Source organism: Mycobacterium triplex (genome assembly GCF_000689255.1).
GTDB classification, from domain to species: Bacteria; Actinomycetota; Actinomycetes; order Mycobacteriales; family Mycobacteriaceae; genus Mycobacterium; species Mycobacterium triplex.
This window is the reverse complement of the sequence record NZ_HG964446.1, coordinates 1,438,499-1,493,380: the sequence shown is the minus strand read 5'-3', so window position 1 is coordinate 1,493,380 and position 54,882 is coordinate 1,438,499. Positions and strand designations below refer to the sequence as shown.

Annotated in this window: 62 protein-coding genes (2 of these 62 only partly in view); 25 read left to right on the top strand and 37 right to left on the bottom strand. The window is 66.9% G+C overall.

From position 1 onward, the window contains the following. From BN973_RS07025 to BN973_RS06985, 9 genes are all read left to right on the top strand, one after another. Positions 1 to 1,314, top strand: the 3' portion of a protein-coding gene (locus tag BN973_RS07025) for an ATP-binding protein (RefSeq protein ID WP_036466825.1). The gene continues 222 nt to the left of window position 1, outside the view; 1,314 of the gene's 1,536 nt are visible here — the last part of the coding sequence; its start codon lies off the left edge, out of view; its stop codon occupies positions 1,312 to 1,314. A gap of 29 nt (positions 1,315 to 1,343) precedes the next feature. Continuing rightward, on the top strand, positions 1,344 to 2,189 hold the full coding sequence (locus tag BN973_RS07020) for an LLM class F420-dependent oxidoreductase (RefSeq protein ID WP_036466822.1): 846 nt from the start codon (positions 1,344 to 1,346) through the stop codon (positions 2,187 to 2,189). 22 nt (positions 2,190 to 2,211) lie between these two features. Then, a complete protein-coding gene (locus tag BN973_RS07015; protein WP_036466819.1) occupies positions 2,212 to 3,078 on the top strand; it encodes an LLM class F420-dependent oxidoreductase in 867 nt (288 codons plus the stop codon). Between the two features lie 26 nt (positions 3,079 to 3,104). After that, positions 3,105 to 4,100 carry a dTDP-glucose 4,6-dehydratase gene (rfbB, locus tag BN973_RS07010; RefSeq protein WP_036466817.1) on the top strand — a complete coding sequence of 332 codons (996 nt, stop codon included), beginning with the start codon at positions 3,105 to 3,107 and terminating at the stop codon, positions 4,098 to 4,100. A gap of 1 nt (position 4,101) precedes the next feature. Then, complete coding sequence (gene rfbC / locus BN973_RS07005) at positions 4,102 to 4,713, top strand: dTDP-4-dehydrorhamnose 3,5-epimerase (protein ID WP_036466814.1); 612 nt, start codon at positions 4,102 to 4,104, stop codon at positions 4,711 to 4,713. Between the two features lie 110 nt (positions 4,714 to 4,823). Then, complete coding sequence (locus BN973_RS07000) at positions 4,824 to 5,927, top strand: acyltransferase family protein (RefSeq protein ID WP_051641144.1); 1,104 nt, start codon at positions 4,824 to 4,826, stop codon at positions 5,925 to 5,927. Between the two features lie 114 nt (positions 5,928 to 6,041). Next, positions 6,042 to 7,121, top strand: a complete 1,080-nt coding sequence (locus BN973_RS06995; protein WP_036466812.1) for an acyltransferase family protein — start codon at positions 6,042 to 6,044, stop codon at positions 7,119 to 7,121. Between the two features lie 106 nt (positions 7,122 to 7,227). After that, positions 7,228 to 8,358: an acyltransferase family protein gene (locus tag BN973_RS06990; protein WP_084163319.1), complete on the top strand. Its 1,131-nt coding sequence runs from the start codon at positions 7,228 to 7,230 to the stop codon at positions 8,356 to 8,358. Positions 8,359 to 8,395: 37 nt separating this feature from the next. Then, complete coding sequence (locus BN973_RS06985; protein ID WP_036466810.1) at positions 8,396 to 9,469, top strand: acyltransferase family protein; 1,074 nt, start codon at positions 8,396 to 8,398, stop codon at positions 9,467 to 9,469. Here the strand turns inward: BN973_RS06985 and BN973_RS06980 are convergent. The 6 genes from BN973_RS06980 to BN973_RS06955 are packed head-to-tail and all read right to left on the bottom strand — an operon-like array spanning position 9,420 to position 13,887. After that, positions 9,420 to 9,827 (bottom strand): hypothetical protein, encoded by a 408-nt coding sequence (locus BN973_RS06980; protein ID WP_036466809.1) that lies wholly within the window; start codon positions 9,825 to 9,827, stop codon positions 9,420 to 9,422. The two genes, BN973_RS06985 and BN973_RS06980, sit on opposite strands and share 50 nt — an antisense overlap. Then, a complete protein-coding gene (locus BN973_RS06975) occupies positions 9,824 to 10,753 on the bottom strand; it encodes a metallophosphoesterase family protein (RefSeq protein WP_036466806.1) in 930 nt (309 codons plus the stop codon). The genes BN973_RS06980 and BN973_RS06975 overlap by 4 nt, the downstream gene beginning before the upstream one ends. Next, on the bottom strand, positions 10,750 to 11,154 hold the full coding sequence (locus BN973_RS06970; RefSeq protein ID WP_036466805.1) for a cupredoxin domain-containing protein: 405 nt from the start codon (positions 11,152 to 11,154) through the stop codon (positions 10,750 to 10,752). Before BN973_RS06970 ends, BN973_RS06975 begins: the two co-directional genes overlap by 4 nt. 30 nt (positions 11,155 to 11,184) lie before the next feature. Further along, entirely contained in the window at positions 11,185 to 11,871 is a 687-nt protein-coding gene (locus BN973_RS06965) for a Rieske (2Fe-2S) protein (protein ID WP_036466804.1), read from the bottom strand. Continuing rightward, a complete protein-coding gene (locus BN973_RS06960; RefSeq protein ID WP_036466802.1) occupies positions 11,868 to 12,419 on the bottom strand; it encodes an RNA polymerase sigma factor in 552 nt (183 codons plus the stop codon). Before BN973_RS06960 ends, BN973_RS06965 begins: the two co-directional genes overlap by 4 nt. Before the next feature lie 43 nt (positions 12,420 to 12,462). Next, complete coding sequence (locus BN973_RS06955) at positions 12,463 to 13,887, bottom strand: NAD(P)/FAD-dependent oxidoreductase (protein ID WP_036466799.1); 1,425 nt, start codon at positions 13,885 to 13,887, stop codon at positions 12,463 to 12,465. Between the two features lie 121 nt (positions 13,888 to 14,008). Between BN973_RS06955 and BN973_RS06950 the strand changes: the two genes are divergently transcribed. Genes BN973_RS06950 through mmsB form a run of 3 tightly spaced genes read left to right on the top strand, consistent with a single transcriptional unit; the run spans position 14,009 to position 17,589 of the window. Next, entirely contained in the window at positions 14,009 to 15,529 is a 1,521-nt protein-coding gene (locus tag BN973_RS06950; protein ID WP_036466797.1) for a CoA-acylating methylmalonate-semialdehyde dehydrogenase, read from the top strand. Between the two features lie 4 nt (positions 15,530 to 15,533). Further along, positions 15,534 to 16,694 carry an acyl-CoA dehydrogenase family protein gene (locus BN973_RS06945; protein ID WP_036466794.1) on the top strand — a complete coding sequence of 387 codons (1,161 nt, stop codon included), beginning with the start codon at positions 15,534 to 15,536 and terminating at the stop codon, positions 16,692 to 16,694. 10 nt (positions 16,695 to 16,704) lie between these two features. Further along, positions 16,705 to 17,589 carry a 3-hydroxyisobutyrate dehydrogenase gene (gene mmsB, locus BN973_RS06940; RefSeq protein ID WP_036466792.1) on the top strand — a complete coding sequence of 295 codons (885 nt, stop codon included), beginning with the start codon at positions 16,705 to 16,707 and terminating at the stop codon, positions 17,587 to 17,589. Between the two features lie 32 nt (positions 17,590 to 17,621). On the opposite strand, the gene BN973_RS06935 is transcribed toward mmsB, so the two are convergent. The 10 genes from BN973_RS06935 to secY all read right to left on the bottom strand — a co-directional run bounded on the left by BN973_RS06935 (position 17,622) and on the right by secY (position 26,811). Continuing rightward, positions 17,622 to 18,122 carry a MarR family transcriptional regulator gene (locus tag BN973_RS06935; protein WP_036466789.1) on the bottom strand — a complete coding sequence of 167 codons (501 nt, stop codon included), beginning with the start codon at positions 18,120 to 18,122 and terminating at the stop codon, positions 17,622 to 17,624. Between the two features lie 58 nt (positions 18,123 to 18,180). Further along, positions 18,181 to 19,218: a pyridoxal phosphate-dependent aminotransferase gene (locus BN973_RS06930; protein ID WP_036466787.1), complete on the bottom strand. Its 1,038-nt coding sequence runs from the start codon at positions 19,216 to 19,218 to the stop codon at positions 18,181 to 18,183. Further along, positions 19,218 to 20,237 carry a 3-oxoacyl-ACP synthase III family protein gene (locus BN973_RS06925; protein ID WP_036466786.1) on the bottom strand — a complete coding sequence of 340 codons (1,020 nt, stop codon included), beginning with the start codon at positions 20,235 to 20,237 and terminating at the stop codon, positions 19,218 to 19,220. Before BN973_RS06925 ends, BN973_RS06930 begins: the two co-directional genes overlap by 1 nt. A gap of 7 nt (positions 20,238 to 20,244) precedes the next feature. After that, the gene (locus BN973_RS06920; RefSeq protein WP_036466784.1) at positions 20,245 to 20,892 is read right to left on the bottom strand and encodes a hypothetical protein; all 648 of its coding nucleotides are present in this window, start codon (positions 20,890 to 20,892) and stop codon (positions 20,245 to 20,247) included. Continuing rightward, positions 20,873 to 22,615: a thiamine pyrophosphate-binding protein gene (locus tag BN973_RS06915; RefSeq protein WP_036466782.1), complete on the bottom strand. Its 1,743-nt coding sequence runs from the start codon at positions 22,613 to 22,615 to the stop codon at positions 20,873 to 20,875. The genes BN973_RS06920 and BN973_RS06915 overlap by 20 nt, the downstream gene beginning before the upstream one ends. A 75-nt stretch (positions 22,616 to 22,690) precedes the next feature. Then, the gene (locus tag BN973_RS06910; RefSeq protein ID WP_036472112.1) at positions 22,691 to 23,452 is read right to left on the bottom strand and encodes an anti-sigma factor family protein; all 762 of its coding nucleotides are present in this window, start codon (positions 23,450 to 23,452) and stop codon (positions 22,691 to 22,693) included. 90 nt (positions 23,453 to 23,542) lie between these two features. Next, positions 23,543 to 24,088: a sigma-70 family RNA polymerase sigma factor gene (locus BN973_RS06905; protein ID WP_036466780.1), complete on the bottom strand. Its 546-nt coding sequence runs from the start codon at positions 24,086 to 24,088 to the stop codon at positions 23,543 to 23,545. Between the two features lie 52 nt (positions 24,089 to 24,140). Next, on the bottom strand, positions 24,141 to 24,941 hold the full coding sequence (map, locus tag BN973_RS06900; RefSeq protein ID WP_036466778.1) for a type I methionyl aminopeptidase: 801 nt from the start codon (positions 24,939 to 24,941) through the stop codon (positions 24,141 to 24,143). A 2-nt stretch (positions 24,942 to 24,943) separates the two neighbouring features. Continuing rightward, complete coding sequence (locus tag BN973_RS06895) at positions 24,944 to 25,489, bottom strand: adenylate kinase (RefSeq protein ID WP_036466775.1); 546 nt, start codon at positions 25,487 to 25,489, stop codon at positions 24,944 to 24,946. Continuing rightward, the gene (gene secY / locus BN973_RS06890) at positions 25,486 to 26,811 is read right to left on the bottom strand and encodes a preprotein translocase subunit SecY (RefSeq protein WP_036466773.1); all 1,326 of its coding nucleotides are present in this window, start codon (positions 26,809 to 26,811) and stop codon (positions 25,486 to 25,488) included. Before secY ends, BN973_RS06895 begins: the two co-directional genes overlap by 4 nt. 259 nt (positions 26,812 to 27,070) lie before the next feature. Here secY and BN973_RS06885 point away from each other — a divergent pair, with 259 nt between their 5' ends. Genes BN973_RS06885 through BN973_RS06875 form a run of 3 tightly spaced genes read left to right on the top strand, consistent with a single transcriptional unit; the run spans position 27,071 to position 29,848 of the window. Beyond that, a complete protein-coding gene (locus BN973_RS06885; protein ID WP_036466771.1) occupies positions 27,071 to 27,982 on the top strand; it encodes a class I SAM-dependent methyltransferase in 912 nt (303 codons plus the stop codon). A gap of 10 nt (positions 27,983 to 27,992) precedes the next feature. Then, positions 27,993 to 28,916: a class I SAM-dependent methyltransferase gene (locus tag BN973_RS06880; RefSeq protein WP_036466769.1), complete on the top strand. Its 924-nt coding sequence runs from the start codon at positions 27,993 to 27,995 to the stop codon at positions 28,914 to 28,916. A 2-nt stretch (positions 28,917 to 28,918) separates the two neighbouring features. Then, positions 28,919 to 29,848, top strand: coding sequence for a class I SAM-dependent methyltransferase (locus BN973_RS06875; RefSeq protein ID WP_036466768.1), 930 nt, complete (start codon positions 28,919 to 28,921; stop codon positions 29,846 to 29,848). Positions 29,849 to 29,852: 4 nt separating this feature from the next. Here the strand turns inward: BN973_RS06875 and BN973_RS06870 are convergent, their stop codons facing one another. Next, positions 29,853 to 30,518, bottom strand: a complete 666-nt coding sequence (locus BN973_RS06870; protein ID WP_036466765.1) for a GNAT family N-acetyltransferase — start codon at positions 30,516 to 30,518, stop codon at positions 29,853 to 29,855. Positions 30,519 to 30,552: 34 nt separating this feature from the next. Next, positions 30,553 to 31,914: a xylulokinase gene (locus tag BN973_RS06865; RefSeq protein WP_036472111.1), complete on the bottom strand. Its 1,362-nt coding sequence runs from the start codon at positions 31,912 to 31,914 to the stop codon at positions 30,553 to 30,555. Between the two features lie 30 nt (positions 31,915 to 31,944). Here BN973_RS06865 and BN973_RS06860 point away from each other — a divergent pair, with 30 nt between their 5' ends. The 3 genes from BN973_RS06860 to BN973_RS06850 are packed head-to-tail and all read left to right on the top strand — an operon-like array spanning position 31,945 to position 34,501. Then, positions 31,945 to 32,934, top strand: coding sequence for an NAD(P)-dependent oxidoreductase (locus BN973_RS06860; RefSeq protein ID WP_036466762.1), 990 nt, complete (start codon positions 31,945 to 31,947; stop codon positions 32,932 to 32,934). After that, entirely contained in the window at positions 32,931 to 33,587 is a 657-nt protein-coding gene (locus BN973_RS06855; RefSeq protein ID WP_036466759.1) for an L-fuculose-phosphate aldolase, read from the top strand. The genes BN973_RS06860 and BN973_RS06855 overlap by 4 nt, the downstream gene beginning before the upstream one ends. After that, complete coding sequence (locus tag BN973_RS06850) at positions 33,584 to 34,501, top strand: MBL fold metallo-hydrolase (protein WP_036466756.1); 918 nt, start codon at positions 33,584 to 33,586, stop codon at positions 34,499 to 34,501. The genes BN973_RS06855 and BN973_RS06850 overlap by 4 nt, the downstream gene beginning before the upstream one ends. A gap of 49 nt (positions 34,502 to 34,550) precedes the next feature. Here the strand turns inward: BN973_RS06850 and BN973_RS06845 are convergent, their stop codons facing one another. Next, entirely contained in the window at positions 34,551 to 35,402 is an 852-nt protein-coding gene (locus BN973_RS06845) for a helix-turn-helix transcriptional regulator (protein WP_036466754.1), read from the bottom strand. Positions 35,403 to 35,477: 75 nt separating this feature from the next. Between BN973_RS06845 and BN973_RS06840 the strand changes: the two genes are divergently transcribed. Further along, entirely contained in the window at positions 35,478 to 36,125 is a 648-nt protein-coding gene (locus BN973_RS06840) for a class I SAM-dependent methyltransferase (RefSeq protein WP_407067577.1), read from the top strand. Here the strand turns inward: BN973_RS06840 and BN973_RS06835 are convergent. Then, positions 36,094 to 37,365 (bottom strand): zinc-dependent alcohol dehydrogenase, encoded by a 1,272-nt coding sequence (locus BN973_RS06835; RefSeq protein WP_051641142.1) that lies wholly within the window; start codon positions 37,363 to 37,365, stop codon positions 36,094 to 36,096. The two genes, BN973_RS06840 and BN973_RS06835, sit on opposite strands and share 32 nt — an antisense overlap. Next, on the bottom strand, positions 37,362 to 38,126 hold the full coding sequence (locus BN973_RS06830) for an SDR family NAD(P)-dependent oxidoreductase (RefSeq protein WP_036466750.1): 765 nt from the start codon (positions 38,124 to 38,126) through the stop codon (positions 37,362 to 37,364). The genes BN973_RS06835 and BN973_RS06830 overlap by 4 nt, the downstream gene beginning before the upstream one ends. A 130-nt stretch (positions 38,127 to 38,256) precedes the next feature. On the opposite strand from BN973_RS06830, the gene BN973_RS06825 reads away from it, so the two are divergent. Genes BN973_RS06825 through BN973_RS06815 form a run of 3 tightly spaced genes read left to right on the top strand, consistent with a single transcriptional unit; the run spans position 38,257 to position 41,064 of the window. After that, positions 38,257 to 39,213, top strand: coding sequence for a class I SAM-dependent methyltransferase (locus BN973_RS06825; RefSeq protein ID WP_036466746.1), 957 nt, complete (start codon positions 38,257 to 38,259; stop codon positions 39,211 to 39,213). Continuing rightward, positions 39,214 to 40,128 (top strand): class I SAM-dependent methyltransferase, encoded by a 915-nt coding sequence (locus BN973_RS06820; RefSeq protein ID WP_036466745.1) that lies wholly within the window; start codon positions 39,214 to 39,216, stop codon positions 40,126 to 40,128. A gap of 21 nt (positions 40,129 to 40,149) precedes the next feature. Further along, entirely contained in the window at positions 40,150 to 41,064 is a 915-nt protein-coding gene (locus tag BN973_RS06815) for a class I SAM-dependent methyltransferase (protein WP_036466743.1), read from the top strand. Here the strand turns inward: BN973_RS06815 and sppA are convergent. Beyond that, positions 41,061 to 42,863 (bottom strand): signal peptide peptidase SppA, encoded by a 1,803-nt coding sequence (sppA, locus tag BN973_RS06810; RefSeq protein ID WP_036466741.1) that lies wholly within the window; start codon positions 42,861 to 42,863, stop codon positions 41,061 to 41,063. The two genes, BN973_RS06815 and sppA, sit on opposite strands and share 4 nt — an antisense overlap. 38 nt (positions 42,864 to 42,901) lie before the next feature. On the opposite strand from sppA, the gene BN973_RS06805 reads away from it, so the two are divergent. Next, positions 42,902 to 43,831, top strand: coding sequence for an LLM class flavin-dependent oxidoreductase (locus BN973_RS06805; protein WP_036466738.1), 930 nt, complete (start codon positions 42,902 to 42,904; stop codon positions 43,829 to 43,831). Here the strand turns inward: BN973_RS06805 and BN973_RS06800 are convergent, their stop codons facing one another. After that, positions 43,832 to 44,740 carry an alpha/beta hydrolase gene (locus tag BN973_RS06800; RefSeq protein WP_036466736.1) on the bottom strand — a complete coding sequence of 303 codons (909 nt, stop codon included), beginning with the start codon at positions 44,738 to 44,740 and terminating at the stop codon, positions 43,832 to 43,834. It abuts the gene before it with no gap. 93 nt (positions 44,741 to 44,833) lie between these two features. Between BN973_RS06800 and BN973_RS29860 the strand changes: the two genes are divergently transcribed. Then, positions 44,834 to 45,421: a TetR/AcrR family transcriptional regulator gene (locus BN973_RS29860; protein WP_051641141.1), complete on the top strand. Its 588-nt coding sequence runs from the start codon at positions 44,834 to 44,836 to the stop codon at positions 45,419 to 45,421. Positions 45,422 to 45,428: 7 nt separating this feature from the next. On the opposite strand, the gene rplO is transcribed toward BN973_RS29860, so the two are convergent. The 11 genes from rplO to BN973_RS06740 form a co-directional block, all read right to left on the bottom strand. Next, on the bottom strand, positions 45,429 to 45,872 hold the full coding sequence (rplO, locus tag BN973_RS06790) for a 50S ribosomal protein L15 (protein ID WP_036466735.1): 444 nt from the start codon (positions 45,870 to 45,872) through the stop codon (positions 45,429 to 45,431). Further along, positions 45,869 to 46,051, bottom strand: a complete 183-nt coding sequence (gene rpmD / locus BN973_RS06785) for a 50S ribosomal protein L30 (protein ID WP_036466734.1) — start codon at positions 46,049 to 46,051, stop codon at positions 45,869 to 45,871. Before rpmD ends, rplO begins: the two co-directional genes overlap by 4 nt. Continuing rightward, positions 46,048 to 46,737 carry a 30S ribosomal protein S5 gene (rpsE, locus tag BN973_RS06780; RefSeq protein WP_025737588.1) on the bottom strand — a complete coding sequence of 230 codons (690 nt, stop codon included), beginning with the start codon at positions 46,735 to 46,737 and terminating at the stop codon, positions 46,048 to 46,050. Before rpsE ends, rpmD begins: the two co-directional genes overlap by 4 nt. Before the next feature lie 22 nt (positions 46,738 to 46,759). Beyond that, a complete protein-coding gene (rplR, locus tag BN973_RS06775; RefSeq protein WP_169718217.1) occupies positions 46,760 to 47,128 on the bottom strand; it encodes a 50S ribosomal protein L18 in 369 nt (122 codons plus the stop codon). A gap of 38 nt (positions 47,129 to 47,166) precedes the next feature. Beyond that, positions 47,167 to 47,706: a 50S ribosomal protein L6 gene (gene rplF / locus BN973_RS06770; protein ID WP_036466729.1), complete on the bottom strand. Its 540-nt coding sequence runs from the start codon at positions 47,704 to 47,706 to the stop codon at positions 47,167 to 47,169. 10 nt (positions 47,707 to 47,716) lie between these two features. Beyond that, positions 47,717 to 48,115 carry a 30S ribosomal protein S8 gene (gene rpsH / locus BN973_RS06765; protein WP_036466727.1) on the bottom strand — a complete coding sequence of 133 codons (399 nt, stop codon included), beginning with the start codon at positions 48,113 to 48,115 and terminating at the stop codon, positions 47,717 to 47,719. An 86-nt stretch (positions 48,116 to 48,201) separates the two neighbouring features. Beyond that, complete coding sequence (locus BN973_RS06760) at positions 48,202 to 48,387, bottom strand: type Z 30S ribosomal protein S14 (RefSeq protein WP_036466725.1); 186 nt, start codon at positions 48,385 to 48,387, stop codon at positions 48,202 to 48,204. 4 nt (positions 48,388 to 48,391) lie between these two features. Continuing rightward, a complete protein-coding gene (gene rplE / locus BN973_RS06755; protein ID WP_036466723.1) occupies positions 48,392 to 48,955 on the bottom strand; it encodes a 50S ribosomal protein L5 in 564 nt (187 codons plus the stop codon). 1 nt (position 48,956) lies between these two features. Next, positions 48,957 to 49,274, bottom strand: coding sequence for a 50S ribosomal protein L24 (rplX, locus tag BN973_RS06750; protein WP_036466721.1), 318 nt, complete (start codon positions 49,272 to 49,274; stop codon positions 48,957 to 48,959). After that, positions 49,275 to 49,643 (bottom strand): 50S ribosomal protein L14, encoded by a 369-nt coding sequence (gene rplN, locus BN973_RS06745; RefSeq protein ID WP_003403649.1) that lies wholly within the window; start codon positions 49,641 to 49,643, stop codon positions 49,275 to 49,277. A 282-nt stretch (positions 49,644 to 49,925) separates the two neighbouring features. Next, positions 49,926 to 51,383 (bottom strand): HNH endonuclease signature motif containing protein, encoded by a 1,458-nt coding sequence (locus BN973_RS06740; RefSeq protein WP_036466720.1) that lies wholly within the window; start codon positions 51,381 to 51,383, stop codon positions 49,926 to 49,928. Positions 51,384 to 51,465: 82 nt separating this feature from the next. Between BN973_RS06740 and BN973_RS06735 the strand changes: the two genes are divergently transcribed. Beyond that, a complete protein-coding gene (locus tag BN973_RS06735) occupies positions 51,466 to 52,719 on the top strand; it encodes a DDE-type integrase/transposase/recombinase (protein ID WP_036466718.1) in 1,254 nt (417 codons plus the stop codon). 83 nt (positions 52,720 to 52,802) lie between these two features. Here BN973_RS06735 and BN973_RS06730 read toward each other — a convergent pair whose 3' ends face one another. From BN973_RS06730 to BN973_RS06720, 3 genes are all read right to left on the bottom strand, one after another. Beyond that, positions 52,803 to 53,756: a DUF4436 domain-containing protein gene (locus tag BN973_RS06730; RefSeq protein WP_036466717.1), complete on the bottom strand. Its 954-nt coding sequence runs from the start codon at positions 53,754 to 53,756 to the stop codon at positions 52,803 to 52,805. A 135-nt stretch (positions 53,757 to 53,891) separates the two neighbouring features. After that, the gene (locus tag BN973_RS06725; RefSeq protein ID WP_036472108.1) at positions 53,892 to 54,791 is read right to left on the bottom strand and encodes a formylglycine-generating enzyme family protein; all 900 of its coding nucleotides are present in this window, start codon (positions 54,789 to 54,791) and stop codon (positions 53,892 to 53,894) included. A gap of 21 nt (positions 54,792 to 54,812) precedes the next feature. Continuing rightward, positions 54,813 to 54,882, bottom strand: partial view of a DUF4436 domain-containing protein gene (locus tag BN973_RS06720; RefSeq protein ID WP_036466716.1) — the final stretch only. It continues 812 nt past the right edge of the window; 70 of the gene's 882 nt are visible here — the last part of the coding sequence; the start codon falls outside the window, past its right edge; its stop codon occupies positions 54,813 to 54,815.

The following is a 54,882-nucleotide window of genomic DNA, read 5'->3' as shown; positions in this document are numbered from 1 at the left end:
AACCGCACCTCGCAACGCGGGGTGTACGCCGGCGCGTGGCGGGCGTTCACCGGCGGCAAGCAGAAGACCTACGACGCCTCGGTGCACGTGACCAAGCCGTCGCGGTTTTTCGTGATGGACGCGCCCGTCTTCGCCCAGTTCATGCGCGACCAGTTCCCGATGGCCGTGCACCTGCTCGACGGCATCGCCGTCGGCACCGACCGGACGCGGCGGATCATCGACAACCGGGAGAAGCTGCTGGCGCTGGGCCGGCTGTCGGCGGGGCTGACCCATCAGCTCAACAATCCGGCCGCCGCGATCTCACGGGCCGCGTCGGATCTGCGCGAGCGGGTGGCCAACATGCGCCACAAGCTGGCGATGCTGGCCGACGGCACCATCACGCCCGAGGCGTTGAGCGCCCTGGTGCACCTGCAGGAGCGGGTCGCCGAGCAGGTCGCCAAATCGGGTTCTCCAGGCGGGCAGCACCTGAGCGCGCTGGAGACCTCCGATCGCGAGGACGCCGTCGGCGACTGGCTGGAAGACCACGGCATCGACGGCGGGTGGGACATCGCGCCGACGTTCGTCGAGGGTGGCGTCGACACCGATTGGCTGGAGCGGATTTCCACGGTCACCGACGAGCTCGCGTCGGCGACGTTGGAGCAGGCGATCCGATGGATCAACTACACGATCGAAAGCGAGCTGCTGATGAACCAGATTCTGGAAGCCAGCAAGCGGATCTCGGCGCTGGTGGCCGACGCCAAGCAGTACTCGCAGCTGGATCGCGCCCCGTTCCAGGTGGCCAACGTGCACGACCTGCTGCACAGCACGCTGGTGATGTTCGCCGACCGGCTGACCAAGGACGGCAGCAAGGACGGCAGCAAGGACGGTAAAGCCATCAACCTGGTGAAGGAGTGGGACCGCTCACTTCCCGAAATCCCTTGCTATCCAGGCGATCTCAACCAGGTGTGGACCAACATCATCGACAACGCGCTCGCCGCGATGCGCGATCAGGGTGGCACGCTGACCGTGCGCACCTGCCGCTACGGCGACAACATGGCCCGCGTCGAAATCTGTGACACCGGGCCGGGAGTCCCCGCCGAGATCCGCGAGCACATCTTCGAACCGTTCTTCACCACCAAGCCATTCGGCGAGGGCACCGGCCTCGGGCTGGACCTCGCATTCAACATCGTCGTCAAAAAACACCGCGGCGATCTGCGGGTGGAATCGGTGCCCGGCGACACCCGGTTCATCGTGCTGCTGCCGCTGGAAAAGCCGCCCGTCCCCGACGCCGCCGCCGTGGACGACGACGACCTGGACGGCGCCGACCCGGAATAGTGCCGCCACCCGCCGGGGTTGGAGACGGCATGACCGATGCAGCTGCACGCAAGCCCGATCTCGGCCGGTTCGGAACGTTCGGACGTGGCGTAACCCCTGCGCAAGCCAAGGAAATCGAATCCCTCGGCTACGGAGCGGTATGGGTCGGCGGCTCGCCACCCGCCGAGCTGGCCTGGGTGGAGCCCATCCTGGAAGCGACGAGCACGTTGCAGGTGGCCACCGGAATCGTGAACATCTGGACCGCGCCGGCCAACGAGGTGGCCGAGTCGTTCCACCGCATCGACAAGGCCTACCCGAACCGCTTCCTGCTCGGCATCGGCGTCGGTCACCGCGAGGTGATCAGCGAATACCGCAAGCCCTACGACGCGCTGGTCGAATACCTGGACAGACTCGACGAGTACGGCGTGCCCGCGCATCGCCGGGTGGTGGCGGCTTTGGGCCCGCGGGTCCTCGGGGTCTCGGCGCAACGCAGCGCCGGCGCGCACCCGTACCTGACCAGCCCGGAGCACACCGCGCAGGCCCGCGAGCTGATCGGCCCGTCGGCGTTCCTGGCGCCCGAGCACAAGGTGGTGCTGACCACCGACTCCGATCAGGCCCGCGCCGTCGGGCGCAAGGCGCTGGACTTCTACTTCAACCTGGCCAACTACCGCAACAATTGGAAGCGGTCCGGCTTTGGCGAGGACGAGGTCGTCCGCCCGGGCAGTGACCGCCTGGTCGACGCGGTAGTGGCCTACGGCACCCCCGACGCGATCGCCGCACGGCTGCACGAGCACCTCGCCGCCGGGGCCGACCACGTGCCCGTGCAGGTCCTCACCAAAGATGAAAACCTGGTCTCGGCTTTGGCCGAACTGGCGGGGCCGCTCGGACTGAAGTAACCAACCGCGGAGGGGGACCTCGATGAACGACGCCAGAGCACTCAAGCCCGACCTTGGCCGCTACGGCGCCTGGCTGCCGACCCGTTCCATCACACCCGAACTGGCCGCCAAGATCGAAGCCCTGGGGTACTCGGCGGCCTGGGTCGGCGGATCACCGGACGCCGAGCTGGCCTGGGTGGAACCGGCGTTGGCACAGACCAACTCGCTGCAGCTGGCCACCGGCATCGTCAACATCTGGACGGCCGCGGCCGCGCCTGTGGCCGAGTCGTTCAAACGCATCGAAAATGCTTACCCGGGAAGGTTTTTGCTCGGTATCGGGGTGGGCCACCCCGAACACACCCAGGAGTACGCCAAGCCCTACGCCGCACTGGTCGGCTACCTGGACGCCCTCGACGAGGCGCTGGTGCCGACCAGCCGGCGGGTGCTCGCGGCGCTCGGGCCCAAGGTGCTGGCGCTGGCCGCCGAACGCAGCGCCGGCGCCCACCCGTACCTGACCACGCCGGAGCACACGGCCAGGGCGCGCGAACAACTCGGCAATTCGGTGTTCTTGGCCCCGGAGCACAAGGTGGTGCTGACCACCGACCGCGAGAAGGCGCGCGAGGCCGGCCGTCAGCTCGTCGGGCACTATCTGGGGCTGAGCAACTACGTGAACAACTGGCTGCGGCTGGGGTTCACCGAGAACGACGTGCGCGCACCCGGCAGCGACCGGCTGATCGACGCGGTGGTGGCCTACGGCACCCCCGAGGCCATCGTGAAAAGGCTGCGCGAGCACCTGGATGCGGGCGCCGATCACGTGGGCATCCAGGTGCTGGGCGGCTACGACGAAGAGACGCTGCTGCCCGCGCTGAGTGAACTGGCCGGACCGCTTGGGCTGACCCCCGCAAGCTGACCGCGACCCTCGGTTAGGGTTTGACCATGCGGCTGCTGGTGACCGGTGGCGCCGGTTTCATCGGCGCGAATTTCGTGCACAGCACCGTGCGCGAGCGTCCCGACGTTTCGGTTACGGTGCTCGACGCGCTGACGTACGCCGGGCGGCGCGAGTCGCTGGCCGGTGTCGACGACGCCATCGAGCTGGTCGAGGGCGACATCTGCGACGCCGAACTGGTTTCGGCGCTGGTCGCCGAATCCGATGCGGTGGTGCATTTCGCCGCAGAGAGCCACGTCGACAACGCGCTGGACAACCCCGAGCCGTTTCTGCACACCAACGTGGTCGGCACCTACACGATCCTGGAGGCGGTACGGCGCCGCGGGGTGCGGCTGCACCACATCTCCACCGACGAGGTCTACGGCGACCTGGAACTCGACGACCCGCAGCGGTTCACCGAGTCGACGCCCTACAACCCGTCGAGCCCGTACTCGGCGACCAAGGCCGCCGCCGACATGCTGGTCCGGGCCTGGGTGCGCTCGTACGGGGTGCGCGCCACGCTGTCCAACTGCTCGAACAACTATGGGCCGTATCAGCACATCGAGAAGTTCATCCCGCGCCAGATCACCAATCTGCTGACCGGGCGGCGGTGCAAGCTGTACGGCGCCGGCGCCAACGTGCGCGACTGGATTCACGTCGACGACCACAACAGCGCGGTGTGGCAGATCCTGGACAAGGGCCGGATCGGGGCGACCTACCTGATCTCGGCCGAGGGCGAGCGAGACAACCTGTCCGTGCTGCGCACGCTGCTGCAGATGATGGGTCACGACCCCGACGACTTCGACCACGTCACCGACCGCGTCGGCCACGACCTGCGCTACGCCATCGACCCGTCCCTGCTGTATGACGAATTGCACTGGGCGCCAAAGCATACCGACTTCGAAGAGGGATTGCGCGAAACCATCGACTGGTACCGGGCCAACGAATCCTGGTGGCGTCCGCTCAAAGACGCATCGGAAGCCCGCTACGAAGAACGGGGTCAGTGACATGGAAGCCCGCGAACTCAAAGTCCCCGGCGCCTGGGAAATCACCCCGAAGATTCACGGCGATTCCCGCGGCATGTTCTTCGAATGGCTCAAAGACACCGATTTCAGGGCCTTCGCCGGCCATGGGTTGAACGTGCGGCAGGCCAATTGCTCGGTGTCGGCCGCGGGCGTGCTGCGCGGTCTGCACTTCGCCCAGCTCCCACCCAGCCAGGCCAAATACGTGACCTGCGTGCGCGGTGCGGTGTTCGACGTGGTGGTCGACATTCGGGTCGGCTCACCGACGTTCGGCCAGTGGGACTCGGTGCTGCTCGACGACAAAGATCACCGGACGATCTACCTCTGCGAAGGCGTCGGGCATGGTTTCCTTGCGCTGGAAGACAATTCGACGGTGATGTACCTGTGCTCGGCGGAATACAGCCCGCAGCGCGAGCACACCATCCGCGCCACCGACCCGGCGCTGGGTATCGACTGGCCGCTGGTCGACGGCGCCGCCCCGAGCCTGTCCGAGCGCGATGCCGTCGCCCCCGGCTTCGACGAAGTGCGCGCGGCCGGCCTGCTGCCCACCTGGGAGGAGGCGCAGCGTTTCGCCGCGCAGCTGCGTGGCGAGGCCTGAAGCCAAGCGATCGAGCCTTTTCCGCAATTTCCTTTTGCCGCTGCGTTGCGTGACGTTACGATGGCCGACAATGCGGGGGCCAGCGGGGGCCGAACGACAGATTCACATTGATGAAACTCGCGCAGGCATTCGATCCCCGCAATAACGCCCTGAATGTCTGGCGCCTGATATTAGCGACGGGCGTGATCTTAGAACACGCGTGGCCCCTCACCGGCCGCCACTTGCGGCCACCATTTGACCAGCTCATTTCGCAGGTCTGGGTCGACGGCTTCTTCGTGATTTCGGGTTTCCTGATCACCTCGAGTTGGGTGCACAATCCGCGGCTTCGCGAATTCGTCGCAGCCCGGGCACTGCGCATCTTTCCCGGATTGTGGGTCTGCCTACTCGTCGTGGCGTTCGTAATCGCTCCGATCGGCGTGGCAATCCAGGGCGGTCCGGTCGCGACGATTTGGTCGTCCACCGCACCGATCGAATACGTGCTCAATAACGCCGTGCTGAATTTCTTCCACGTCGGTATCGCGGGAACGCCGACCGGCGTCCCGTGGCCGGGTGTGTGGGACGGTCCGCTGTGGACCCTTGCCTTTGAACTGATGTGCTACGTCGCCGTTGCCGTCGCCGGGCTCGCCGGGCTTCTCAAACGCCGCTGGCCCGCCCCGGTGGTGTTCGGGTTGGCGGTCGCCCTGTCGGCCGTGGTGTCTTACCCGATTATGAAGGTCGAAACCATTCCGCAAATGGTCACTCGTTTCGCCGTGGTGTTCGCCGCCGGAGCAGTGCTGCATCAGTACCGGGACGTGATCCCGGCTCGCTGGTCGCTGGTCGCATTGAGCGCCGCCATCGTCGTCGCGGCCGGCGTACTGGTGCCCAACTACCGGGTCATCGCGGCTATTCCGCTGGCTTACGCGGTTGTCGTCTCGGGCGCCCTGATCCACAACCCGCGGTTGAGACTCCGCACCGACCTCTCCTACGGCGTGTACATCTACGCGTGGCCGATGCAGCAATTGCTGGTCATCTGCGGCCTCGGCTTCTTGCCTCCGATTCCGTTCACGATCGTCGCCGCGCTGTCCACCCTGCCGCTGGCCGCGCTGAGCTGGTTCCAGGTGGAAAAGCGCGCGTTGGCGCTGAAATCCCGCTTCAAGCACGACGGCAAGCCCGCGAACACCGTGACAGATGTCGCTGCCCCGCATCCTGCTCGGGGAATCGCGGGCGCCGCGTAGTCATGTCGCCGCGGGACTCCCTCGCCGGGGCGGCATTCGACTACCTTGGGGAATTCGCGCCGATACCATGGCCGACAATGGGGCCGGGGTCGTCAACAGATACAGATAGGGCACATGAAGCTAGCGCACGTTTTCGACCCCCGGAATAACGCACTGAATCTCTTCCGGCTCGGGTTGGCCGCCGAGGTCATGCTGTTCCACTCCTGGCCGGTGACCGGCCGCACCCCTCCGCACGTGCTGCTTCAGCTCCTTTTCGCGGTCGGCGTCGACGGGTTCTTTGCGATCTCCGGATTCCTGATCACCGCGAGTTGGCTCAACGACCCGAAACTGCGGGACTTCCTCACCGCCCGCGCACTGCGCATCCTGCCCGGGTTCTACATCTGCCTGATCGTCACCGCGTTCGTGTTCGCCCCACTCAATGTCGCGATCACCGGCGGCTCGGCCGCGAAGTTGCTGACGTCGTTCGCCCCGGTCGAGTACGTCTTGAAGAACAGTGCCGTGGCCTACCTCCAGCACTACGTCGGCGGGACACCGGTCGGGGTCCCGTTCGCCGACGGCGGCTGGAACGCCTCCCTGTGGTCGCTGGTCTGGGAGCTGATGTGCTACCTCGCCGTCGCCGCCATCGGCGTTGCCGGACTTGCCAATCGACGCTGGGTTTCACCAGTTCTGTTGATAGTGGCTGTCATTGGTGCGGCGTTGCTGCCGCCGCTCACCTTTCCCGGCGTGTGGACCGTCCCGCAGCTCGCGGCGCGCTCGGCGATCATGTTCGCTGCGGGTGCGCTGCTGTACCAGTGGCGCGACGTGATTCCGGCCCGGTGGTCACTGGTGGCGGTGAGCGTCGTCATCGTCGTCGTCGCATCCGCCCTACTGCCGGATTATCGGGTGGTCGCGGCCCTTCCGCTGGCGTATGCCGTTGTCGCGTCGGCCATCATGCTGCACAACCCACGCTTGCGATTGCGGACCGACCTGTCCTACGGCGTCTACATCTACGCGTTCCCGACTCAGCAACTGCTGGCCAGCTGTGGGCTTGCGACGCTGAATCCGATAGTGTTCGCCGGACTTTCGACGCTGGCCGTCGTACCACTGGCGGCGCTGAGCTGGTTCCTGATAGAGAAGCCCTCGCAGTCGCTCAAGAAGCGGCTCAAGCGAAAGTGGTCCGGCTCTGAGCTCGCGGAAGCCAATCCTTCCGCCTAGGTACCGTCTTTGCTGCGGCGCACGTCACTTTGTCGCGCGCCGGGTGTGTCCGCCGGTGACATTATGATGGCGTCACATGGGGTTGGTGACCGCGAGGCGAACGCGGATGAAACTGGGGCAAGCATTCGATCCGCGAAACAACGCGCTCAACGCGTGTCGGCTGGTGCTGGCGAGCGAGGTGGTCCTGTGGCATTCCTTCCCGGTCACAGGTCATGCCGTGTCGTCCAAGCCGGTTCTGCAGCTTCTCTTCTCGGTCGGGGTGGACGGGTTCTTCGCGCTGTCAGGGTTTCTCATCACCGCGAGTTGGCTCCGAAACCCGCACCCGCGAGAATATTTCCTCGCGCGAGCTCTTCGTATCTTCCCCGGGCTCATCGTTTGCCTGGTGGTGACCGGGTTTGTGTTCGCCCCGCTCAGTGTGGCGATGCAAGGGGGTGCGGCCACGAAGCTTTTAATGTCAAGCGCGCCAACCGAGTACGTTTTGAAGAACAGCACTCTGCTGTCGGCGCTTGCGCTGGATGTAGGCGGAACACCGAGAGGTGTCCCGGAGCACGGCGTGTGGAACGCCTCGGCGTGGACCTTGATGTGGGAAGTGCTGTGCTACCTAGCCGTTGCCGGCATCGGACTGGCCGGGCTGGCGAATCGCCGCTGGCTGCCGCCGATGATCTTGGCGCTCGCCGTGTCTGGGTCGATATTGTTGCCGCCCCTGACCTATCCGGGACCGTGGACCAACCTGCAGATCGCGGTGCGCTTCACGATCATGTTTTCGGCCGGAGCGACGCTGTATCAGTGGCGCGACGTGATTCCGGCCCGGTGGTCGCTGGTCGCGGTGAGCGTATTCGTCGTCCTCGCATCGAGCCTGCTGCCTGACTACCGCACAGTCGGTGGACCCGCACTCGCATATGCCGTTATCGTTTCGGGGTCGCTGATCCATTCCAAACGGCTGAATTTGCGCACGGACCTGTCGTACGGCACCTACATTTACGCATCTCCGATTCAGCAATTGATGGCCGTCGGCGGACTTACCAGCCTGAACCCCTTGCTGTTTTTCGTGATCGCGACGGCCGCCACGCTGCCGCTGGCCGCGCTGAGCTGGTTTCTCGTCGAGAGGCCCGCGCAGGCTCTCAAAAGCCGGTTCAAGCAAAAGCCGACGAAGCCGAGCCTTACCGAACATATCGAATCGCACAATGCCGATCTCAGTCTGTATCGCCGAGTCGCAAAGGTGGGATTGCGGCGATAAGCTAACGCCCGGGAGTGCGGACGACTGGTGACGGCGTATGAAACTGGGGCAGGCGTTTGATCCACGACGTAATGCACTGAATGCATTGCGGCTAGCGATGGCAATCGAGGTGATCCTGTGGCACTCCTTTCCGGTGCGGGGCGGCGCGCTGCCTGCCACGCCGGTACGGCAATTGCTGTTCTCGGTGGGCGTCGACGGGTTCTTTGCCATCTCGGGTTTTCTCATCACCGCGAGCTGGCTGAACCATCCGAAGCTCCGTAGCTTCCTGGCCGCTCGAGCGCTGCGCATCCTCCCCGGGTTCTACGTCTGCCTGGCAGTTACCGCGTTGGTGATCGCGCCGATCGGCGTCACAATGCAGGGTGGATCGGCAGCACGACTGCTGCTGTCCGGCGCACCATTCGAATACGTCGCGAAAAACAGTGCGGTAGCGCTACTTCAGCTCGACATCGGGGGAACACCGGGCGGACTCCCCTATCCAGCCGTGTGGAACGCTTCGTTGTGGACCCTCATCTACGAAGTGCTGTGCTACGTCGCGGTAGTCGCACTGGGCCTGGCCGGGTTCGCTGACCGCCGGTGGACCTCGCCGGCCCTGCTGGCGCTCGCGCTGGTGTTGGCGGCGTGCCTGCCACCGATGACCTATCCCGGGACGTGGAGCAACGCGCAATGCATCGCGCGCTTCGCCGTCATGTTCGCGGCAGGTGGCGTGATGTACCAGTGGCGGGACGTGATTCCCGCTCGATGGTCACTCGTCGCGGTGAGCATCGTCATCGTTCTCGCGGCCAGCCTGCTGCCCGATTACCGCCTGATCGGCGCCGTCCCGCTGGCGTACGCCCTGATCGCTTCGGGCGTGCTCATCCACAACAAGTACTTGAGGCTGCGGACGGATCTGTCCTACGGGGTCTACATCTACGCCTTCCCGGTACAGCAGTTGCTCGCCATTGGCGGGCTCATCAGCCTGAATCCTGTTGTGTTCGCTATACTTTCGACGATGGCGACCCTGCCGCTGGCGGCACTGAGCTGGTTTCTGGTCGAGAAGCCCTCGCGGACCCTCAAATCCCGGCTCAAGCAGAAGTGGGCCGGCGCCGAGGTCGCCGAAGCCAGCCGAGCCTGACGCCACCGGGGTAACCGGAAAGCGTCCCCAGCAGTACGGTCAGCGCTTCGGCTGCCACGCTGATCGCCGCGTACGGAGCCGGATCCCAACCGTACTCGCTGAACCCGAAGAGCCCGGCGGTTCGCGACAGTGCGAAGGCCACCAGCGATCCGCCGGCGATCGCGGCGGCGGTCCAGCGCAGCCACCAGGGGCCGCCGAGAAGGATCAGCACGGCCACCGCGAACGAGACGCTGGCCTGGACCAGGAACCCGGTGCCGATCGTCGGAATGTGCTGGTAACCATGAACATAGAGGTAGGCGTGACTGGCGGCGCCGGCGAGCAACGACGCGGCGAAGCCGACCCGGATCAGGATATTCATTGCAGCCGCTGCTCCTTCAATGCCAGGGCGGTTTCGCCCTTGGTGTAACTGACCTCACGGATGCCCAGCGCGTCGTGCAGCTTTCCCGCGGGCAGCGTGACCGGCTTGGGCGCCGGCCCGTCGCCGGGACGCGGCAGCGGATAGGCCGTCGTCGTCCCGCTGTAGAACGACACGGTGCCCTCCATCTTGGAAAACAATTGGTGCACATGCCCGTTGATGCATGTCACCGATGCGAACCGGCGCAGGTAGCTGAGCGCCTGGGTCGCGTCGTCGGTGCCCCAGCCCCAATCCGGGTACATCGCGAACAGCGGGATGTGGCTGAACACGATGATCGGGGTGTCATTGGAGAGCCCCGCGACATCCTTCCTGACGAACTCCAGCTGATCGACACCCAGATGCCCGAGCTTGCGCAGATTCAGCGTGTTCACCAGTGCGATCACGTGAACGCCGGCGGCGTCGAAGCTGTACCACCCGTCCCCCACCGATCCCGCGCCGAACACCGTGCGGTACTTCTGGCCCGCGTCGTCGACCGAGTCGTGCTCCCCCGGCACGGTGAACACGTGCGGCGTGTGCAGCCCGCTCATCAGCTGTTTCACCTGGTCGAACTGCGCGGGGGTGGACAGGTGGGTGAGGTCGCCGGTGTGGACGACGAAATCCGGTGTGTAACCGAGGTTATTGATCTGATCGATGGCGTGGCCGAACGAGCCGGACACGTCCGGGTTGGGGGCACCGGTGAAGCCGATGTGACTGTCGCTGACCTGAGCGAAGCGCAGGGCGGGCCGGATGCGCGCACGCTCGGCCGCGGCGGCACCGGCGACATGCGAGATCACCTCGCCGCCGGCGACGGTAAACCCGACCGCCGCGCCGAACCAAGCGCCATGGCGGATCAACTGGCGGCGACTCATCACGTTCGGATCACGCGTCATTGCGTCACCATCACGGTGCCGTGCATCATCGGGTGAATCGAGCAGACATAGTCGAAAGTTCCTGCGGTGGAGAAGGTGTGGGTGAAGCTGGCCCCCGTCCCGATGCCGGGGGAGTGAAACGACCCGTCGCTGGCGACCACCGTGTGCGGTTCTTCGTCACGATTGATCCAGGTGACCGTGGAGCCCGCGCGGACCGTGAGCGTCGCGGGCGCGAACGCGAAGCCGTCGATGGCGACCCGGTCGCCGCTCGCGGGCGGTGCGGTGATCGACGGCGTCGCACCGGATCCCGGCTTCGTCGTGACCGACGCATGCAAATCGGGCCGCGACGCAGAGCATCCGGCCAGCAGCAGCACTCCCGCCGCAAGCAACACCGAAGGTTTTCGATACGAGATGGCTGTCATGCCATCTGATAGCAGGGGTGGTTACACCGCTTAGGCCGGCTGTTCTGGATACGACGGGGCGAGCACCTCGACGGCGCCGTTGATCTCGCGAACCATCAATGTGGGCAACGGCTTTGGGGCGATAGGCAGTTGATGCGTGAGCACCTCTCCGGCAGGGGAGAACGAGGTCGAGTGGCACGGGCAGCGCAACCTGTCCTCGGGCGCGTCGAACCACAACTTGCACCCCTGATGCGTGCACACCCCGGATACGGCCTCGAGCTTGCCGTCGACACGGCGGACGAATCCGCTGACCGAACCCAGCTCGAACGCGTGCATGCGCCCGTCCGGCACGTCCGAACTCGCCGCGACGCGCTGCCAGGTTCCGTCGTTGGGTGTGAGTTGTCCCGCAACGGCGGGCCCTTCGGTGATGCCCCCGATTACTGCTCGATCGACGGACACCGCGGTGACCGCGGCGGCGGCAGCTGCGGACGTGCCGACGATCACCTGCCGGCGCGTGGTGCTCCGCTTGGGCGCCGGCGTGTCGGCCATTTGTTCGGCGAGACGCCGATGCAGGTCGGCGAGGAATTCCCGGCGCGGGGCGGCGTCACCCTGCCCGGCAGCCCGCAGCTCGATCGCCGTGCGGATCGCAGCGGCCTCAAAGTCGTCGGGCGCAAACGGTTTTGGTTTGCGGCCTCGCAGCATGTCGTCGACGTAACGACGCAACCCTCGCGCGTTCATGACTGGCCCCCATCGTTGACCTGTGCCGCCAGCCGCAGCGCACGATGTTGGAGCACCTTGGCGTTGGCAACGCTGATTCCGAGTTCCGTAGCTGACTCCTTGATCGAATTTCCTTGCAGGAAACGTAGTTCCAGTATCCGGCGATAGCGGTCCGGCAGATTCTCGAGGACATGGGCGACGCGCGACGGCGCGGTGCTGATCGCTTCCTCGCTATTGGGCGGTTGCTCGATGTCCTCCTCGATCGAGGTTATCTCCCGGCCCAGGGTCTCGCGCCAGTGCGCGGCCAGCACCGTGCGCGCCGTGGCCCGCAGGTAGGCGCGCACCTCGCCGACGCTCGCGGTCAGTCGCAGCGGCCGCAGCGCGGCCAAGAACACCTCGGCGGTGAGGTCCTCGGCGTCCGCCCGGTTGCCGACCCGGGCGAACAGCGTCCGGTACACCCACTCCGCGTTGTCGGAGTACACCGCTTCCCAGTCGGGGTAGCCCTGAAAGCCTGAGTCGGGGACCGCGCGCAGGGGGCGCGGGCCCGCGGGTTCGTTTTGTGCCGTCACAATTCTGCCTCACCCGATGAATATCAGCGGGGGTTACACGCGGTCAGGGCGAGGCGAGCGACGGTTCATCGACGGCCAGCTCGTCCAGCTTCGCGGCGGTGGCGGACAGGACCGTCTTGGCCACCCTCAGGATCCGCTCGCGCACCCGGGGTTTGGCCGAGGCCGGGGGCAGCAGCTGGCCCACCAGATGACCGAAGAGGTCCAAGCGCGACGCGGCCAGCCAGGCGGTCAGCTCGGGGTCGTCGAACCAGCGCAGCTGATTGCTGTAGTCGGCCAGCGCGACGCGCAACCAGTCCGAATCGGTGTCGGGGTGCGGCAACGGCACGCACAGCTGGTTGCGAGTGACGTCGTCGGGATAAGCCGCCTCCACATGCGCGATCAGGGAGGCGCTGAATATCTGCTGGCACCCACGCACGCTTTGCAGCGTGATCCGACCGGGCTCGAAAATGGGGGTGGCAGGGCGCTTTTCGGCGCCGTCGGCGGTGCAGTCGATGTAGAGCGGGCGCCCGTTCACCGTCACGTCGCCGCCCTCGAGGACCATCTTGTCGTCCTCGACGGCCAGCAGGTGGCCCTTGCGCACGACATCGCCGATGCGGCGCAGCTGGTCGAGTTCGGCCCGGGTGACGGTCGCACACCGGTACATCGTCGGCCGCACCGCGGGGTCTATCCGTAGCAGGGTGCCGGCGTCCTCGAGGCGGGCGAACAGATCGTCGGGCGACGTGGCGTCCCTGATCGCGCGCAGCTGCGCGATGAAGCCGGCTTTGATCCGGTCCGCGAACGTCGACCCGGGCTGCATCGCCGCGCGATCCAACAGCCACGAGTCGCGGGGCATGATCCAGGTCAGGCGCTCGGGCGCGACGCCGTGGCCCAGCAGCCACAGGCAGGCGTCGATGCCGGTCTTGCCGGCCCCGACGACGACGTAACGGTCGTGGGCGCCGCGTCCCGGCAGCTCGTTGGGCGCGACGCAGGCGATGCCCGGCGCGAGCCGATACGGCGGCGGGCGCATCGCGGGCACCACCACTCGCATGTAGGTGGCATCGACGACCCGGCGCGCCACGTCCACGGTGTACTCGTCACCGGCCAGCGTGACGAAACGGCCCGCGCCGAGGTATTCGCTCATCGGGAAGTAGCGGACCCGCTCGGTCGGCACCAGTTGCCGGCGCATCACGTGGGCGTAGTAGGCGCACACTTCTGAACCGGTCGCCAGCTCGTAAAGCCCCTTGTTCCAGCCGGCGGCGTCGATGGCGTCGCGGCCGAGCCGAAGCGAGTTGACGCCGTAGAACGCCGACGGCTGATGCAACCGGACGAACGGGTAGGCGGCGGTCCAATGCCCACCCGGCGCGTCGTTGCGGTCCACCACCACGACGCCGGCCTCCGTCGCTGAAGTCTCTGTGACCAGCGTGTCGAGGAACGCCATACCCATGGCGCCCGCGCCGACGACCAGGTAGTCGGCCTCGATCGTGTGCATACCGGCCTCAACGCTAGACCGCGCCGTCACGACAGGTAACCCGCCTTGCCAAGGTCAGAACCCGGTTACTAGGATATGCAAGTATCCGCTCACCCACGCGAACGACACTCAAGGGCACCCCATGACCACACAGATCCCGCACTTCATCGACGGGAAGCGCACCGCAGGCAAGTCCAGCCGCACCGCTGACGTCTTCAACCCCAGCACCGGCGAGGTGCAGGCGAAGGTCGCGATGGCCTCGCAGGCCGACGTCGATGCGGCCGTGACCTCCGCCGTCGAAGCCCAAAAGGGTTGGGCCGCAACGAATCCGCAGCGCCGCGCGCGGGTGATGATGAAGTTCATCGAGCTGGTCAACCAGAACATGGACGAGCTGGCCGAGCTGCTGTCCCTCGAGCACGGCAAGACCGTCCCCGACGCCCGCGGCGACATCCAGCGCGGCATCGAGGTGATCGAGTTCGCCATCGGCATCCCGCACCTGCTCAAGGGCGAATACAGCGAGGGTGCCGGCCCGGGCATCGACGTCTACTCCCTGCGCCAGCCGCTGGGCGTGGTCGCGGGCATCACGCCGTTCAACTTCCCGGCCATGATTCCACTGTGGAAGGCCGGGCCCGCCCTGGCCTGTGGAAACGCGTTCGTGCTCAAGCCCAGTGAACGCGACCCGTCGGTGCCGCTGCGGCTGGCCGAGATCTTTCTCGAGGCCGGCCTGCCGCCGGGCGTGTTCCAGGTCGTGCAGGGCGACAAGGAGGCCGTCGACGCGATCCTGCACCACCGGAACATCAAGGCGGTCGGCTTCGTCGGCAGCTCCGACATCGCGCACTACATCTATTCGACGGCGGCGGCCAACGACAAGCGCTCGCAGTGCTTCGGCGGCGCCAAAAACCACATGATCGTGATGCCCGACGCCGACCTCGACCAGGCCGTCGACGCGCTGATCGGCGCCGGCTACGGCAGCGCCGGCGAGCGCTGCATGGCGATCAGTGTCGCGGTACCCGTCGGCGAGCAGACCGCGGATCGGTTGCGCGCCAGGCTGATTGAACGGATCAACAACCTGCGCGTGGGCCACAGCCTGGACCCCAAGGCCGACTACGGCCCGCTGGTCACCGAGGCCGCGGTGGCCCGGGTGCGCGACTACATCGGTCAGGGTGTCGAGGCGGGCGCCGAGCTGGTGATCGACGGCCGCGAGCGGCGCAGCGACGACCTGACCTTCGGTGACGCCAACCTCGAGGGCGGGTTCTTCATCGGGCCGACCCTGTTCGACCGCGTCACCCCCGACATGTCCATCTACACCGACGAGATCTTCGGGCCGGTGCTGTGCATCGTGCGGGCCCACGACTACGAAGAGGCGCTGCGGCTGCCGTCCGAGCACGAATACGGCAACGGTGTCGCGATCTTCACCCGCGACGGTGACGCCGCCCGCGATTTCGTGTCGCGCGTCGAGGTCGGCATGGTCGGAGTCAACGTGCCGATCCCGGTGCCGGTGGCCTACCACACCTTCGGCGGCTGGAAGCGCTCCGGCTTCGGCGACCTCAACCAGCACGGCCCGGCGTCGATCCAGTTCTACACCAAGGTCAAGACCGTGACGTCGCGGTGGCCGTCCGGCATCAAGGATGGCGCCGAATTCGTCATCCCGACAATGGATTAGGGTCATGTTCGCCCTGAACGACGACGAACGGGTCATCGCGGAGACGGCGGCCGCGTTCGCCGCCAAACGCATTGCCCCGTACGCCCTGGAATGGGAAGCGGCCCAGCATTTCCCCACCGACGTGTTGCGGGAGGCCGCCGAGCTCGGCATGGCGGCGATCTACTGCCGCGAGGATGTCGGCGGCAGCGGGCTGCGCCGGCTGGACGGGGTGCGGATCTTCGAGCAGCTGGCCATCGCCGATCCCACCACGGCCGCCTTCCTGTCGATCCACAACATGTGCGCGTGGATGATCGACAGCTTCGGTACCGACGAGCAACGCAAGGAATGGATTCCGCGGCTGGCACCGATGGATGTCATCGCCAGCTACTGCCTGACGGAGCCCGGCGCCGGATCCGATGCCAGCGCATTGAGTACCCGTGCGGTCAAGCAGGGCCCCGATTATGTGCTCGACGGTGTCAAGCAGTTTATCTCCGGTGCCGGCGCTTCCGACGTCTACGTGGTGATGGCCCGCACCGGCGGCGACGGTCCGCGCGGGATCTCGGCGTTCATCATCGAAAAGGGAACTCCCGGGCTCAGTTTCGGCGCGCTCGAGGAGAAGATGGGCTGGCACGCCCAACCGACCGCACAGGTGATCCTGGAAGGCGTACGCGTTCCCGCCGACGCGATGCTGGGCGGGGCCGAGGGCGAGGGCGCCGGCTTCGGCATCGCGATGAACGGCCTCAACGGCGGCCGGCTCAACATCGCGGCGTGCTCGCTGGGCGGCGCGCAGTCGGCCTTCGACAAGGCGGGTGCCTACGTGCGCGATCGGCAGGCGTTCGGCTCCCCGCTGCTCGACGAACCCACCATCCGCTTCACCCTGGCCGACATGGCCACCGGGCTGGAAACCTCGCGAATGATGTTGTGGCGGGCGGCGAGTGCGTTGGACGCGGGCGACCCCGACAAGGTCGAGCTGTGCGCGATGGCCAAACGCTACGTCACCGACACCTGCTTCGACGTCGCGGACAAGGCGCTGCAACTGCATGGGGGCTACGGCTACCTGCGCGAGTATGGTCTGGAAAAGATCGTCCGCGACCTTCGGGTGCACCGAATTCTCGAGGGGACCAACGAAATCATGCGGGTGGTCATCGGTCGCGCCGAGGCCGGCCGATTCAGAGCCACCGCTTAGAAAGGCAGCAATGACAGAGCCTTTTAAGATCGCCTTCCTAGGGCTGGGGAACATGGGCGCGCCGATGTCGGCGAACCTGCTGGGCGCGGGCCACACCGTGCGCGGGTTCGACCCGGTGCCCGCGGCGGCGGCGGCCGCGGCCGAAGGCGGCGTCGAGGTCTTCGACAGCGCCGCCCAGGCGGTGGCCGAGGCCGACGTGGTGATCACCATGCTGCCCAACGGCGACATCGTCAAACGTTGCTACACCGAGGTTTTGCCGGCCGCGCGCGAGGGTGCGCTGTTCATCGACAGCTCCACGATCTCGGTCAACGACGCCCGCGAGGTGCACTCGCAGGCCCAGGCACACGGGGTCGCTCAGTTGGACGCACCGGTCTCCGGCGGGGTGAAGGGCGCCGTCGCCGGGACGCTGGCATTCATGGTGGGCGGCGAAGAGTCCGCGGTGCAACGAGCCCGGCCGGTGCTGGAACCCATGGCGGGCAAGATCATTCACTGCGGCGCCGCGGGCGCGGGCCAGGCCGCCAAGGTGTGCAACAACATGGTGCTGGCGGTGCAACAGATCGCGGTCGGCGAGGCCTTCGTGCTGGCCGAAAAGCTAGGGCTGTCGGCGCAGTCGCTGTTCGACGTGATCACCGGCGCGACCGGCAACTGCTGGGCGGTGCACACCAATTGCCCGGTGCCGGGCCCGGTTCCGACCTCACCGGCCAACAACGACTTCAAACCCGGCTTCGCGACCGCGCTGATGAACAAGGACCTGGGGCTGGCGATGGACGCGGTGTCGTCGACCGGTTCGGCCGCGCCGCTGGGTCGCCATGCCGCCGAGATCTACGCGAAATTCGCCGCCGACCATGCCGACAAGGATTTCAGCGCGGTCATCGAGCTGCTGCGCTCGAGTTAGCCCCGTCCCAACGACTCGACGTCGGGCGCAGATCAGAAGTCGCCGGCGTTGCGGCGCAAGGTTTCAATCGACGCCACCAGCGCCTGCGATTCGGCGGTATCCATGCCGATGTCGGCGAACACCTGCTCGTTGAGCGTGACGGTGGCGTCCTCCACGGTCGACCGGCCGAGCTCGGTGATCTGCACCAGCGTGGTGCGCCCGTCCGTCGGGTGCGGCAGCCGCTGAACCAGTCCGTCGGCCTCCAGCCGGCGGATCGCGTGGCTGACGCTGGTGACGTGGACCTGAAGCCGGTCGGATGCCTTGGTGATGGGCAGCGCCCCGGTCCGGCTGAACGCGAGCAACCGCAGCAACTCGTAGCGCGAGAAACTCAGGTCATAGGGCCGCAGCGCCGTCTCCACCCGCGCGAGCAGGATCTGATGCGCGCGCATCACCGAGGTCACCGCGACCATGCCCTGCGACACCTCGCCCCAGCCCGCACGCTCCCAATTGGTTCGCGCGGCGGCGATCGGGTCGCGCTTCTTGTCCGGGGCCACGCCTTTTCATACCGCACTTGCGGCACAAGCGGGTCAACTGGCCCTATTCGGCGTGTGCTTATTTGCCCACCGCGGACAGCACCGCCAACGTGGATGCGCGGCTGCCGACGGTAATCCGCGCGCCGCCGTCCGGATAGCAGCGCACCCGGAGCCCGCTGTCGGCGAACACCTCGCTCCACTGCCGGCCCGGCGCGGTCTTCGCCGGCAGGTACATGAAGTTCGCGTGCGCGTCGGTCGTGTATATCCCGAGCGCGGACAGTCGCATCCGCAAATACCGCCGCTCGGAGGTGATCATCCGGATCCGTTGCAGCAGTTCGTCTTCGGCGTTGTATGACGCGGCAACCGCGGGCAGGCTGGTCATCGCGATACCGAACGGCAACTGGTGCGACCACATCGTCGCGGCCAACTCGGGTGCCGCCACCCCATAACCGATCCGCAGCCCGGCCAGCCCGTACGCCTTGGAAAACGTCCGTACCACGACCACATTGGGGAATCGCCGCGCCAGCGCCGCCACCTCGACCCGGTGCTCGGGTGCGGCGAACTCGATGTACGCCTCGTCGAGCAGCACGATGGTGTCGCGAGGTACCCGGCGCAGGAACCGGAACAGATGCGACGTCGGCTCCAGCGTTCCGGTGGGATTATGCGGTCGGCACACCACGACGACGCGGGCCGTGGTGGCCGCGTCGGCCAGCCGCTCGAGGTCGTTGTGGCCGGCCTTGTTCAGCGGCACCATCACCGAATTCAGCCGGGCCATCTGCGCGATGATCGGGTAGCCGTCGAAGGTGGGCGCCGACATGACCATCGAGTCGCCCGGAACGGTCAGTGCCTGCAGAGCCTGCAAAACCACACCCGTCGCGCCGGCGCCCAGCACCACCTGCTCGGAGCCGACGCCGATGCGGCCCGCGATCAGATTGCGCAACCGTTCGGGCAGGAACTCCGGATACCGGTTGGCCGCATCGATCGACTTGACCAGCACCGACCGTACCGCGGGCAGCGGCGGGAACGGATTTTCGTTGAGCGACAAGGCCAGTGGATCGATCGCAGGCGGGACCGAGTCGTCGACCTCAGCGGTGGCGGAGCTTGCGACGGGTTGCATCAGTCTCGCCCGCCCCAGCGCACCGCCGCCGCGCCGGCGAAGTCGCCGGCGTGCGCGAAGCCCGCCATCAGCACCACGTCACCGGACTTGAGCTGGCCGTCGGATATCGCGCGATCCAGATTGATCGGGATGCCGGCGCCGAACAGGTTGCCGCACTCCTCGAAGGTGTCCCGGTGGCGTTCCGGCGGCAGCTCGAGCGCGTCGCGCCAGTTGCGCAGAAACGCCCGGTTCGGCTGGTTGGTGACCATCAGGTCGATGTCTTTGGCGGGCAGGCCGATTCGGTCGCAGACCGCGAGCGCCACCTCGGGAACCTGCCGGTTGCCGCGGGCCAGCACCTTGGTGATCTTGCTCTCGGTGAAGCCGATGCTGCCCTCGCCGGAACCCGCTTGCCACCACTTGCGGGGCGGGTCGAACGAGAGCGTCATCTCCCCCGCGAATTCACCGTAGGTGCGGCACTCGACGTCGAGTATCGGCGACCGATCGCCCACCGTGACCAGCCCGACGGCCGCGCCGTCACCGGGTACGGCCGATTGCGCCTTGCGCCGAATCGTGGACTGATCGAAGAACTGACCGGCCGCGTTCTGCGCGATCGCGATCAGCGCGGTGTGCCCTTCGCCGGACGACAGCAGTTTGCGGGCCACGTTGAGCGCCAACACAAATGCCGCGCATCCACCGTTGTTCAGGTCCAGCACCCACGACGGCCGCAGGCCCAGCCGGTGTGCGATGCCGCCGCCCTGGCCGTAGAACGCCATGTCGGGTACCTGAGTGTGGGTGATCAAAACATCGGCACCCTCGACGACGTCGTGGCCGTGCCGCTCGATCAGACCTTGCGCCGCGCGTTCGATCATGTCGATCGAACTCTCGTCGGGCCCAACGTGATGGCGAAACTTCGGAGCCCGGAACATCACGTTCTCACGCAGCTCGTCGGATTCGGCGAACTGGGCGTAGTACTCGGCCGGGATCGGCTCGCCGGGCAGATAGGTGGAGACGTCGATCAGGCTGACATCAGGAGTAACCATGGTTCGCTCATCTCATCCAGTCGGGGGTCACCGGCAGGCCATTGTGGTGGCGGTACTCGGCGATCGCCTTGAGGTTCTTCAATTCCAGCAGATGGCCTGCGCCGAACATGTCCCAGAAGTCGCCGACCCACACCGGGCGCTGCGCCGGCGCTGTCTCGGGATACGGGTTGTGGTCGTAGAACGGGTGATGGCAATTGGTCCACAGCACAACCGAACCCGGCTTGTCGAGTACCACCTGCGCGTCGATCACGCGCATCAGATAGATCATCCACAGGTGCTTGCCCTGATCCCATGCGCAGTGGTAGTCGACGGTGCGAGCCTGGTCGTTGGCGACGGTGCGGGTGTAGATCTCGGTCTCCGAGCCGAGCCGATCGTAGGCCAGCCACAAGCCGGGCTCGTCGGTCTCGGTGAAACCGCGCAGACTGTAGGTCCACTCTTCGAGGCTGCGGGTGTCGGACAGATACTCGTACAACTCGTCGGGCGGGCAGTCGATGTAATCGTTGACGGTGCAGTAATCCCCGAAGACCTGATCGTGCGGGTAGACCGATCGCATCATGTCCATGATGATCGGGGTGGCCTTCTCCCGGGGGCTGGTTTCGATGCGCGTGACCCCGTCGATGAGGTCGGGAATGTCTTCAAGCGCTGGCAGCGACATTGGTGCATTTCTCCTTAACGGTCGGAATCTCGCTAATGGCAATGGTTTCGGTCTTTGCCGCGGTGAGAAACGGTGCGAACGGCGGGATTTCGTCGGCAGCGCACTCGATGCTGACTACCGCCGGGCCGTCGAGGTCGAGCGCCGCCCCCATCGCGGCGGCGAGGCCTTCCGCGTCGCTGACGTCGATCGACGTCAGGTCTGGGAACATGGCCGCTAGCCCGGCACCGAGCCGGCTGGGCCGAAATCGGTTGTAGCTGTAGAGGTTGTCGTAGAACAGCTGCTCGCGGGTCACGCACATGGCATGCGCGTTGTTGTTGAACAACACGAACGTCACCGGCAGCCGGTATTGCACCGCGGTGTGGACTTCCATGCCGTGCATGAAGAATGCCCCGTCGCCCGCGATCACCACGGTTCGCCCACTCGGACGTCCGCTGTTGGCCCGTCCGAAAGCCATTCCGATGCCGGCCCCGAAGCTGTAACCCATGCCCCCCATACCCAGTGCGACGGTGAATCTGCCACCGCGCCGGGCCGGCAGGTAATGCACCGCGGACGCACCGGTGTTGCCCGCGTCGACCACGATGTCGGCGCCGTCGGGCAACACGTTGTTGAGCACCGCCATGGCGTCGCGATAGCGCAGGCCCGCGCCGACCCACGACGGGGGCGTCAGCTCGGAGCGGGACACGACATCGGGTACCCGCACACCGGTCGGACGCCCGCTGCCGGACAGGGCGTGCGTCAGCATGCGCAGCGAGGTCCGCAGGTCGTCGGTGTGCACATGCGTGCACGGAACATAGGGCCGCGCGGCGCCGATCGATAGGGTGCGCACCTTCGCCAGGGCTTCGTCGAGTCCGGCGCGAGCCGTGACCGACAGCCGGGATCCGACGATCAGGCACACGGCGCTGGCGGCTACGGCTTCGGCCACCCCCGGATGGCCCATCACACCGGTTACCCCCAGCGCGGACGAAGAGCCGAATCCCGGTGTGCCAGAAGTGTCTTTGGCGTCGGGCACGGTGGCCACCCGGGCCCGCAGCAAAGCGCGCAGCTCCTCGAGCTCGGCGCGGGCGTTGTCGCGGGCCACCTGCTCGCCGGCGATGACGGTGATCGGTCCGTTGACGTTGCGCAGCACCGGAATAATCGGCTGCGGATTTCCGATCGGCCGCGGGTCGTCACCGACGGTGCCGGCTCGATCGGCGTAGACGAAAGCCTGCTGAATGTCCTTGGGCAACAACAGTACTGCCGGACCACCGGTGCGCGCGGCGGTGATCGCCCGGGACAGCGCCGCACCGATGTCGGCCGGCCGCAGCACCCGTTCGCAGGACACCGATACCGCCGCGAACACGGCCTCGGCGTTCAGCGATCCATTGTTTCCGCTGGTGTCCTGAAAACTGCCGCGACCATCCATCGTCGCCGGGGCCTGACCGACCAGCGCCAGCACCGGAACCCGGCTCGTCAACGACTCCCCAAGTGCCGCTACGAGATTCAGCGCTCCGCCACCCGAGGTCGCGGCCACCACACCCAGCCCGGCGCCGCTGCGGCTGTACCCGTCGGCCATCGTGGCGGCCGAGAATTCGTGCTTGGCCAGGACGGCGGTGACCTCGGAGCGGAAATGCGCGGCGTCGTAAAGGTCTTCGATGTTGGCGCCGTCCACACCGAAAATGTGGTCCACGCCGATCGACGCAAGGCATTCGACGATCTGGTCAACAACCCGGTGCTTCCGAGGCATCTGCTCTACCTATGTTTCGATTGAGACGATGCCTATGGCACGAGCCAGCTGAGCCGCCGGTTCACCTGAGGGGTTTTACAACGAACGCTGCAACAAAACCTGGCCGCTATCGGCGGCGACCACCTGCACGGCGGCGATCTGATCGACCGGCGTCGAGATGCTCGCGGCGGGCGTCGCGGTGTGACCGGGCTCGGCCACCCACGTCGCCAGCCGGGTCTGGCTGCCGTCGCGGCCGACGACCACCATCGCCAACGTGTCATGGTGCGCGTACGGCGGTGCCAGGCAGACGCACTTCAGGTTGATGGCCGTCCCCCAGTGCTGGCTGGAAATCTGCACCGTCGACGTCAGCAGGTTGGTGCCCACTTGCGCCATCTCCGCGGACGCGGCCACCTGCTGCGGAGGCGTCGCCGACGGGCTATGACCCTGAATGCCGACGAACACCCCGATCGCCAGGACCGCGGCCGCGGCGGACGAGGCCACCCAGGTGATCGCCCGCGTGCGGCGGCGGCGCCACGCCACCTTCGCCAGCAACGACGGCAGCAGCTCGGGCGAGGGCTCCGGCGCCGCCGGCGGACTGTCGCCGGACTGCGCGATCGCGGCGACTTCCTCACGATCGAGTTGCGAAAGCAGGGCCGGCACCCCGCTGAGCTCGGCGACGGCCTCCCGGCATGCCGCGCACTGGCGCATGTGCTCTTCGAATTCGCGGCGGTCGACGGACGACAGCGACCCCAGCACGTATGCGGCATCCCACATCGCGTAGCGGTGATTGTCACCCATGATCAGACCAAAGACCTCGTTGTCGCCGGGCGGGCCTACACCTCGTATCGGCGTCTTCATCTCATCCATCTCCTTCACCCTTCAAGCATTCGGAGCCGATGACCTCACGGATTGGTGCCCCGGAAAGGCCCCCCAGATAAGGCAGCGCTGTCATCGAGTAACTCCGAGTTCCTGCAGAGTGAGCCGCAAAGCCCGCACGGCATAGTGTAGTCGCGACTTCACGGTTCCTTCGGCAATGTCAAGGTCTCCAGCAATCTGCGCGGTGGTCCAGCCGCGGTAGTACGAACGTTCGATGACGGCGCGGTGTTCCGCGGACAGTTGCGTCATCGCATCGGCGATCAACAACCGGTCCAGGGCGGCGTTGACCTCGTCGGGCGTGGCCTGCTCGGGCGCTCCGTCTTCGTCGAGCGAGCCGACCACGTTGCGATACCGGGCGCTGCGCCGATCGTCGATGATCATGTTCCGGGCAACGGTGAACAACCAGGCACGCGCCGACCGCTCGGTGTCGCCGACGACCTCCGGATGTTGCCAGGCTCGCAGCAGCGTTTCCTGAACGACGTCCTCGGCGTGGGCGGCATCGCCGGTCAGCCGCAGCGCGTAACGCCACAGCACGGCAGCGTGCTCGTCGTAGAGCGCCTTCATCAACGCAGCTTCTGCCGCCCCCGACGCCCTCCAAGTACCAGCGCCCCGGGCCACTCGATCACCTCCTGCCAATTGACACGAGTGGAGTAGGTGTTTGGTTCGAGGTTCAGCTCAAGGTGAGAATGCGGGGCCCGTCGTCGGTGACCGCCACGGTGTGCTCCCAGTGCGCCGCACGCGAACCGTCGGTCGTGGTGACCGTCCAGTCGTCGTCGAGCACCCGCGTTTTGCCTGTTCCAAGCGTCAGCATCGGCTCGATGGCCAGCACCGAACCGGGGGCCAGCAGCGGTCCGCGGCCCGGGGATCCCTCGTTGGGCAGGAACGGGTCCATGTGCATCTGCCGGCCGATGCCGTGCCCGCCGTAGCCTTCGACGATCCCGAATGCGCGGCGATGGCGGACCTCGGCCGCCCGCGTCCCCATTTCGATGGCGTGCGCGACGTCGGTCAGCCGGTTACCGGGGATCATCGCCGCGATTCCGGCTTCCAGCGATTCCCGGGTCGCCGCGGAAAGCGCCTGGTCGGCGGGATCGAGCTTCCCGACCCCGAACGTGATCGCGGCGTCGCCGTGCCAGCCGTCCAGCACCGCGCCGCAGTCGATGGATACCAGGTCACCGGGGGCGAGGACTTCGGCCGCCGACGGGATGCCGTGCACCACCCGGGCGTTCACCGACGCACAGATCGAGGCCGGGTAGCCGTGATAGCCCAGGAACGACGGTGTCGCGCCGAGTTCCCGGATCACCGATTCGGCGATTTCGTCCAGGCTCAACGTGGACACCCCGGAGACGGCGGCCGCGTGAACCGCCTGCAGCGCGTTGGCAACCACGGCACCGGCCGCGGCCATCGCGTCGAGTTCGCCGGCGCTGCGCTGCGGCACCACCTTGCTTCTGCGCAGCCGCGCCAGCGGGCGCATCGTTACTTGCCCAGCGCTCGCAGCGCGCGGGCGAATACCTCGTCCAACGATCCGATCGCGTCGACGGTCTTCAGTTCGTCGCGGTAGTACTCCAGCAGCGGCGCGGTTTCGTCGCGGTAGACCTTCATCCGGTTGAGGATGACCTCCTCGGTGTCATCGGCGCGGCCGCGGCCCTTGAGCCGCTGCAGCAACTCGTCCTCGGACACCCGGAATTCCAGCACCGCATCGATGTCGGTGCCGCGCCGTCCGAGCATCTCGTGCAGGGCTTTGGCCTGCTCGATCGAGCGGGGATACCCGTCCAGGATGAAGCCGTTGGCGGTGTCGGGGTCGTTCAGCCGGTCGTCGACAAGCTGGTTGGTGAGGTCAGACGGCACCAGGTCACCGGCATCCAGGTAGCGCTTGGCCTCCAGGCCCAGCTTGGTGCCCTGCCCGATGTTGCTCCGGAACAGATCGCCGGTGGAGATCTGCGGGATCCCGAGCTTCTCGCTGAGTTTCTCCGACTGCGTGCCTTTACCCGCCCCCGGTGGCCCCAGCAATACGACTCTCACTTGAGGAACCCTTCGTAGTTGCGCTGCATCAGCTGACTCTCGATCTGTTTGACGGTATCCAAACCGACGCCAATCATGATCAGAACCGCAGTACCGCCGAATGGCAGATTCTGCACCGCCCCGGCGTTCCCGATCTGCAGGAACAGGTTGGGCAGCACCGCGATCGCACCGAGGTAGATCGAGCCCGGCAACGTGATCCTGCTCAGCACGAAACGCAGATAGTCGGCGGTGGGCTTGCCCGGCCGGATGCCGGGGATGAATCCGCCGAACTTCTTCATCTCGTCAGCGCGCTCGTCGGGATTGAAGGTGATCGACACATAGAAGTACGTGAAGAAAATGATGAGCCCGAAGTAAATGCCGATGTAGACCGGGTCGCTCGGGTCGGACAGATACGTGCCGACGAACTTGTCCCACCAGCTGTTGCCCACGCCGCCGCTGCCGCTGCGGATCAATTGGGTGATCAGGTGCGGAATGTAGATCAGCGACGACGCGAAGATGACCGGGATGACACCGGCCTGGTTGACCTTGAGCGGCAGATACGTCGAGGTTCCGCCGTACATGCGACGGCCCACCATGCGCTTGGCGTACTGCACCGGGATCCGGCGCTGGCCCTGCTCGACGAACACCACGCCCACGATGATGATCAGCGCGGCGACCAGCACCGCGGTGAAGATCATCCCGCCGCGGCTGTCCAGGATCGTCTTGCCTTCGGAGGGGATGCGGGCGGCGATGCCGACGAAGATCAGCAGCGACATGCCGTTGCCGATGCCGCGTTCGGTGATCAGCTCACCCATCCACATCACCAGCGCAGCACCGCTCGTCATCACCAGCACGATGACGACCAGGGTGAAGATGCTCTGGTCGGCGATGATGTCCAGCGAGCAGCCCTGCAGCAGACCGCCGTTGGCCGCCAGCGCCACGATGCTGGTGGCCTGCAGAATCGCCAGCGCGATCGCCAGATAACGCGTGTACTGCGTCATCTTGGCCTGGCCGGACTGGCCTTCCTTACGCAATTCCTCGAACCGCGGGATGACCACGGTGAGCAGCTGCACGATGATGCTGGCGGTGATGTAGGGCATCACGCCCACCGCGAACACCGTGAGCTTGAGCAGCGCACCGCCGGAAAACAGGTTGATCAGCGAATAGATCTGTCCGGCTTCGCCGCCGCTGGCCTCTTTGATGCACTGCTGCACGTTCGGGTAGTTGACGCCGGGCGACGGCAAAGCGGCGCCGACGCGATACAGCACGACAATGCCAAGCGTGAAGAGGATCTTCCGTCTCAAGTCGACTGTTCGCAGCGACGAGATGAAAGCCGAAAGCACTTCTATCCTCCTGCGCGGCCGGGGTGGTAATCCTGCGTTTACGCGCGCTCAACACCCGCAGGCCAGGACGTACGGCGTCACGCGTCAAATCGTGTACGAGACTAACAGCTGGTCGGAGCAGATCCTTAAAAGGGCGTCATGGAGCCGTATGAAAAGTGCCCAAAAAATTCAGGAAGCGGACAGCAACCAGGCGTAGAGTTCTGTGAGCTCGTTGCATTTGCTAAGTATCAAAGCTGGCTGCCGACGATCGAGGAGCACCATGACACGCACTGACCAAGACAGTTGGGATCTTGCTTCCAGCGTCGGCGCCACCGCCACCATGGTCGCCGCGGCTCGCGCGGTGGCCAGCAAGGAAGACAACCCGATCATCAACGATCCGTTCGCGGGGCCCCTGGTGCGCGCCGTCGGGCTGGACTTCTTCCGCCGGGTGGTCGACGGCGAGCTCACCGCCGCCGAAACCCCCGAGAACGGCCGCGGTGACCTGCAGGTCGAGACCGACTCGATCGCGGTGCGCACCCGTTTCTTCGACGACTTCTTCCTCAACGCCGCCCGAGACGGCATCCGCCAAGCGGTCATTCTGGCCGCCGGGCTCGACGCGCGCGCCTACCGGCTGTCCTGGCCGAACGGCAGCGTGGTCTACGAAGTCGATCAGCCCCGAGTCGTCGAATTCAAGACCACCACGATGTCGAGCCTGGGCGCGCTGCCGTCGGCCGAACGTCGCACCGTCAGCGTCGATCTTCGCGACGACTGGCCGGCGGCCTTGCGCAGCAGCGGGTTTGACGTGACCCGGCCGACGTCGTGGAGCGCCGAGGGATTGCTGATGTATCTGCCCCCCGACGCCCAGGACCGGCTGTTCGACAACATCACCGCGCTGTCCGCACCGGGAAGCATGCTGGCCACCGAGTTCCATCCGCCGTCGGAAACGACGATGTCCGAGCGTGCCCGGGAATTCAACCAGCGGTGGCTGAATCTGGGCTGCGACATCGACCTGTCGCAGTTGTTCTTCGACGGCGAGCGCAGCGACGTCGTCGAGTACCTGAAAGGCCATGGCTGGCAGGTGAGCTCGCGTCCACGGCGCGAACTGTTCGCCGATTACGGCCGCGACTTCCACGACAGCGAGGCACTGTCCCAACTGCGCAACATCGTGTCTGTTACCGCAACTCTCAGTTAGGAGCGCATGCATGACGAGCACCGACAGCAAGCGATTCGACGGTGACAGTTGGGATTTGGCGTCCAGTGTGGGAGCCACCGCCACCGCGGTGGCCGCCCGCCGGGCCATGGCCTCCAAGGGCCCCAACCCGCTGATCGACGACCCCTACGCCGAGCCGCTGGTCAACGCCGTCGGCGTGGACGCCTTCATCCGGATGATGAACGGCCAGGTCGAACTCGTCGAGGACGATCCCGCGTTCACCCCGCAGCGGCTCAGCGAGGGCATGGCCGTGCGCACCCGGTACTTCGACACCTTTTTCCTCGAGGCCGCCGAAGCCGGTGTGCGCCAAGCGGTCATTCTCGCGTCCGGGCTGGACACCCGCGCTTACCGGTTGCCGTGGCCGGACGGCTCCGTGCTCTACGAGATCGACCAGCCGCAGGTGATCGAATTCAAGACCCGCACCCTGGCCGATCTCGGCGCGGCCCCGACCACCGATCGGCGTGCGGTGGCGGTGGACCTGCGCGACGACTGGCCGGCTGCGTTGCGCAACAATGGCTTCGACTCCACCAAGCCGTCGGCCTGGATCGCCGAAGGCCTGCTGGGCTACCTGCCGCCGGACGCCCAGGACCGACTGTTCGACCACATCACCGCGCTGTCCGCCGCCGGCAGCCGCCTCGCTACCGGCTACGTACCCGACATGCGTGACCGCGTCGAAAAGCGGGGCCGCGAGATGAGTGAACGGTGGCGCCGGATGGGGCTGGATCTGAACTGGTCGGAGTTGGTATACACCGGCCAGCGCAACGACGTGGCGGCCTACCTCACCGAACGGGGCTGGCAGACCACGGTGCGCAGTACCCAGGAGATGTACGCGCACAACGGTTTTGAGTTCCCGACCGAGCCGACCATGGCCGCCTTCGGCGACATCAAATATTTGTCGGCAACACTAGGAGCCTGAGCATGACGCGCACCGAGCAAGACACCTGGGACCTGGCCTCGAGCGTGGGGGCCACCGCGACTTGGGTCGCCGCCTGCCGGGCCCTGGCCGGCAAGCAACCCGGCGCCCTGATCGATGATCCATACGCCGACCCGTTGGTTCGTGCGGTGGGCGCGGATTTCTTCATCCGAGTGCTCGACGGCGAAATCACCGATGAGACCGGTGGTCTCGACCCCGACGCGGACCCCGATGTGGAGTTCAACTTGGCGCGCATGGTCAACATGATGGCCGTGCGCACCCGGTATTTCGACGACTTCTTCACCGACGCGACCGATGCGGGCATCCGCCAGGTGGTGATCTTGGCCTCGGGCCTGGACTCGCGGCCGTACCGGCTGGCGTGGCCGGCGGGCACGGTCGTCTACGAGGTCGACCAGCCGACGGTGATCGAGTTCAAGACCACCGCTCTGTCGAACCTGGGCGCCGAGCCCACCGCGGCGCGCCGGACCGTTGCCGTCGACCTGCGCGACGACTGGCCAAACGCGTTGCGCCAAGCCGGTTTTGACGAGACCAAAGCCACGGCGTGGAGCGCCGAAGGCCTGCTGATGTATCTGCCTCCCCAGGCGCAGGATCGGTTGTTCGACGCCATCACCACGCTCAGCGCGCCGGGCAGCCGGCTGGCGACCGAGTACCACCGCGACGGCATGCCCCTACTCGAGAAACGCGCCAAGGCGATGGCCAAGCGCTGGGGGCAGTACGGCTTCGACACCGACGTGTCCGCGCTGGTCTATCACGGTGAACGCACGCCGGCCGCGGATTACCTGAGCGAGGCCGGCTGGCAGATTACGCCGCGCACCCGCGCCGATCAGTTCGCCGAGGCCGGGCTGCCGGTGCCGCCGGGCGAGGGCCTCAAGGCGTTGGAGAACCACATCTCGGTGGTCGCCGTCTTGCCGTAGCCGGTCAGCCCGGTTTGGCCGCCGGCGCGCGGACCACCAACGGCACGGCGGGGAAGCACCATGCCAGCTCCGAGCGCGACTTGCGCAGTGCGGCGGTGCCGTAGCCACGCTTGCGGTGGTCGGGGTGAATCCAGATCCGCACGTTGACTTCGCCGCGGACCAGCTCGCCGAACACCATTCCCACTTTCTCGCCGGAATCGACGGCGACGAACCAGGCGGCCTCCTCGTCGTCGACACGGGCCAGGGCCGCCCGGATCTCGTCGTCGAGGTCGCCCGCCGGCTTGTCGGATCCGTCGCCCGCAGCACCCATTTCCTCGGTGCGGACGGCGAACAGGTCGCGGTCCTCGGCGGCGGAAAACGGCCGCAGCTCCAGGCTCTCCCCCGAGCTCGCCGGGCGCTCCCCGAGCGTGAAACTCAGCTGCTTGTTCAAGTCCTCGAGTTCGGCGAGGATCTTGCGGCGCGAATCGATGGTGAGCTGCTCGAAGCACATACCCATCACCGCTTCGGCGGCGAGGTGGGAGGTGTCGAGCAATTTGACGATCCCCTCGATCGCGACTGCCTTGTTTTCCGACTCCACCACGACGTCGGCAATTTCATGCCGGCGTTCAAGAGCTTTCAACAGGGCGTCTGCGATCTCTCTACGGGCGGCTTTGCGGTCCTGGTCAGTCATTGCACCAGACTAGATCGCCAAGGCGAGTATCGCGCTAGATCCTCGACTCTGATGGGCGCGACGGCCGATCGCCGAGTTCCAGGAAACGGCGGTAGCGATCCTCGACCGCGGCCGCCCAGGCCCGATCGGGGTCGACGATGCGCTCGGTGGAAACCCAGCGCGCGGCGTCGGCGATCGAGGTCTCCAGCCCGGCTGCGATCCGGCCCAGAAATGCCGCCCCCAGCGCCGCGCCCTCGGCAACCCCCGATACCTCCACCGGCCGACCGGTGGCGTCGGCGATCGCCTGCATCCAAGGCCACAGCCGGGTCCCGCCGCCGGTGGCGACGATGCGCGACACCGGCGCTCCGCTGAGCTCGATCAGCTGACGCACGACGAAGCCCGACGCCTCGTAGGCGGCCCGGCGCAACGCCGCGGGGCCGTGGGTGAGGTCGACGCCGTCGAGCACGGCGCGGCGGTCCGGGTCGTGGAACGGTGTGCGTTCCCCGCGAATGTAGGGCGACCACACCGGGATACGGCGCGGATCGACCGACTCGGGGTCGCCGGGTCCGATGACGCGATCCACCCAGCCGAGAAACAGCCCGCCCGCGTTACTGGCGCCACCGATCTGACTCTTGGGCGCCTTGGTGTGCGGAATCGTCCACAGCCCCGGCACCTGGCGGGCCTCGGGAACGGTGACCCAGACGATCAGCGTGGTGCCGCACATCACCAGCACGTCGCCGTCGCGGTCGGCGCCGGCCACCATCTGCTCGCACAGCGCGTCGACGGCACCGGTCGCCAGCACGGCACGGGTCCCGTTCACCTGGCCGGCCGCGGCGCCGATCGCCGCCACCCGGGGCAGCTGCGCGACGGTGGCGCCGCGCTCGGCGCACGCCGCCGCATTCCAGCCGGTGCCGTCGAACAACGGGTAAGAGGTGGCCGCGGTCGCGAAGTCGATCACCGCCTCGCCCGACAGCGCACAGTTGGCCACCGCCGGTGCCGGCCAGAACCCGGCCGCCCCGGGGGCTTCGGCAGCCGTCCAGCGCAGGAACTCGGCGGCTTCGCCCAGCGCGGGCAGCGGCTGATCGCCGTCGATCCGGCCGCGCTCGTCGCCGTACAACAGTCCCGGCGTGTACGGCCGGCCCGCGGCATCGACCGCGGTCAGCGAGGGAACCATCGCCGAAACGGCCACCGCGCGGGGCTCGGGTCCCCGGGCCTGTTGCCGCACCTGGTCCAGCGCCGCCAGCGGGCCGCGCCGCCACGCCTCGTCGGCGTCGTGCTCGAAACGGTTGGGCGCCGGCACCCGGACTCGATGCGGAATACGCACCCGCGCCGTCACGTTGCCGTCGGCGTCGGCGGCGACCGCTTTGACCGCCGTGGTGCCGATGTCGATGCCGATCGTGACGCCGTTACGTGACACGGGCGTCACCGTACGCCAGCATTGGCATTCGTGACATCAAGACCGCGTGCCCTGGTGACGGCCCCGCTGCGTGGTCCGGGGTTCGCCAAACTCCGGCAGCTCGCCGATGTGATCTACGACCCTTGGATAAGTGAGCTCGATCAGACCCCGCTGCGCATCTACGGCCCCGAGCAGCTGGCGCAGCGTATCAGTGCAGAAGCCGCCGACGTGATTGTGGTGGAGAGCGACTCGGTGCGCGGCCCGGTGTTCGACGCCGGCTTGCGCGCGATCGCATCCACCCGCGGCGACCCCAACAACGTCGACATCGCCGGAGCCTCCGCGGCGGGTATCCCGGTGCTGAACACCCCGGGCCGCAACGCCGACGCGGTCGCCGAGCTGGCGGTGGCCCTGCTGCTGGCCGCCACCCGCCACCTGCTGACCGCCGACGCGGATGTGCGCAGCGGCAACATGTTTCGTGACGGCAGCATTCCCTATCAGCGTTTCCGGGGCGCCGAGATCGCCGGGCGCACCGCGGGACTGGTGGGCCTGGGCGCCGTCGGCCGGGCCCTGCGATGGCGGCTGACCGGGTTGGGCATGCGGGTCATCGCCTACGACCCGTATCACGACGAAGCCCAGCACAGCCTCGACGAACTGCTCAGCGAGGCCGACATCGTCTCGCTGCACGCGCCGGTCACCGAGGACACCTTGGGGATGATCGGCGCGAGCGAATTCGCCGCGATGCGCGACGGCGTCGTTTTTCTCAACACCGCCCGCGCGCAACTGCACGACACCGACGCGCTCGTCGACGCGCTGCGCGCCGGCAAGGTGGCCGCGGCGGGACTGGACCATTTCGTGGGCGAGTTTCTGGCGGCGGATCATCCGTTGGTGAGCCTGCCGAACGTCGTGCTGACCCCGCACATCGGCGGGGCGACCTGGGACACCGAGGCACGGCAGGCGCAGATGGTCGCCGACGATCTGGAAGCGTTGCTATCCGGCAACCCGCCCACCCATATCGTCAACCCGGAGGTGCTGAGGTCATGAAGTTCGTGGACAACCCGGAAGCCGCGGTGCTGGACGCGGCCAAGGACATGCTGCGCCGCGGCCTCGTCGAGGGAACCGCCGGCAACATCTCGGCGCGACGCTCCGACGGCAACATCGTCATCACCCCCTCGTCGGTCGACTATCGCGACATGGAACTCGACGACCTGGTGCTCGTCGACCCCGAAGGTGCGGTGCAGCATGCCAAGGACGGCCGGGCGCCGTCATCGGAAATGCAACTGCACCTGGCGGCCTATCGGGCGTTCGACGATATCGGCAGCGTCATTCACAGTCATCCGGTGTGGGCCACCATGTTCGCGATCGCTCACCAACCGATTCCGGCCTGCATCGACGAATTCGCGGTCTACGTGGGCGGCGACGTTCGCTGCGCCGACTACGCCGCTTCCGGCACGCCCGACGTCGGGGCCAACGCCGTCAAGGCGCTGGAGGGTCGCGGCGCAGCGCTGATCGCCAATCACGGCCTGGTCGCGGTGGGCCCGCGACCGGACAAGGTCCTGCATATCACCGCACTCGTCGAGCGCACCGCTCAAATTGTCTGGGGTGCAAGGGCTCTCGGAGGACCGGTGCCGATTCCCGAAGACGTGAACCGCAACTTCGCCGGGGTCTACGGCTACCTGCGGGAAAATCCCCTATGAGCCGAGTGCAGCTGGGCCGCGCCTGTGTCACGCGCATCGTGGAATTCCAGTTCGAGTTGGGGACAACGTCTTTCGCCCGAACCCCGCCGGACGGATGGCACGACAATGCCGACCTGCTGGTGCCGGACTTCTTCGACCCCGACACCGAGAAGTGGCGGATCGCGGTGCAAAGCTGGGTCATCGAGGTCGACGGGCTGACCGTCGTGGTGGACACCGGCGTCGGCAACGACCGTCAGCGCCCGCACATGCCGCCCTTGGATCAGCTGAAAACCGCATTCCTCACCGCGTGGGACTCGGCCGGTATCGACCGCGCCGCCGTGGACGTGGTGATCAACACCCACATCCATTCCGACCACGTCGGGTGGAACACGATGCTCGACGGCAACACCTGGGTACCGACGTTTCCCAACGCCCGATACCTGGCTCCCGCAGCCGATTACCGCTACTTCGCCCCCGACGGGCCCGTCGCGCGGCGATCGCCGCGCACCGAACAGGAGGCCATCGCGCAGCACGGCGACCAGCTGGTGTTCGCCGACAGCGTGTTGCCCATCGAGAAGGCGGGCCAGCTCGTCTGTTGGTCCGACGACTATGTGATCAGCCCGTCACTGCGGCTGCGTCCCGCCGCCGGCCACACGCCCGGCTCCTCGGTGCTGTGGCTGGACGCGGGAGCGCCCGCGGTGTTCGTCGGCGACATCACGCACAGCCCGCTGCAGCTGCGCCGCCCCGCCGACCCCTGCGCCTTCGACGTCGACGCCACCGCGGCCGCCGCCACCCGGCGGCACATCTTCACCGAGGCCGCGCGAGCGCGCGCCACCATGATCCCGGCCCACTACCCCGGCCACGGCGGCACATCGATCCGCGCCGTCGGTGATCAATTCGAAGTCGACGAATGGCTGGAGATCGAAAAGCTATGACTTGTCGGGTGGTTCAGTGGTCGACCGGCACCATCGGGCAAGCGATGGCCTAGGCGGCGTGCCGACGCCACTTACGCGGCGGCATGCCGTGCGCCCGGGTGAACTGGCGGCTGAAATAGCCGGCATCGAAAACCCCGACTCGCCGGGCGATCTCGGCGACCGGGAGATCCGTTTGCTCCAGCAGGGTGCGCGCCGCGGCCATCCGGCGGTCAATGATCCACTCCTGCACGGTGCGCCCGGTGCGGCGACGCACCACCGTGGTGAGATGGCCCGGCGTTACCCCAAGTTCACCCGCGACGTCGCGCAGCGACAACGCCTCGCCCTGACGGCGTTCGATCACCGCGAACACGTCGGCCAGCAGTGGCTCGCCGCTGCGTTTCAAATCGGCCACCACATCGCGGGCCAGCCGCGCGAGCTCGATCAAAAGTAGCGTCAGGTAGGCCAGCGCCGCCTGACGATGCCCATCCTGGCGGGCAGTGAGCTCGGTTTCGATCGCTCGAATCGTGTTGTCCCACATGCCCTGTCGGTCCTCGGGTACTTCCAGCCGCAACACCCCACCGGAATGTCCGTGCAGGAACGGGAAGAGCAGCGGGTGACCCCGCCAGGCCGGCCACGGCGAGCGTGCGTCCTCGCCGAGCGCGGCGGGATCGAAGAACACCGCCACACCGGCATCCAAATCTGCCAGCTGCCCGGGGTCGAGCACCTCGCCGGCGGCGGCCACATACACCAGGCCCACCGCGGGGACGTACCACAGCGCCGGGAAGTCGTGAATGTGACGGCCCCGCCCGCCGAGCTCGCCCAGGTGACGATGCAGCGACACCGGAGACGTGTCCGGGCCGGTCCGATATTGGTAGATCGGCACACCGCCGCGGTGGCCGATCAACCGGGGTGGCTGCGTCATGATTGCAAAATATAGTCCAATTTATGGCGAAGATCACCCAATTCTACGATGAGACACTGGTCCAGTATGGATCGCATGACCAAACATCCTCCACATGACTACCTTCCCGCGGCCGGGCACGACGCATTTCTGCCCGGCTACGACCTGATGTCCCGCCTGTTCGGCCTGCGGCGAGTTCATCAGCGGCTGATCGATCAGGCCGACCTCACCAACGGCCAGCGCATCTTGGAAATCGGCTGCGGCACCGGCAATCTCACAATCCGAGCCAAACGGGCCTATCCCGGTGCCGAGGTGATCGGATCCGACCCCGACCCGCTGGCACTCCGGCGTTCCCAGCGAAAAGCCAAGCAATTGACGGGTATTCGATTCGAACAAGCCTACGCGCAACGCCTGCCCTACGACGACGGCCAGTTCGATCGGGTGCTGTCGTCGATGATGCTGCACCACCTGCACACCGACGCGAAAACCGATGCGGCAGCCGAGATCTTCCGAGTGCTACGCCCCGGCGGCCGGCTGCACCTGGTCGACATGGGCGGCAACATGACCCCCGAGGACGGGCTGGCGGCGCGCCTGGTCAGGCACAGCCCGCACGCGACCGGCAATCTCGGCGACGCGATTCCCCGGCTGCTGAGTTCCGCCGGATTGGACTGCACGGAAGTCGCCACCGAGCGGCATTGGTTCGTGGGACGACTCACCTACTACCGCGCCACCCGGCCCGGCTAACGCTGGACTGGCGCTGGTCGATGGCGACCTTGATGGCGCCGCTTTCGCCCTGGTTGGCAATCGCCAAAAAGGCGTCGCGCCAACGGTCCAGCGCGAAGGTATGGGTCAGCATCGGGCGCAGGTCCACCCGGCCGGCCGCGACGAGGTCGAGGTAGTGGCCGATCGCGTGCTTGCGCTGCCCGTCGACCTCCTCGAACCCGAACGCATTGGACCCGACGAGGGCGATTTCCTTGAAGTACAGCGGACTCCACTCCCAGCGCCCGGGCGCGTGGACTCCGGCCTTCACCAGCGTTCCCCGCGAGCGCAGCACCCGCACTCCGACCTCGAATGTCTCGGGCTTACCGACCGTATCGTAGACGACGTCGACCGCCCCCGGGTGCGCCATCGGCAGCCCCAGCAGCGGCTGGCGCAAGCGGCCGCCGCCCCATGCGACCAGCTCTTCGATCAGGGCCAGGCGTGGTTCGTGCGCAACGACTTTGGCGGCCCCAAACTTTCGGGCCGCTTCGGCCTGGGCGTCGAAGCGCGCCACCACGGCCACCGCCACGTCGGGATACAGCGCCCGCAGGATCGCGACCGCACCCAAACCGAGCGAACCGGCGCCGTAGACCAAGACCCGGCCCGAGCGGGGCGGCGGATGGCGGGTGATCGCGTGCAGTGACACCGAAAACGGGTCCGCGAACACGGCCATCTCGTCGGGTATCGCTTCGGGAACGGCGAACAGCATGCTGTCGTGCGCGGGCATCAATTCGGCGTAGCCGCCGGTCACGTCGGCCGACACCCCGGTGTGGATGCCCGGCTTGATATCGCCGTCGGTGAAGCTCCAGCACAGGCTGTAGTCGCCGCTCTCGCAGGCGGGACACACCGGCTCGATACCGCGCGGCCCGCAGGACAGCCACGGGTTGAGCACGACCCGCTGCCCCACCTCGAGCCCCCGTGCCTTGGGCCCCAGCGCCACCACGTCGGCGACCACCTCGTGGCCCATCACCTGGGGGAAGGAACAGAAGCCGCCCATCGCGTTGTCTGCGTCGTCCTCGCCGAAATCCATCAGGATCTGCTTGGAGTCCGACCCGCAGATGCCCGTCAGCCGCGGCCGGGTGACCACCCAATCCTCGTGGGGCAGTTGAGGATCCGGAAGTTGTCGCAGGGCGGTCGGGGTGCGGGCCAGGTTGAGCGTCAGGGTATTGGCGTCCTGGGGAACTTCGAACGGCTCCGGAGCCACGCCGTACACCAGCGCCTTCATCGGGGCGCCATCTTGGCCACCCCGGCGATGAAGGCGTCGAGGTCGGCGTTCTTGGCGTCGACGACCGCCTTCATGTCGGGCACATAGTGCTCGAATCGTTCGCTGCCCAGGGCGGAAATGATGCCGTCGGCCACCTCTTCGGCGCCGGCCTTGGGGCCTTGATAAATCGGATCCTCGCTGCCCGGCTGATCCCAGATCTCGGTGTCGACGGGGCCCGGCTCGATCAGTTTCACCGTGACGCCGCTGCCGTGCAGGTCCACGGCCATCGCCTCACTCCACCCGCACAGCGCGAACTTGCTGGCGCAATAGGCGGTTTCGTGGATGATCCCGAGCCGACCGCCGACGCTGGACACGTTGACGATCAGGCCCGAGCCGCGCGCCAGCATCCGCGGCAGCAGGGCCAGCGTCATGCGCATCGGCGCGAAGAAGTTCACCCGCATGACGTCCTCGACCTCGCCGGGATCCAGTTCGGTGACGCGGCGGCGCTTCGGCATCGCCGCATTGTTGATCAGCACGTCGACGCCGCCGAGGCCGTCCCAGGCCTGCCCGGCCAGCTCGGCTATCGCCGAGGTGTCGCCCAGATCGGCCACCCACATCGCCGAGGCCGGCGAGGTTCGTCGGCAGTCTGCGAGCACCTCATCGAGACGGTTGCGTCGCCGGGCGATCAGCCCCACCACCGCCTGCTGCCCGGCCAGCCGCCGGGCCAGGGCCGCGCCCAGGCCCGAGGAAGCACCCGTGATCAGCACCCGTTTCCCGGTCATCCCAAGGGACGCGGTGTACACCATTCGTCAAGGTTGCCCCGAATCGCGGGAAGCGTACAGTGGTGGGAGCTTGTTATATTAGCTAAGTATTAACGAAGGTAAGCTAAATACATCCGATAGAGGGGGACCGATGACTTCCACCAGATACGAGGGCGACACCTGGGACCTGGCGTCCAGCGTCGGCGTGACCGCCACGATGGTCGCGGCCGCGCGCGCGATCGCCACCCGGGCCGATCACCCACTGATCAACGACCCATTCGCCGAACCGCTGGTCAAGGCCGTCGGCGTGGACCTACTCTCCCGGCTGGCCAGCGGCGAGCTGGACCCCGCCGAGCTGAACGACGTGCACGACGGGACGGCGGGATCGGCCGGGGCGATGTCGCGCATGGCCGACAACATGGCCGTGCGCACCAAGTTCTTCGACGAGTTCTTCACGGATGCGACGACGGCGGGTATCAAGCAGGTTGTGATCCTGGCTTCCGGGCTCGATTCGCGCGCCTACCGGTTGGCCTGGCCGGCCGGCACGGTGGTCTACGAGGTGGACCAGCCGCAGGTCATCGAATTCAAGACCAAGGCGCTGGCCGACCTGGGCGCCGCGCCGACCGCCGACCGCCGGGTGGTGGCCATCGATCTGCGCGACGACTGGCCCACCGCACTGCGCACCGCCGGCTTCGACCCGGCCCAGCCCGCGGCGTGGAGCGCCGAGGGTCTGCTCGGCTACCTGCCGCCGGACGCCCAGGACCGGCTGCTGGACACCATCACCGCGCTGAGCGCGCCGGGCAGCCGGCTGGCCACCGAGAGCGCGCCGAACCCCGAGCCCGGTGAAGAGGACAAGATGCGCGAGCGCATGCAGACCATCGCCGAACGCTGGCGCGCACACGGTTTCGATCTCGACATGGCGGGTCTGGTCTACCTCGGCGACCGCAACGAGGCGGTCGGATACCTTGCCGACCGCGGGTGGCGTCTGCAAAGCAGCAGCATCCGGGAGTTGTTCGCGGACAACGGCTTCGCCCCACTCGAGGACGACGACATGCGGATGGGCGAGATGCTCTACACCAGCGGCGCCCTGGAAAAGAAAGCGAAATAGATGAGCACTCAGACAGGACGTACCGAAGGCGACAGCTGGGACCTGGCCAACAGCGTGGGAGCGACGGCCACCATGGTCGCCGCCTCCCGCGCGGTGGCCTCGCAGGGGCCCGACGCGCTACTGAACGATCCATACGCGGATCCGTTGGTGCGGGCCGTGGGGCTGGACGTCTTCGTCCGCGTGATCGACGGCGAGATCGACTTCGAGGACGACGCGCTGCTCAACCGCCAGGCGCGGATCCATCAGATGACGGTGCGCACCAGGTTCTTCGACGACTTCTTTACCGGCGCAACCGAAGTCGGTGTGCGGCAGGCGGTGATCCTGGCGTCCGGCCTGGACACCAGGGCCTACCGGCTGCCGTGGCCGGCCGGCACGGTGGTCTACGAGATCGATCAGCCCCGGGTCATCGAGTTCAAGACCGACACACTGGCCGGTATCGGCGCCGCGCCGAGCGCCGAGCGCCGCACCGTCGCCATCGACCTGCGCGACGACTGGCCCACCGCATTGCGCGCCGCGGGATTCGACGTCACGCAGCCGACGGCCTGGAGCGCCGAAGGACTGCTGCCCTACCTGCCGCCGGAGGCCCAGGACCGGCTATTCGACAACATCACCGCGCTGAGCGCGCCCGGCAGTCGCATCGCAACCGAGCATGTGCCCGACCCCAATGCGTTCACCGACGAGCGCTTGCAACAGATCAGCGACCGCTGGCGCAGCTTCGGGTTCAACCTCGACGCGGCCGCCCTGTTCTACCAGGGCGAGCGCAGCGTCGTGGTGGACTACCTGAGCACGCACGGCTGGCAGGTGACGGCCCATCCCACCAGGGAGCTGTATGCCCGCAACGGGTTTGAATTTCCCTCGGACGAGATGACGGCCGCCTTCGGCGACCTGAGCTATGTCGCCGCGACGCTGAAGTAGGCCTTGGCTAGAGTCCTCCCCATGGCTCGTGCACACGACGATAATTGGGATCTGGCGTCCAGCGTGGGCGCGACCGCAACGATGGTCGCGACCGGACGTGCCATGGCGACGAAGGATCCGCGCGCATTGATCAACGATCCGTACGCCGAACCGCTGGTGCGCGCAGTCGGCGTGGACTTCTTCACCAAGATGATGGACGGCGAGCTCGACCTCTCGGCGGTCGAGAACGCCTCACCGATCCGCATGCGGGCAATGATCGACGGAATGGCGGTGCGCACGAAGTATTTCGACGACTACTTCGTCGATGCCACCACCGGCGGCGTGCGCCAGGTGGTGATCCTCGCGTCCGGATTGGACTCGCGCGCCTACCGGTTGCCGTGGCCCGCCGAGACAGTGGTGTACGAAATCGACCAACCGCAGGTAATCCAGTTCAAGACAACCACTTTGGCCGGTATCGGAGCCCACCCCACCGCCACTCGGCGCACCATTGCGATCGACCTGCGCCAGGATTGGCCCGCGGCGCTGCGGGCCGCTGGGTTCGACACCACCACGCCGACCGCGTGGTTGGCCGAGGGACTGCTGATCTACCTGCCGCCGGACGCCCAGGACTTGCTGTTCGACAACATCACCGCCCTGTCCGCGCCGGGCAGCACGATCGCCACCGAATTCGTCCCGGGGATAATCGATTTCGACGCCGACCGGGTACGGGAGATGTCGGGCTCGTTCCGGGAGCACGGCATCGACATCGACATGGCGTCATTGGTGTACGCCGGTCAGCGTAATCACGTCGTCGACTACCTGGGCACCAAGGGCTGGAACGTCGAGGGCGTGACGCGGACGGAACTGTTCCAGCAGAACGGCCTGGAGGTCCTCCCGCCGGAGGACGACGACCCGCTGGGCGAGATCATCTTCATCAGCGGCCGGCTCGAGAGTTAGAAGCGCGACTCCCCCAGCCACAGCACACTGGCACCGTTGACCGCCTGCTCGAGGTTGTCCACCACCGCGGCAACGGTGCGCCCGATCAGTGCGCCGAGCACATCCGGCAGCGACGCGGCGGCCGGCTGCGAGGACGCCCGGGGCCGCACCAGTTGAAGCAACGAGGATCCCGGGAAGCTGGCGACCCGGACCTCGGCATCCTCGTCCAGGCCGGCCAGAATCTTGGCGCGGCGCACCGCGGTCCGAAGACCGCCGAGTTCGTCGACCAGGCCGCGCTCCAGGGCGTCGGCTCCGGTCCACACCCGCCCTTGGGCAACGGCGTTGACGGCCTCGGTGCTGAGGTTGCGCCCGTCGGCGACGCGCTGCACGAAGTCGGCGTAGATCAAGTCCGCCTCGGCCTCCCGGTCGGCACGCTGCTGCGCGGTGAAGGGCACATCCGTCGACCACGCGTCGGCATTGGCGTTGGTGCGCACCGCATCTGACACCACTCCGAAGCGCTCCTTGAGATCGCGGAACACCAGCTTCCCGGTGATCACACCGATCGAGCCGGTGATGGTGGCCGGGTTGGCCACGATCACGTCGGCGGCCATAGCGACGTAGTAGCCGCCGGACGCGGCCACCGAACCCATCGACGCCACCACCGGCTTGCCGCGTTCGCGGGCCCGCGCCACCTCGCGCCAGATGGTCTCCGATGCCGTGACCGAACCCCCGGGGCTGTCGATCCGCAGCACGATCGCCGACACCGAATCGTCGCCTGCCGCCTCCCGCAGCGCCGCCGCGATCGTGTCACCGCCGACGCTCGAGTTGCCGAACGGCAGCATCTGGGGTCCGCCGCGCCCGTTGACGATCGGACCCTGCAGCGTGATCACGGCGAAGGTGGGCTTGGGTCGCCGTCCCGGAATCGGCGGCGCCGGCGGCACCAATCGCGACCGGCCCGCCGCGCAGTAGCGGCTCAGGTTGAGCCGGGGCGCCAGCTTCTCCGGGTCGGCCTCGGCGCCGTCTTCGTCAGCCGAAATATCTTCCGCACCAACCAATTCCGCCATCCTGGCATGGGCCTGATCGCGGAAGCCGATACGATCGACCAGGCCGGAGGCCACCGCGTCGTCGCGCAACAGCGGAGCCCGGTCAGCCAGCGCGTCGAGCGCGGTGACGTCGATCTTGCGCGACTCCGCGATCGCCTGCCACACCTGGTCCTGCAGGCTCTCCAGCATCCGGGTGACCGCTTCACGATGGGCTTCGGTGAAGCCCTCTTCGGTGAAAACGTTTGCCGCCGACTTGTATTCGCCCCGGGCGACGAACTCGGCGTCGATCCCCGCCTTGTCCAGCGCGGTGCGCAGGAACGTCGCGTTGCTCGCGAAGCCGATCAGTCCAACGCTGCCCGAGGGCTGCATCCAGACCTCGCTGAACGCCGAAGCCAGGTAGTAGGACAGCGTGCCCGGGTAGGTCTCGGCCCAGGCGAGCGACGGTTTGACGGCGCTGAACGCCGCGATCGCCTCGCGCAGCTCTTGCACCGCTGCCGGCGGCGAGGCCGCGAGCTGGACGCGGGCGATCAGCCCGGCCACCCGGCGATCCTTGGCGGCACGGTGAATCGCGGCGACCGCCTGGCGCAGCGTTATCGGTCGCTCCGCCCCGGTGACGAACGCCATCGGGTCAAAGCCCGCCGTCTCGGGCGGCATCGAACGCAGATTGAATTCGAGCACACAGCCGTTGGGTACACCGTGGTGGCGAACCGTGTCGACGCGGCCGGCCAGGGCACGCACGTCGTCGACACCGGGCAGAGCAGGCAGAAAGGCGAACATAACTGCAGCGTACCGATCGATGCCCGTAGGGTGAGGCCGTGAGGTTCTCCATCGCGATCCCGCAGTTCGACTACGACGTCTTCGACGCGGACGGGCTGCGCTCCTACGTACTGCGCGCCGAAGAACTCGGGTTCGAAGGGATCTGGACGCTCGAGCAGACCATCGGCCGGGCGCCGCTGCTGGCACCGCTGGAGCTGCTGTCGTATTGCGCGGCGTTCACGAAGCGGGTGCGGCTGGGGGTGGCCGTGCTGGTGACGTCGCAGCACGAGCCGTTGCAGTTGGCCTCGGCGGTGACGACGGTCGACCGGATCAGCCACGGCCGACTGGATATCGGCGTCGCGCCGGGTCGCGGCGGGGTCACGCTCACCGCGTTCGGCGTCGAAAAAGACACCTTCATTTCGTGGTTCACCGAGGGCCTGAACCTGATGAAGGCGGCCTGGTCCGACCAGCCGACCGTGGACTTCCACGGCCGGTTCCGCGACGTCGAAGACCTGCCGTTTGCGCCCAAACCGGTGCAGCGCCCACATCCGCCGATCTGGTTCGGCGGCATGGCCCCCAAGGCCCTGGCCCGGGCGGTGCGCCATGGCGACGCGTTCATGGGCGCGGGCGCCTCGGGCATCGAAGCCTTCGCCGCAGCCGTCCCTATCGTGCGACGCGAGCTGGCCGAACAGCAGAAGGACCCGGCGCACTTCCCGATCAGCAAGCGCGTGTACCTGATGGTCGACGATGACGCGGCACGCGCCCGCGAGCGGGTGCTCGGCGGCCTGAACCGCATCTACAACGGCCTGATACCGGGGATCGAGCAGGTTCCGGTATCGGGCACGCCGACCGACGTCATTCGCGGCCTGCAAGAGGTGATCGATGCCGGCGCGCAGACGCTGCTGCTCAACCCGGTCGGCGCCGACGTTCCGGAAAATCGCGAGCAGATGGAACGCCTTGCCGCGGAAGTGATTCCGCACCTCGGGTAGTCAGCCGCCCAGTTTCTTGCGCAGCCAGTCGCCGATTTCGGCGATCGCGTCGTCGACCTCGGGCACCCAGCCCGCGCCGATGATGAAGGAGTGCTGGCCGCCCTCGACCTCGCGCACCAGAACGTCGTTGCCGGCCGCTTCGAGGCGACGGGCGAAGTCGGCATCCTCGCCGGCGAGCACTTCGTCGCCGCCCCAGAACACCGCGGTCGGCGGCAGCCCGGCCAGGTCCGCGGCAAGCAGGCTCACCCGTGGGTCGTCGAAGCCCACGCCGGTGCCGTCCAGCCAGCACGACCTGAAGAACTCCGCGAGCGGACGGGACAGCAGCCGGTCTCGTTCCGCGTTGCTGTCGTAGGTCTCGTTCGTCATGGTCAGATCGACCCACGGCGAGATCGACACGATCGCACCCGGCAGTGCGGCTCCCTCGTCGCGCAGCGCCAGTGCGAGACCGACCGCGAAGTTGCCGCCGACCGAATGACCAACGCTGGCAATGTTTTCCGGCCGGTATCCCTGCGCCAACAGCCAGTTGTAGGCGTTGCGCACGTCTTCGACCTGCGCCGGGAATTTGTGCTCCGGGGAGCGCCGGTAGTTGAGCACCAGCGATCGCGCACCCGCCGCCTTCGCGATGTGCGCCGCGGCCTTGCGGTCGGAGTGCATGGAAGCCACGACGGTGCCGCCCAGGTGGCCGTGCAGCAGCACCCGGTCCGGATCACTGTCGACGGGAATGCACCACAGCGCTTCGACGCCGCCGGCGTCGACTTCGGCGTAGGTCACGCCCTCGGGTTCTTTGGTGGCGACATGCATCGTCTCGATGACGTCGCGCACCGTACTCAGGTCGAACTCGGGGTTGCCGGACCGCGCGCTCAGGGCGCCGAAGAAGTCGGCGAACTCTTTCGCCTGCGTGCTGACCATCGGAGAGCCTTTCACTGGATCTATTGAATAACGCTCGTTATCGTAACGGACGTTATCCTATGATGGGGTGACCGTCAAGCGAAGGGAGGGCCGGTGAGATACCCGCCAGATCAGAAGGCGCGGGCGCGCGACGCACTCGTGCGCGCCGGCACCCGTTCGCTCAAGACGAGCGGATTCAACGGCGTCGGCGTGGACGGGCTGGCCGCCGCCGCGGGCGTCACGTCGGGCGCGTTCTATTCGAACTTCCCGAACAAGACGGCGATTCTCGAGGCCGTCATCGACGCGGGGCTCGGCGAACCGTTCGTCACGGACACCGCCGCGATGACCCGCGCCGAGGCGCGAGCGCACATGCGCGCGTTTGTCCACGAATACATGAACACCGATCACAGCCACGACGTGGCGGGAGGGTGCGTGATGCCCGCGTTGAGCGCGGACGTCTCGCGCGCCGAACCGCCCGTCAAAGAGGCCTATGAGCGCAAGATGATCGCACTGGTCGACCGGATCACCGAGCTACTCGACGGAGCAGAGTCCAACCGCCGGCAGCGGGCCTGGAGCATCGTCGCGTTGATGGTCGGATCGATCCTGATCTCGCGCGGTATGCCCGAGCACAGCGAAACCCGAAGCGCGGCACTAGATTCCGCGCTCGGTACGGCATCGGCGCTGATGGGCGCGGGAGCTTGAGCGAAGTCTAGGAGACCTCGGTGACCGAGCCGCCCGCGCCGGTGATCTTCTCGCGGGCGCTGCCGCTGAACTTGTGCGCCGACACGTCGACCTTGACGGTCAGGTCGCCGTCGCCGAGCACCTTCACCAGCGAGTTCTTGCGAACCGCGCCCTTGGCGACCAGCTCGGCGACACCGATGGCACCGCCCTCGGGGAACAGCCGGCCGATGTCACCGACATTGACGATCTCGTACTCGGTGCGGAACCGGTTGCGGAATCCCTTGAGCTTGGGCAGCCGCATGTGGATCGGCATCTGACCACCCTCGAAGGTCACCGGCACGTTCTTACGTGCCTTGGTGCCCTTGGTACCGCGACCGGCGGTCTTACCCTTGGAGCCCTCACCGCGACCGACGCGGGTGCGCGCCGTCTTCGACCCGGGCGCCGGCTTCAGGTCGTGCAGTTTGATGGTCATTTGGTCTCCTCCACCTCAACCAGGTGGCGCACCACCGCGATCAGCCCGCGGGTCTGTGGGTCGTCCTCGCGCACCACCGATTGGCGAATCTTTCGCAGCCCCAGGGTGCGCAGGGACTCGCGTTGCTTCCAACGCGCCCCGATGGTGCCGCGCACCTGGGTGATCTTCAGCTGGCTCATTGCGGTGCCGTTCCTTCACGCGCTGCACTGGCGGCCAGCGCTTCGCTTTCCCGTCGCGCCTTCAGCATTCCGGCCGGGGCGACATCTTCGATCGGCAGACCGCGGCGAGCGGCCACCTCCTCCGGACGCTGCAGCAACTTGAGCGCGGCCACCGTGGCGTGCACCACGTTGATCGCGTTGTCGCTACCCAGCGACTTGGCCAGGATGTCGTGCACCCCAGCGCATTCCAGCACCGCGCGCGCCGCACCGCCGGCGATCACACCGGTACCGGGGCTGGCCGGGCGCAGCAGCACCACACCGGCGGCCGCCTCACCCTGCACCGGGTGCGTGATGGTGCCGCCGATCAGCGGGACCCGGAAGAAGCCCTTGCGCGCCTCTTCCACTCCCTTGGCGATCGCGGCCGGAACTTCCTTGGCCTTGCCGTAGCCGACGCCGACCATGCCCGCGCCGTCACCCACGATGACCAGGGCGGTGAAGCTGAAGCGCCGACCACCCTTGACCACCTTGGAAACACGGTTGATCGCGACGACCCGTTCCAGGTAGTTGCTCTTGTCGCCGTCGCGGTCACGGTCGCGACCGCGGCCACCGCCGCCGTCGCGCCGACCCCGGCCGTCCCGGGAGTCGCGGGAATCGCGGCCGTCACGGCTGTCCGGGGCGCCTTGCCCCCCAGCGGACTGCTCCGCCATTATGCGGTCCTTCCAGTAGTCATCAGAATTTCAATCCGTTCTCGCGGGCGGCGTCGGCCAGCGCCGCGATCCGTCCGCCGTAGCTGTATCCACCACGGTCGAACACCACGCTGTCGATGCCGGCGGCCTTGGCGCGCTCGGCGATCAGCTGGCCGACCCGCACGCTGCGGGATTTCTTGTCCCCATCCAGTCCGCGAACGTCGGCCTCGATCGACGAGGCGGCGGCCACAGTGGTGCCGTTCTCGTCGTTGACCAGCTGCACGTGGATGTGGCGTGCCGACCGGTTCACCACCAGCCGCGGGCGCGCGCCGGTCCCCGAGATCTTCTTGCGCAGCCGGGCGTGCCTGCGCAGTCGAGAGACCCGGCGAGTTGCGGAAACGCTCTGCCCCACCGGCTTCCGCTCGGCGGTAGCTTGTTTTTGCGCCATGACTACTTACCTGTCTTTCCGACCTTGCGGCGGACCTGCTCGCCCTCGTACCGCACGCCCTTGCCCTTGTACGGGTCGGGACGGCGCAGGCGGCGGATGTTCGCCGAAATCTGGCCGACTTGCTGCTTGTCGATCCCGGTGACGCTGAACTTCGTCGGCGACTCCACCGCGAACGTGATGCCTTCGGGCGCCTCGATCAACACGGGATGGCTGTATCCGAGCGCGAACTCGAGGTTACGGCCCTTGAGCTGTACCCGGTAGCCGACGCCGAAGATCTCCATCTTGGTGGTGTAGCCCTGCGTGACACCGGTGACCAGGTTGGACACCAGCGTGCGCGACAACCCGTGCAGCGAACGGCTTTCCCGCTCGTCGTCCGGCCGGTTGACCACGATCGCACCGTCTTCGCTGCGTACCACGGTGATCGGCTCGGCGATCGTCAGACCGAGGGTGCCCTTGGGGCCCTTCACCGAGACGTTTTGCCCGTCAATCGTTACGTCGACTCCGGCGGGAACCGGAATCGGCTTCTTACCAATGCGCGACATGGTTACCCCCTCACCACACGTACGCGAGGACTTCGCCGCCCACGCCCTGTCTGGCTGCCTGACGGTCGGTGAGCAGGCCTGACGACGTCGAGATGATCGCCACGCCAAGCCCGCCGAGCACGCGCGGCAAGTTGGTGGATTTCGCGTACACCCGCAGACCGGGCTTGGAGACCCGGCGCAGGCCGGCGATGCTGCGTTCCCGGCTGGGTCCGTACTTGAGCTGAACGACCAGCGCCTTGCCGACCCGAGCATCTTCGGTCCGGAAGTCGCTGATGTATCCCTCGCTCTTGAGGATCTGGGCGATGTTGGCCTTGATCTTGGAGTGCGGCAACGTCACCTCGTCGTGATACGCCGAATTGGCGTTGCGCAGACGTGTCAAGAAGTCTGCGATCGGGTCCGTCATTGTCATGACAGCGTCTGTAACCTTCCTCGCGATGGTTCCCGTTAGGGGCCTGTCGCGCACCTGTTCTGGGTTGGTCTGTAGTCCTGTGCCTGTTACCAGCTGCTCTTCTGCACGCCGGGCAGCTCGCCCGCGTGCGCCATTTCGCGCAGGCAGATCCTGCACAGCCCGAACTTGCGGTAAACCGCACGCGGACGTCCGCACTTGCTGCAGCGGGTGTAGGAACGCACCGCGAACCGCGGCTTCCGCGCTGCCTTGTTAACCAGTGCCTTCTTAGCCATCTACTCAGTTCTCCTTGAACGGAAAGCCGAGGGCCCGCAACAGCGCTCGTCCTTCGTCGTCGTTCGTCGCCGAAGTGACGACGTTGATGTCCATGCCGCGGACCCGGTCGATCTTGTCCACGTCGATCTCGTGGAACACCGACTGCTCGGCCAGTCCGAAGGTGTAGTTGCCGACGCCGTCGAACTGCTTGGGCGACAGCCCGCGGAAGTCACGAATACGCGGCAGCGCAATGGAAGTGAGCCGGTCGAGGAACTCCCACATCCGGTCGCCCCGCAGGGTGACCCGCGCCCCGATCGGCATGCCCTCGCGCAACTTGAACTGCGCGATGGACTTGCGGGCCTTGCGGATTTCGGGCCGCTGGCCGGTGATCAGGGCCAGGTCGCTGACCGCACCGTTGATCAACTTGGCGTCCCGGGCGGCGTCGCCGACGCCCATGTTGACGACCACCTTGGTCACGGTCGGGATCTGCATGACGTTGGCGTAGCCGAATTCCTTGTGCAGCGCATCGCGAATCTCGTTGCGGTAGCGCTCTTTCAGGCGCGGCTGCACTTTCTCTGCGGTGGTCATGTCAGATGTCCTTGCCGTTGCGCTTGGAAATGCGGACGCGCTTGCCGGTCTCCTCGTCGACCCGGTAGCCGACGCGAGTCGGCTTACCATCGGAGTCGACCACCATCACGTTGGAGATGTGAATCGGCGCTTCCTGGGTGACGATTCCGCCGGAGCGGGCGCCGCGCTGGTTGGTCGAAACCGCGGTGTGCTTCTTGATCGCGTTGACACCCTCGACCAGTACGCGGTCGCGGTCCGGGTAGACCTTGAGCACTTTGCCTTTGGCGCCCTTGTCCTTGCCCGCGATCACCAGGACGGTGTCGTCCTTCTTGACCTTCATCTACAAAACCTCCGGGGCCAGCGAGATGATCTTCATGAATCGCTTCTCGCGCAGTTCGCGCCCGACCGGCCCGAAGATGCGGGTCCCGCGCGGGTCGTTGTCGGGCTTGATGATTACCGCGGCGTTCTCGTCGAACTTGATGTAGCTGCCGTCGGGACGCCTGCGCTCCTTGACGGTGCGCACCACGACTGCCTTGACGACGTCACCGCGCTTGACGTTGCCACCCGGGATGGCGTCCTTGACGGTGGCGACGATGACGTCACCGATGCCGGCGTAGCGTCGCGACGAGCCACCGAGCACCCGGATGCACAAGATCTCCTTGGCGCCGGTGTTATCGGCGACCTTCAGCCGCGATTCCTGCTGAATCACTCGATCTCCTGACTGAGTTCACGTGTGCACGGCAGGAGAACACCTCGGCAAACCTCCAGAAAGCAAGGCCCACCAAAAACCTGACGTGCGCGGTCTTTGTTGCCGAAGGGCACGCGGGGCCTGTGACGCTTGCGCGCACCGGCCGAGGTCTGCCCAAGGCAACCCCTAGAGTCTAGGTGAAGACCTGCTCAGCGCCAAATTTCCGACGAGGGCGCATCGGCCGGCGCGCGGTGCGCTGTTCACCCGGCAAGCGGTGACGAGCCCATGCTGAGAATTCTGCCGCTAGAACGGTGGTGGTTCTTCGTCGGCGGGCGGGGCGGGGCCGACGCGGGCCGGGCACTCGGGGCGCTGGGCCAGTCGGGCGTCGCGGTTGTGGCGGCGTTCCGAGGCGATGCGCGCGGCCCGGTTTTGGGCGCGGGTTTTGGTGCGCAGCGGCATCATCGCGGTGCGCTCCCCGCACCGCTCGGCGGCCGCCGCGGCTTTCGGTGCTGCGCCGGTGGGCGCACACAAGCTCGGAAACAGCAGCGCGCTGCCCGGCATGGTCACGTAGGTGTGCCCGTCGGGAAGCCGCCAGATCACCGTGCCATCGGGCAACTGCTCGTCGCGCCAGCCCCAGAAGGTTTTCATCAGATGATGAAGCCGGCACAGGCATTTCAGGTTCGCCGCGCAGGTAGCACCCCCGTCGGCGTAGGGAATGGTGTGATCGACGTCGCAGCGGACGGCCGGTTGGTCACACCCCGGAGCTCGACACGTCAGATCCCGACACCGCACGAACTCGGCCAGCGCACCCGACGGCGTATAGCCCGGCTCGGGTGCTCCCGCCGGAATGCTCAGCGGCGCCAACCGCGCCGACTTGGCCAACTCGGCGACCAAATCGGCCGGGAGCAGGCCCTCGAGGCCGGGCAACACCCCAGGCGTATTGCCGGTGCCCGCGACGGTGGACTGCTCGGCGATCACATGGATCACCACGCTGCTCTTCGGTGCCGGCTCGCCCGCTGCCGGGCACACGCTACGTCCGCACCCGCACACCAGCCGCGCGGCCCCGGCGGCCAACGCCCCCAACGCATCGGCGCGTCGCTGCCGGGCCGTGCGCGGATCACCGTCGCAGACCGTTGCGGCCAACTCGGTAAGCCGGCGATCCACCGCCTGCCCGTCCGGGCCCAGCAGTTTTCCGTCCACCCACGCCATCCCCGACGCGTCGCCAATCACGTCGACATACCGATCCGCGGATGCCTGGTCGGCCCGGCGCACCGCATCGGCATCGGCCATCGCCACGACGCGGTCGACCGCGGCCGCCAGGCCCCCGCGGGTCAGCGCCCGGCGCCGCGACACCAGCACCGCCAGCCGGGCATCCACCTTGGCCAACACCTGCGGATCGGTGATCAAATCGGTGCGGAACACGATCGTCTGAAACGCTCGATAATCAATGTCACCGGCCTGGAAAACCTTGCCCACCTCCGGCAGCCGATCACGCAGCGCCATCGCGTAGCGCAGATAGCTATGCCCCATCGCCACGCTGCAGTTCAACGCCGCCCCCACCTGCGCGGCCACCGCCTGCCACGTATCGGCGGCCCAGTCGGCCTCCTCGCCGGAATCACGGCAGCGCACCACCAACAACTCCCCGACGGCCACCAACCGCTCCGCGGCCGCGCGGGCCTCCGCCCGGCCCGCCTCACGCACCCGATCCAACAGCGCCGCCGACTCCGGCGTAGCACGGGACGCCCACGTGGATTCGAACATGTGTTCGAGTATAGCGACGGCCTCTGACCGCGTTGACTCGTCTTAAATGCGCGCGAGAGGGTGGGTCGTTGCCTCACTGAAAATGCGCGCGTACGCCCAGTGGATGGGGTTGACGTTGGTAGAGCGCAGAGCAATCACCGAGGCGGCCGCGACCCGCTACCAGCAGGCGAGCAAGCGCGCTAAGAGCCGGATCCTCGACGAGTTGTGCGCCAACACCGGGTGGCACCGAAGCCATGCCCGCAAGGCGCTCAAAGCGGCGCTGCAGCCTAAAATCGTCGCCGCACACAGTCACCGGCCGGTCACGTACGGGCCCGAGGTGATCGCGGCATTGACGGTCTGCTGGACGGTGCTGGGCATGCCCGCCGGCAAACGGATCGCCCCTATGCTGGGCGAGCTGGTGGCAGTGCTGCGTCACTTCCGGGAGCTGGTCATCAGTGATGAGACCGCGGCGTTGCTGGTGTCGATGTCGGCGGCCACCATCGATCGCCGCCTAGCCGATGAGCGAGCCAAATACACGATCAGAGGACGTGTGGGCACCAAGCCGGGATCGCTGCTCAAAAGCCAGATCCCGATACGCACCTGGGCCGAATGGAATGAGGCCATGCCCGGCTTCGTCGAGATCGACACGGTCTTCCACGATGGCGGCAACCGCGGTGGGGGCCATGCCTTCACGCTGACGGTCACCGACATCGCCACCGGCTGGACCGAGAGCCGCTCACTGCCCGACAGAACCGCCAAACACGTACTGGCCGCCCTCAATCACATCGCCACCATGATGCCGTTCCCGATCCTGGGCGTGGACTGCGACAACGGCTCGGAATTCATCAACGACGACCTGCTGACCTGGTGCCAAGACCGAAACATCACCTTCACCCGATCACGACCGGGCAACAAGAACGACGGCTGCCACGTCGAGCAGAAGAACTGGACAGTGGTCCGCACAGTGGTCGGCTACTACCGCTACGACACCGCGTCAGAACTGTTGCTACTCAACGAGATCTGGCACCTGCAGTCAATGCTGACCAACTACTTCCACCCTCAGCAGAAACTGATATCCAAGGTCCGCACAGGAGCCAAGGTGTCCAAGAAACACGACAAAGCCACCACCCCGTTTCACCGCGCGATCGATCACCCGATCATGACCGTGGAACGCACCGTGGCACTCAAGCGGACCTACTCACTAATCAATCCCGCTGCAACTCGACGCCAGGTTCAAGCGTTGACCGCGCAGTTATTCAGTCTGGCCACCAGCAAACCCGGCGACGGCACTCCAGCCCCAGTGACAAAGCGCGCACGCTCACGTGAGGCAACGAATCCCCCTTCGCGCGCATCTTGACGTGAGGCAACAGGCCGACATTTCTGTTCAGCTCCGGCGCCGCCATGACGTGCGGCGCCAGCGCCGACGAACTGTCCTGCGGATCAGTCGCCCTGCCGGACCCAGGCGAGGATGTACAGACTCATCGCCACCACCAGCGCGATCAGCACCCACTGCACGATGGCCTGGTCGATCCACGAGCCCGGCGGTGGATTGCCGGGCAGGATATTTCGCAGCGGGACGATCGCGAACAGCATCGCGGCATACCAGGTTCCGAACGGCGGAACGAACTTTCTGCGACCCATCACCATCGGAATGGCCACCAACAGCGCCAGGGTCGGCAGGGTGATGAGGACGATGCAGATGAAGATGTCGAACACCAGCGGCCCCTTGGCCCGTTTCATCGTGATGACCAGTTGCGCGTCGTCGAGGCCGCGCGAGTTCACGTCGCTGGTTTCGTCGACGCGGTCGACGTCGACGTCCCAGCCGTCCAACCCCCCGGTTACCTCGACGCGGGCGGGCAGTTTCTTGCGGTCATCGCCGGACCCGATGAAGGTATCGGCCGAGATTTTCTCGGTTTTGTAGGTGTCCAGCGGCCAGTTGGCCGGATCGCCGTGCGCTTCGATCGTGGTTTCGACCTGCGCCGGCGCCTTGCCTTTCGGGAACTGCAGGTCGCCGAGATCGTTCGTCGGATACAGGCGCACGGCGACGTCGGTGTTCAGTACGTCGAATCGCCTGTCGTACAACGAATCCGGAGGGTAGACGAGCACGTCCACCTTCAGGCGATTGGACGTGGTCTTGAAGTCGTCGAGACGCAGCTGCACGATGGTGTCGTTGCCACCACCCTGGCTGAGGTCCAGCGGCGGGAGCGGCCCCTCGGATCGCTGCAAGTAGTGCACACCGAACAGCGAGAAGACGTAGACGCCGGCGACGACCGCCAGGATGAACGCGCCGAGTGAGAGGCGCGGCCGGTGACGGTTGAGATAACTGAATGGGCCCGACTTGTGCGGCGGTTTTGCCTCCGGTGGCGCCTCTGTCGGCGGCGTTTCGGTGGTCATCGGTCCCGGCCAGCCACTCGCTGGCGAAATCCAGCTCGACGAGGCGACACGGGCAGATGGTAGCGAACATCCGCACGGTCCGCGCAACGAAATCCGATGCCGCGGAGACTAGTGTCACGTGCCGGAAAGCCGGCGTTAACGCGCCGTGGCCGATCCGCGATCGGCCACGCAGCGAAACCCGATGTGGGTGGTGGCGGTGTCCTGCGATTGCGGCGACCGGGCCGCCGGGCGGTAGCGGTGGCAATACTCCGGCGCGCACAGGTGCGAGCCGCCCTTCAGGGCCTGGCTGACGGCCGGGTCGGCGGGTCCCGACGGGGTACAGCAGGCCTTCGGGGGCTGGTCGAGCCGATGATGGGCGGAGAACTCGGTGGCGGTCCACTCCCAGACGTTGCCGATCATGTCGTGCAGCCCGAACCCGTTCGGCGGAAACTGCCCGACCGGCGACGTTCCCACCCAGCCGAGCGCACCGTCGTTGCGGTACGGGAAGCTGCCCTGCCACGTGTTAGCCATCAGTTGCCCGCCGGGATTGGGCTCGTCACCCCAGGCGTAGGTAGTCGCGGAGCCGCCGCGGGCCGCGTACTCCCACTCCGCTTCCGTCGGCAACCGGCGTCCGGCCCAGCGCGCATAGGCGGCCGCGTCCGGATACGCGACCTGGACGACCGGATGATCGGCGCGGTCCGCCACGTCGCTGTCCGGTCCGAACGGATGGCGCCAACTGGCGCCGGGCACCCAGTCCCACCACTGCCGCCAGTCGCGCAGGTCGACCGGGCCCGGCGTGGGACGGAACACCATTGCGCCCGGGCTGAGCTGGCCGGGATCCGCACCGGGGTACAGCGCCGGGTCGATCGGCTGCTCAGCGACCGTGACATAGCCTGTGGCAGCGACGAATTCGGCAAACTGCGCGTTGGTCACCGGGTGCCGCTCCACCGCGAACGAGCCCACGGTCACGGTGTGGATCGGCGCCTCTTCGGGGTAGAAGCTCGTCGAGCCCATGCGGAAGGTGGCGCCGGGGAGATCGACCAACTCGGTGAGCACCACCTCAGGGTAGGGCGCGCGCTAATCCGATCGCTTGTACCAGGCGATCATGTACAGCCCCATCGCCCCGACCAGGGCGATCAGCACCCAG

Bases quoted from the DNA above. Each gene is read 5' to 3' on its own strand.
- BN973_RS07020 (WP_036466822.1), top strand. From the start codon at position 1,344: ATGACCGATGCAGCTGCACGCAAGCCCGATCTCGGCCGGTTCGGAACG.
- BN973_RS07015 (WP_036466819.1), top strand. From the start codon at position 2,212: ATGAACGACGCCAGAGCACTCAAGCCCGACCTTGGCCGCTACGGCGCC.
- rfbB (WP_036466817.1), top strand. From the start codon at position 3,105: ATGCGGCTGCTGGTGACCGGTGGCGCCGGTTTCATCGGCGCGAATTTC.
- rfbC (WP_036466814.1), top strand. From the start codon at position 4,102: ATGGAAGCCCGCGAACTCAAAGTCCCCGGCGCCTGGGAAATCACCCCG.
- BN973_RS07000 (WP_051641144.1), top strand. From the start codon at position 4,824: ATGAAACTCGCGCAGGCATTCGATCCCCGCAATAACGCCCTGAATGTC.
- BN973_RS06995 (WP_036466812.1), top strand. From the start codon at position 6,042: ATGAAGCTAGCGCACGTTTTCGACCCCCGGAATAACGCACTGAATCTC.
- BN973_RS06990 (WP_084163319.1), top strand. From the start codon at position 7,228: ATGAAACTGGGGCAAGCATTCGATCCGCGAAACAACGCGCTCAACGCG.
- BN973_RS06985 (WP_036466810.1), top strand. From the start codon at position 8,396: ATGAAACTGGGGCAGGCGTTTGATCCACGACGTAATGCACTGAATGCA.
- BN973_RS06980 (WP_036466809.1), bottom strand. From the start codon at position 9,827: ATGAATATCCTGATCCGGGTCGGCTTCGCCGCGTCGTTGCTCGCCGGC.
- BN973_RS06975 (WP_036466806.1), bottom strand. From the start codon at position 10,753: ATGACGCGTGATCCGAACGTGATGAGTCGCCGCCAGTTGATCCGCCAT.
- BN973_RS06970 (WP_036466805.1), bottom strand. From the start codon at position 11,154: ATGACAGCCATCTCGTATCGAAAACCTTCGGTGTTGCTTGCGGCGGGA.
- BN973_RS06965 (WP_036466804.1), bottom strand. From the start codon at position 11,871: ATGAACGCGCGAGGGTTGCGTCGTTACGTCGACGACATGCTGCGAGGC.
- BN973_RS06955 (WP_036466799.1), bottom strand. From the start codon at position 13,887: ATGCACACGATCGAGGCCGACTACCTGGTCGTCGGCGCGGGCGCCATG.
- BN973_RS06950 (WP_036466797.1), top strand. From the start codon at position 14,009: ATGACCACACAGATCCCGCACTTCATCGACGGGAAGCGCACCGCAGGC.
- BN973_RS06945 (WP_036466794.1), top strand. From the start codon at position 15,534: ATGTTCGCCCTGAACGACGACGAACGGGTCATCGCGGAGACGGCGGCC.
- mmsB (WP_036466792.1), top strand. From the start codon at position 16,705: ATGACAGAGCCTTTTAAGATCGCCTTCCTAGGGCTGGGGAACATGGGC.
- BN973_RS06930 (WP_036466787.1), bottom strand. From the start codon at position 19,218: ATGCAACCCGTCGCAAGCTCCGCCACCGCTGAGGTCGACGACTCGGTC.
- BN973_RS06925 (WP_036466786.1), bottom strand. From the start codon at position 20,237: ATGGTTACTCCTGATGTCAGCCTGATCGACGTCTCCACCTATCTGCCC.
- BN973_RS06920 (WP_036466784.1), bottom strand. From the start codon at position 20,892: ATGTCGCTGCCAGCGCTTGAAGACATTCCCGACCTCATCGACGGGGTC.
- BN973_RS06915 (WP_036466782.1), bottom strand. From the start codon at position 22,615: ATGCCTCGGAAGCACCGGGTTGTTGACCAGATCGTCGAATGCCTTGCG.
- BN973_RS06910 (WP_036472112.1), bottom strand. From the start codon at position 23,452: ATGAAGACGCCGATACGAGGTGTAGGCCCGCCCGGCGACAACGAGGTC.
- map (WP_036466778.1), bottom strand. From the start codon at position 24,941: ATGCGCCCGCTGGCGCGGCTGCGCAGAAGCAAGGTGGTGCCGCAGCGC.
- BN973_RS06885 (WP_036466771.1), top strand. From the start codon at position 27,071: ATGACACGCACTGACCAAGACAGTTGGGATCTTGCTTCCAGCGTCGGC.
- BN973_RS06880 (WP_036466769.1), top strand. From the start codon at position 27,993: ATGACGAGCACCGACAGCAAGCGATTCGACGGTGACAGTTGGGATTTG.
- BN973_RS06875 (WP_036466768.1), top strand. From the start codon at position 28,919: ATGACGCGCACCGAGCAAGACACCTGGGACCTGGCCTCGAGCGTGGGG.
- BN973_RS06870 (WP_036466765.1), bottom strand. From the start codon at position 30,518: ATGACTGACCAGGACCGCAAAGCCGCCCGTAGAGAGATCGCAGACGCC.
- BN973_RS06855 (WP_036466759.1), top strand. From the start codon at position 32,931: ATGAAGTTCGTGGACAACCCGGAAGCCGCGGTGCTGGACGCGGCCAAG.
- BN973_RS06850 (WP_036466756.1), top strand. From the start codon at position 33,584: ATGAGCCGAGTGCAGCTGGGCCGCGCCTGTGTCACGCGCATCGTGGAA.
- BN973_RS06845 (WP_036466754.1), bottom strand. From the start codon at position 35,402: ATGACGCAGCCACCCCGGTTGATCGGCCACCGCGGCGGTGTGCCGATC.
- BN973_RS06840 (WP_407067577.1), top strand. From the start codon at position 35,478: ATGACCAAACATCCTCCACATGACTACCTTCCCGCGGCCGGGCACGAC.
- BN973_RS06835 (WP_051641142.1), bottom strand. From the start codon at position 37,365: ATGAAGGCGCTGGTGTACGGCGTGGCTCCGGAGCCGTTCGAAGTTCCC.
- BN973_RS06830 (WP_036466750.1), bottom strand. From the start codon at position 38,126: ATGACCGGGAAACGGGTGCTGATCACGGGTGCTTCCTCGGGCCTGGGC.
- BN973_RS06825 (WP_036466746.1), top strand. From the start codon at position 38,257: ATGACTTCCACCAGATACGAGGGCGACACCTGGGACCTGGCGTCCAGC.
- BN973_RS06820 (WP_036466745.1), top strand. From the start codon at position 39,214: ATGAGCACTCAGACAGGACGTACCGAAGGCGACAGCTGGGACCTGGCC.
- BN973_RS06815 (WP_036466743.1), top strand. From the start codon at position 40,150: ATGGCTCGTGCACACGACGATAATTGGGATCTGGCGTCCAGCGTGGGC.
- sppA (WP_036466741.1), bottom strand. From the start codon at position 42,863: ATGTTCGCCTTTCTGCCTGCTCTGCCCGGTGTCGACGACGTGCGTGCC.
- BN973_RS06800 (WP_036466736.1), bottom strand. From the start codon at position 44,740: ATGGTCAGCACGCAGGCGAAAGAGTTCGCCGACTTCTTCGGCGCCCTG.
- rplO (WP_036466735.1), bottom strand. From the start codon at position 45,872: ATGACCATCAAACTGCACGACCTGAAGCCGGCGCCCGGGTCGAAGACG.
- rpmD (WP_036466734.1), bottom strand. From the start codon at position 46,051: ATGAGCCAGCTGAAGATCACCCAGGTGCGCGGCACCATCGGGGCGCGT.
- rpsE (WP_025737588.1), bottom strand. From the start codon at position 46,737: ATGGCGGAGCAGTCCGCTGGGGGGCAAGGCGCCCCGGACAGCCGTGAC.
- rplF (WP_036466729.1), bottom strand. From the start codon at position 47,706: ATGTCGCGCATTGGTAAGAAGCCGATTCCGGTTCCCGCCGGAGTCGAC.
- rpsH (WP_036466727.1), bottom strand. From the start codon at position 48,115: ATGACAATGACGGACCCGATCGCAGACTTCTTGACACGTCTGCGCAAC.
- BN973_RS06760 (WP_036466725.1), bottom strand. From the start codon at position 48,387: ATGGCTAAGAAGGCACTGGTTAACAAGGCAGCGCGGAAGCCGCGGTTC.
- rplE (WP_036466723.1), bottom strand. From the start codon at position 48,955: ATGACCACCGCAGAGAAAGTGCAGCCGCGCCTGAAAGAGCGCTACCGC.
- rplX (WP_036466721.1), bottom strand. From the start codon at position 49,274: ATGAAGGTCAAGAAGGACGACACCGTCCTGGTGATCGCGGGCAAGGAC.
- BN973_RS06740 (WP_036466720.1), bottom strand. From the start codon at position 51,383: ATGTTCGAATCCACGTGGGCGTCCCGTGCTACGCCGGAGTCGGCGGCG.
- BN973_RS06735 (WP_036466718.1), top strand. From the start codon at position 51,466: ATGCGCGCGTACGCCCAGTGGATGGGGTTGACGTTGGTAGAGCGCAGA.
- BN973_RS06730 (WP_036466717.1), bottom strand. From the start codon at position 53,756: ATGACCACCGAAACGCCGCCGACAGAGGCGCCACCGGAGGCAAAACCG.